This window comes from Pseudolactococcus laudensis, from assembly GCF_013449735.1.
Classification (GTDB): domain Bacteria; phylum Bacillota; class Bacilli; order Lactobacillales; family Streptococcaceae; genus Pseudolactococcus; species Pseudolactococcus laudensis.
Genome location: NZ_JACBNY010000009.1, coordinates 1 through 57,671, shown reverse-complemented (window position 1 = coordinate 57,671; position 57,671 = coordinate 1). Strand labels below are relative to the sequence as shown.

General features: G+C 39.4%; 48 protein-coding genes, 1 other RNA gene and 1 riboswitch (1 of these 50 running past the window's edge). Of the genes, 6 read left to right on the top strand and 43 right to left on the bottom strand.

The genetic code is table 11. The annotated features are described in order from the left end of the window. From HZR21_RS06580 to HZR21_RS06555, 6 genes are all read right to left on the bottom strand, one after another. On the bottom strand, positions 1-601 hold the 5' portion of the coding sequence (locus HZR21_RS06580; RefSeq protein ID WP_003139658.1) for a homoserine O-succinyltransferase. It extends 332 nt beyond the left edge of the window; only the first 601 of its 933 coding nucleotides appear in the window; its start codon is at positions 599-601; its stop codon lies off the left edge, out of view. Positions 602-806: 205 nt separating this feature from the next. Further along, a complete protein-coding gene (locus HZR21_RS06575; RefSeq protein ID WP_180746967.1) occupies positions 807-1,394 on the bottom strand; it encodes a DUF1054 domain-containing protein in 588 nt (195 codons plus the stop codon). Between the two features lie 99 nt (positions 1,395-1,493). Further along, on the bottom strand, positions 1,494-2,759 hold the full coding sequence (locus tag HZR21_RS06570; protein ID WP_180746966.1) for a dihydroorotase: 1,266 nt from the start codon (positions 2,757-2,759) through the stop codon (positions 1,494-1,496). Between the two features lie 51 nt (positions 2,760-2,810). Beyond that, a complete protein-coding gene (gene pyrE / locus HZR21_RS06565) occupies positions 2,811-3,443 on the bottom strand; it encodes an orotate phosphoribosyltransferase (protein ID WP_180746965.1) in 633 nt (210 codons plus the stop codon). Positions 3,444-3,527: 84 nt separating this feature from the next. After that, on the bottom strand, positions 3,528-4,658 hold the full coding sequence (glf, locus tag HZR21_RS06560; RefSeq protein WP_180746964.1) for a UDP-galactopyranose mutase: 1,131 nt from the start codon (positions 4,656-4,658) through the stop codon (positions 3,528-3,530). A 6-nt stretch (positions 4,659-4,664) separates the two neighbouring features. Beyond that, positions 4,665-6,575, bottom strand: a complete 1,911-nt coding sequence (locus tag HZR21_RS06555; protein ID WP_180746963.1) for an ABC-F family ATP-binding cassette domain-containing protein — start codon at positions 6,573-6,575, stop codon at positions 4,665-4,667. A 118-nt stretch (positions 6,576-6,693) separates the two neighbouring features. Here HZR21_RS06555 and HZR21_RS06550 point away from each other — a divergent pair, with 118 nt between their 5' ends. Beyond that, complete coding sequence (locus HZR21_RS06550) at positions 6,694-7,359, top strand: redox-sensing transcriptional repressor Rex (protein WP_180746962.1); 666 nt, start codon at positions 6,694-6,696, stop codon at positions 7,357-7,359. Then, positions 7,356-8,063 carry a gamma-glutamyl-gamma-aminobutyrate hydrolase family protein gene (locus HZR21_RS06545; RefSeq protein ID WP_180746961.1) on the top strand — a complete coding sequence of 236 codons (708 nt, stop codon included), beginning with the start codon at positions 7,356-7,358 and terminating at the stop codon, positions 8,061-8,063. Before HZR21_RS06550 ends, HZR21_RS06545 begins: the two co-directional genes overlap by 4 nt. 52 nt (positions 8,064-8,115) lie before the next feature. Here the strand turns inward: HZR21_RS06545 and radC are convergent, their stop codons facing one another. Further along, the gene (gene radC / locus HZR21_RS06540; RefSeq protein WP_180746960.1) at positions 8,116-8,796 is read right to left on the bottom strand and encodes a RadC family protein; all 681 of its coding nucleotides are present in this window, start codon (positions 8,794-8,796) and stop codon (positions 8,116-8,118) included. A 201-nt stretch (positions 8,797-8,997) separates the two neighbouring features. Between radC and HZR21_RS06535 the strand changes: the two genes are divergently transcribed. Genes HZR21_RS06535 through HZR21_RS06520 form a run of 4 tightly spaced genes read left to right on the top strand, consistent with a single transcriptional unit; the run spans position 8,998 to position 12,653 of the window. Beyond that, the gene (locus tag HZR21_RS06535; RefSeq protein ID WP_003139673.1) at positions 8,998-9,954 is read left to right on the top strand and encodes an ABC transporter permease; all 957 of its coding nucleotides are present in this window, start codon (positions 8,998-9,000) and stop codon (positions 9,952-9,954) included. Then, the gene (locus tag HZR21_RS06530) at positions 9,955-10,917 is read left to right on the top strand and encodes an iron chelate uptake ABC transporter family permease subunit (RefSeq protein WP_180746959.1); all 963 of its coding nucleotides are present in this window, start codon (positions 9,955-9,957) and stop codon (positions 10,915-10,917) included. It abuts the gene before it with no gap. Then, complete coding sequence (locus HZR21_RS06525) at positions 10,908-11,660, top strand: iron ABC transporter ATP-binding protein (RefSeq protein WP_180746958.1); 753 nt, start codon at positions 10,908-10,910, stop codon at positions 11,658-11,660. Before HZR21_RS06530 ends, HZR21_RS06525 begins: the two co-directional genes overlap by 10 nt. A gap of 42 nt (positions 11,661-11,702) precedes the next feature. Next, the gene (locus HZR21_RS06520) at positions 11,703-12,653 is read left to right on the top strand and encodes a siderophore ABC transporter substrate-binding protein (protein ID WP_180746957.1); all 951 of its coding nucleotides are present in this window, start codon (positions 11,703-11,705) and stop codon (positions 12,651-12,653) included. Positions 12,654-12,754: 101 nt separating this feature from the next. On the opposite strand, the gene HZR21_RS06515 is transcribed toward HZR21_RS06520, so the two are convergent. From HZR21_RS06515 to HZR21_RS12025, 36 genes are all read right to left on the bottom strand, one after another. Next, complete coding sequence (locus HZR21_RS06515) at positions 12,755-13,243, bottom strand: LPXTG cell wall anchor domain-containing protein (RefSeq protein WP_180746956.1); 489 nt, start codon at positions 13,241-13,243, stop codon at positions 12,755-12,757. A 16-nt stretch (positions 13,244-13,259) separates the two neighbouring features. Further along, positions 13,260-14,348 carry a ubiquitin-like protein gene (locus HZR21_RS06510; RefSeq protein WP_180746955.1) on the bottom strand — a complete coding sequence of 363 codons (1,089 nt, stop codon included), beginning with the start codon at positions 14,346-14,348 and terminating at the stop codon, positions 13,260-13,262. 216 nt (positions 14,349-14,564) lie between these two features. Beyond that, positions 14,565-18,281 carry a phosphoribosylformylglycinamidine synthase gene (locus HZR21_RS06505; RefSeq protein WP_180746954.1) on the bottom strand — a complete coding sequence of 1,239 codons (3,717 nt, stop codon included), beginning with the start codon at positions 18,279-18,281 and terminating at the stop codon, positions 14,565-14,567. Positions 18,282-18,285: 4 nt separating this feature from the next. Continuing rightward, positions 18,286-19,008 (bottom strand): phosphoribosylaminoimidazolesuccinocarboxamide synthase, encoded by a 723-nt coding sequence (gene purC / locus HZR21_RS06500; protein WP_180746953.1) that lies wholly within the window; start codon positions 19,006-19,008, stop codon positions 18,286-18,288. Positions 19,009-19,228: 220 nt separating this feature from the next. After that, complete coding sequence (locus HZR21_RS06495) at positions 19,229-21,025, bottom strand: cell division site-positioning protein MapZ family protein (protein ID WP_180746952.1); 1,797 nt, start codon at positions 21,023-21,025, stop codon at positions 19,229-19,231. A gap of 1 nt (position 21,026) precedes the next feature. Further along, a complete protein-coding gene (locus tag HZR21_RS06490; protein ID WP_003139151.1) occupies positions 21,027-22,178 on the bottom strand; it encodes a THUMP domain-containing class I SAM-dependent RNA methyltransferase in 1,152 nt (383 codons plus the stop codon). A 70-nt stretch (positions 22,179-22,248) separates the two neighbouring features. After that, an RNA gene (gene rnpB / locus HZR21_RS06485) (RNase P RNA component class B) lies at positions 22,249-22,645 on the bottom strand. A gap of 54 nt (positions 22,646-22,699) precedes the next feature. Further along, positions 22,700-23,104, bottom strand: a complete 405-nt coding sequence (gene gpsB, locus HZR21_RS06480; protein ID WP_180746951.1) for a cell division regulator GpsB — start codon at positions 23,102-23,104, stop codon at positions 22,700-22,702. A 103-nt stretch (positions 23,105-23,207) separates the two neighbouring features. Continuing rightward, positions 23,208-23,903 carry an orotidine-5'-phosphate decarboxylase gene (gene pyrF, locus HZR21_RS06475; protein WP_180746994.1) on the bottom strand — a complete coding sequence of 232 codons (696 nt, stop codon included), beginning with the start codon at positions 23,901-23,903 and terminating at the stop codon, positions 23,208-23,210. Position 23,904: 1 nt separating this feature from the next. Then, a complete protein-coding gene (locus HZR21_RS06470; protein ID WP_180746950.1) occupies positions 23,905-24,846 on the bottom strand; it encodes a dihydroorotate dehydrogenase in 942 nt (313 codons plus the stop codon). Continuing rightward, positions 24,846-25,631: a dihydroorotate dehydrogenase electron transfer subunit gene (locus HZR21_RS06465; RefSeq protein WP_180746949.1), complete on the bottom strand. Its 786-nt coding sequence runs from the start codon at positions 25,629-25,631 to the stop codon at positions 24,846-24,848. The genes HZR21_RS06470 and HZR21_RS06465 overlap by 1 nt, the downstream gene beginning before the upstream one ends. Before the next feature lie 253 nt (positions 25,632-25,884). Next, positions 25,885-27,681 carry a heavy metal translocating P-type ATPase gene (locus HZR21_RS06460; RefSeq protein ID WP_180746948.1) on the bottom strand — a complete coding sequence of 599 codons (1,797 nt, stop codon included), beginning with the start codon at positions 27,679-27,681 and terminating at the stop codon, positions 25,885-25,887. Between the two features lie 206 nt (positions 27,682-27,887). Further along, positions 27,888-31,076 carry a carbamoyl-phosphate synthase large subunit gene (gene carB / locus HZR21_RS06455; protein WP_180746947.1) on the bottom strand — a complete coding sequence of 1,063 codons (3,189 nt, stop codon included), beginning with the start codon at positions 31,074-31,076 and terminating at the stop codon, positions 27,888-27,890. Next, entirely contained in the window at positions 31,076-32,164 is a 1,089-nt protein-coding gene (locus tag HZR21_RS06450; protein ID WP_219605583.1) for a carbamoyl phosphate synthase small subunit, read from the bottom strand. Before HZR21_RS06450 ends, carB begins: the two co-directional genes overlap by 1 nt. A gap of 113 nt (positions 32,165-32,277) precedes the next feature. Next, positions 32,278-33,201, bottom strand: a complete 924-nt coding sequence (locus HZR21_RS06445) for an aspartate carbamoyltransferase catalytic subunit (RefSeq protein WP_374940021.1) — start codon at positions 33,199-33,201, stop codon at positions 32,278-32,280. Positions 33,202-33,422: 221 nt separating this feature from the next. After that, complete coding sequence (locus HZR21_RS06440) at positions 33,423-34,703, bottom strand: uracil-xanthine permease family protein (protein ID WP_180746946.1); 1,281 nt, start codon at positions 34,701-34,703, stop codon at positions 33,423-33,425. After that, positions 34,704-35,228 (bottom strand): bifunctional pyr operon transcriptional regulator/uracil phosphoribosyltransferase PyrR, encoded by a 525-nt coding sequence (gene pyrR / locus HZR21_RS06435; protein ID WP_003139167.1) that lies wholly within the window; start codon positions 35,226-35,228, stop codon positions 34,704-34,706. Positions 35,229-35,608: 380 nt separating this feature from the next. Then, positions 35,609-37,321 carry a ribonuclease J gene (locus HZR21_RS06430; protein WP_003139168.1) on the bottom strand — a complete coding sequence of 571 codons (1,713 nt, stop codon included), beginning with the start codon at positions 37,319-37,321 and terminating at the stop codon, positions 35,609-35,611. A gap of 145 nt (positions 37,322-37,466) precedes the next feature. Further along, entirely contained in the window at positions 37,467-38,354 is an 888-nt protein-coding gene (gene dapA, locus HZR21_RS06425) for a 4-hydroxy-tetrahydrodipicolinate synthase (RefSeq protein ID WP_180746945.1), read from the bottom strand. A gap of 132 nt (positions 38,355-38,486) precedes the next feature. Beyond that, a riboswitch (Lysine riboswitch) is annotated at positions 38,487-38,664 on the bottom strand. A 40-nt stretch (positions 38,665-38,704) separates the two neighbouring features. Then, the gene (locus HZR21_RS06420) at positions 38,705-39,586 is read right to left on the bottom strand and encodes a DUF1129 family protein (protein ID WP_180746944.1); all 882 of its coding nucleotides are present in this window, start codon (positions 39,584-39,586) and stop codon (positions 38,705-38,707) included. Continuing rightward, positions 39,576-39,917 (bottom strand): PadR family transcriptional regulator, encoded by a 342-nt coding sequence (locus HZR21_RS06415; RefSeq protein WP_180746943.1) that lies wholly within the window; start codon positions 39,915-39,917, stop codon positions 39,576-39,578. The genes HZR21_RS06420 and HZR21_RS06415 overlap by 11 nt, the downstream gene beginning before the upstream one ends. A 149-nt stretch (positions 39,918-40,066) precedes the next feature. Next, entirely contained in the window at positions 40,067-41,149 is a 1,083-nt protein-coding gene (locus HZR21_RS06410) for an aspartate-semialdehyde dehydrogenase (RefSeq protein WP_180746942.1), read from the bottom strand. A 263-nt stretch (positions 41,150-41,412) separates the two neighbouring features. Next, positions 41,413-42,771 carry an APC family permease gene (locus HZR21_RS06405; RefSeq protein WP_180746941.1) on the bottom strand — a complete coding sequence of 453 codons (1,359 nt, stop codon included), beginning with the start codon at positions 42,769-42,771 and terminating at the stop codon, positions 41,413-41,415. A gap of 393 nt (positions 42,772-43,164) precedes the next feature. Beyond that, positions 43,165-45,156 (bottom strand): transketolase, encoded by a 1,992-nt coding sequence (tkt, locus tag HZR21_RS06400; protein ID WP_180746940.1) that lies wholly within the window; start codon positions 45,154-45,156, stop codon positions 43,165-43,167. 81 nt (positions 45,157-45,237) lie between these two features. After that, positions 45,238-46,734, bottom strand: coding sequence for a gluconokinase (locus HZR21_RS06395; protein WP_180746939.1), 1,497 nt, complete (start codon positions 46,732-46,734; stop codon positions 45,238-45,240). A 228-nt stretch (positions 46,735-46,962) separates the two neighbouring features. Continuing rightward, positions 46,963-47,205 carry a DUF896 domain-containing protein gene (locus HZR21_RS06390; protein ID WP_003139133.1) on the bottom strand — a complete coding sequence of 81 codons (243 nt, stop codon included), beginning with the start codon at positions 47,203-47,205 and terminating at the stop codon, positions 46,963-46,965. Between the two features lie 31 nt (positions 47,206-47,236). Then, positions 47,237-49,267: a glycine--tRNA ligase subunit beta gene (gene glyS / locus HZR21_RS06385; RefSeq protein ID WP_180746938.1), complete on the bottom strand. Its 2,031-nt coding sequence runs from the start codon at positions 49,265-49,267 to the stop codon at positions 47,237-47,239. Then, positions 49,267-50,217, bottom strand: a complete 951-nt coding sequence (glyQ, locus tag HZR21_RS06380) for a glycine--tRNA ligase subunit alpha (RefSeq protein ID WP_180746991.1) — start codon at positions 50,215-50,217, stop codon at positions 49,267-49,269. The genes glyS and glyQ overlap by 1 nt, the downstream gene beginning before the upstream one ends. Positions 50,218-50,548: 331 nt before the next feature. Further along, a complete protein-coding gene (locus HZR21_RS06375) occupies positions 50,549-51,283 on the bottom strand; it encodes an IspD/TarI family cytidylyltransferase (RefSeq protein ID WP_180746937.1) in 735 nt (244 codons plus the stop codon). Positions 51,284-51,890: 607 nt separating this feature from the next. After that, positions 51,891-52,772, bottom strand: a complete 882-nt coding sequence (locus tag HZR21_RS06370) for a hypothetical protein (protein WP_180746936.1) — start codon at positions 52,770-52,772, stop codon at positions 51,891-51,893. 65 nt (positions 52,773-52,837) lie between these two features. Continuing rightward, on the bottom strand, positions 52,838-53,137 hold the full coding sequence (locus tag HZR21_RS06365) for a hypothetical protein (protein WP_180746935.1): 300 nt from the start codon (positions 53,135-53,137) through the stop codon (positions 52,838-52,840). A gap of 178 nt (positions 53,138-53,315) precedes the next feature. Beyond that, on the bottom strand, positions 53,316-53,684 hold the full coding sequence (locus tag HZR21_RS06360; RefSeq protein WP_180746934.1) for a hypothetical protein: 369 nt from the start codon (positions 53,682-53,684) through the stop codon (positions 53,316-53,318). 80 nt (positions 53,685-53,764) lie between these two features. Beyond that, positions 53,765-56,200: a CDP-glycerol glycerophosphotransferase family protein gene (locus HZR21_RS12030; protein WP_180746933.1), complete on the bottom strand. Its 2,436-nt coding sequence runs from the start codon at positions 56,198-56,200 to the stop codon at positions 53,765-53,767. After that, positions 56,197-56,760 (bottom strand): glycosyltransferase family 2 protein, encoded by a 564-nt coding sequence (locus HZR21_RS11925; RefSeq protein WP_180746932.1) that lies wholly within the window; start codon positions 56,758-56,760, stop codon positions 56,197-56,199. The genes HZR21_RS12030 and HZR21_RS11925 overlap by 4 nt, the downstream gene beginning before the upstream one ends. Continuing rightward, positions 56,760-57,359 carry an SGNH/GDSL hydrolase family protein gene (locus HZR21_RS06345; RefSeq protein WP_180746931.1) on the bottom strand — a complete coding sequence of 200 codons (600 nt, stop codon included), beginning with the start codon at positions 57,357-57,359 and terminating at the stop codon, positions 56,760-56,762. The genes HZR21_RS11925 and HZR21_RS06345 overlap by 1 nt, the downstream gene beginning before the upstream one ends. Positions 57,360-57,598: 239 nt before the next feature. Then, positions 57,599-57,671: IS3 family transposase (locus HZR21_RS12025; protein WP_330872713.1), on the bottom strand; the 73-nt coding region annotated here is incomplete at its 5' end.

Here is a 57,671-nt window from a genome sequence, read left to right as displayed (position 1 = left end):
CGCTCGCATAAGTCTCGGTACTCCTAGAATGTGGCGCGACAAAATCATCATCAAAACCTCGAAATAAAACATGTTTCGGATTCTCTACTGTTTGATGATATACCCCCCATAACTTTTGTGCTAAAGGGTGTTTAGGAATACCATAGCGTGCATATAATCCCGCTTGTGCTCCCCAACAAATATGCAGGGTTGAATAAACATGCGTGCGTGACCAATCTAAAATCTGATGCAACTCATCCCAGTAATCGACAGCTTCAAATGCTAAATTTTCAACAGGTGCACCTGTTACAATCATGCCATCATAATAATCAGCCTTGATATCATCAAAACTTTTATAGAAAGTATCCAAATGATTTTGTGTAATATTTTTAGATTTATGCGTCATCATATGCAAAAAATCTACATTAATTTGCAAAGGCGTATTAGATAATAAAGCCAACAACTGCGTTTCAGTCACCATTTTACGAGGCATAAGATTGACCACCAAAATCTTTAATGTTCTAATATCTTGCTGTGCAGCTCTCGCTTCATCCATCACAAAAATATTATCGGCTTCTAATATCTTGACAGCTGGCAACTGACTATTTACTTTTACAGGCATCCTATCCCTCCTTTCTGCCCTTTTAATGCTTAAAAGCTTGAAACTTGACTACGCTAAAGCTTCGGCAAAGCTGGGTCATTCACGACCTTCGTCCGCTCAAAGTCTTTTATATGTATCATTCCTCTATTTTATCATGATTAAGCATAGTTTCAAACTATGATGAAATTATAGATAGCTATAAAAAAAAACTATACATCGATAGTTTTTAAGCATTTAAGTGCTGATAAAGTGGAAATAAAGCCTCAAAAGTTTCTAAAATATAGGTTTGTGGATCTTCTTGCCAAATTTTAGAATCTCGGGAAATAATCCGTCCTACTTCAAATTCCCCCTTTTTCACATCGTGTAAACGCTGGATTCCTTTCTCTAACCCTTCAGTTACAGAGAAAAATTCAGGTTTAGTATGATCCAGTGAATAGACAAAGTCATCTGGAAAATCATGATGTTCAGCTAAATAGTCCGCATATTGTTCACGTTTGGCTGGGTTATCAATAATTGATAAATACATAAAGACATAGTTATCCCAAATACCTAACTGTAAATGAGCCTGAGACTTGTAGCCCCGTTTATTATCAGAAATCGCTGACCATGTGTTTTCAGGCGCATATCTCGTACGTCTCCGGTGTTGGGCAATGTGTACGAAAGTCTCATGCCCCACATCATCACTCAAACGTGCTGAAACTTCAGCCATTATTTCAGCAAAAATCGGTTGGATATTAGCACGAATAGCTACCATTCGCTCATCTAATCCTTCAACATCAAAAACCTTGAAAGACTCTTCATTAAAACATTTCACTAGAAACTCCTTCTATTATGCTTGCAATTGTCAGATCTATTTTAAAATCAAAGAAGATGATGCCCTCATCATCTTCTTTTACCAGAAAAATAAGGTTTATCAAGCTTGATAAACAATCTCACCATCACAAATCGTATAAGCAATCACACCTTGTAATTGAGCACAAACAAACGGTGAATTACTAGATTTAGAGGCAAAGTCATTCGCAACTTCACGCACCGCATCCGCATCAAAAATCACAAGATCAGCCGGCCCATCTTCAGCTAGATAACCTGCATCTAAGTGCAAGACTTGTGCTGGATTACTGGTCATTTTTTCTAGTAAACTCATAAGAGATAAATGGCCAGGAGCAACCAAATGCGTCAAGCCAAGTGATAAAGATGTTTCTAGACCAGTCATACCAGATGGTGCCTTCGTGATTTCTTGATCTTTTTCAGCGTGTGTATGCGGTGCATGGTCCGTTGCAATCACGTCAATCGTCCCATCTTGCAAGCCAACAATCAATTTTTCAATATCTGATGACCGACGCAAAGGCGGATTGAGTTTAGCATTAGTACCATGTGTCAAAATCGCATCTTCCGTTATCGAAAAATGCTGAGGTGTCACCTCCGCAGTCACCTGCGCACCTAGCGACTTAGCAAAACGAATCACATCAACCGATTCACCTGCCGACAAATGTTGAAAATGCACACGCGCCTTTGTATCCAAGGCTAGCATCGCATCACGCGCCACCATACTATACTCAGAAACCGTCGGTGCACCCGTCACACCACATTGATGCGCAATCGCACCATCATTAATCCCTAAAACACCCGTTAATTGTGGATCTTCTTCATGCAACGCTAAAACCGTGTCAAACGCTGCAGCTTTTTGCATCGCCCGGCGCACCTGGCCAGCATCTGTAAACGGAATCCCATCGTCAGAAAAACCAACCGCACCTGCATCTAAAAGTGCCTCAAAGTTCGTCAGCGTTTGCCCATCTAACTTATCGGTAATGGTTGCAACACTCTTAACATGAATGCTTTCACGGGCCGCTGATGACAGAACCTCTGTTAAAGTCTCAACCGTTGAAACAGTTGGATTGGTATTCGCCATCATAACGACAGTTGTAAAACCACCATGCGCTGCAGCCAAACTCCCCGTATGAATGTCTTCCTTATGCGTTTGACCAGGTTCGCGAAAATGGACATGAATATCAATCAAGCCAGGTGCCACAATTTTATCAGTCGCATCAATAATTTCAGCGCCTTCTCTGACTAAGTCTTGCCCAATAGCAATAATTTTTTGACCATCAATCAAAATATCAGCAATCGCATCAAATTGGCTTTTGGGATCTATTACACGGCCATTTTTTATGAGTTTCATTTTGGGTCCTTTTCTATCTATTGAACGATGTTAATCAACTGATGATAGCTTTTAATCTTGCCAAGTATTCTGGTTTTGCTTGAATTTTTTTAGTAACTCTAACTCATCCGCATCGACATAACCGATAACTTTAGCAATCTCAATCAAATCAGAATAATTTGAAAGTGTAATCAAAGGCAGATTTGCTTTTTCAAAATTCTCAATCCCACGTGGTAGCTCGTAAGTAAAAATAGCTGCAACACCTAAGACATCAGCGCCTTCACGACTTGCTGCCTCAGCAGTTCCAATTACCGAACCACCTGTTGAAATCAAATCTTCGATAATCACCATTTTTTGATTCTTAGTAATACGACCTTCGACTTGATTGCCTGCACCATGGTCCTTAGCTTTAGAGCGGATATAAACCATTGGTAAATCAAGGATTTCAGCAACCCAAGCCGCGTGAGGAACACCACCAGTCGCAGCACCTGCAATCACTTCAACATCAGGAAACTCAGCACGAATGCGGTCAGCAAAGCCTTGTACAATGCGACGGCGTACTTCTGGATAGGAAATCGTAATCCGATTGTCCGTATAAATCGGTGATTTAATACCGCTTGCCCAAGTAAAAGGGTCGTTTGGTTGAAGAAAAACCGCCTTAATGTCAAGTAAGTCTTTGGCAATTTCACGAGATAGTGTTTGCATGATTGTTCTCTCTTTCAAATTTTGTCTGTTACCATTTTATCATAAGATGTATTTGAAATGGTTAGGATATTGATAATTTTCTTACTATTGTTTAAATTCTTGCTTGACTGCAACAAGTGCTGCATGAAAAACTTGATCCATGTCATAATACTGGTAGTTTCCCAAACGACCACCCATGATTACTTTTTCATATTTTTTCGCCTCAGCACGGTATTGTTTAAATAGAGTCGAATTCTTCTCATCATTGACTGGATAATATGCCTCTTTTTGACGATCCCAATCTTGAGGATATTCTCGAGTTAAGATTGTTACATCATCATCACCATTTTGATCAAAATGACGCCATTCCATAACCCGTGTATAAGGTGTTTCAGCGTCTGTATAGTTTATGACCGCATTACCTTGCGCATTATTAGTTGCCAGTAACTCAGATTCAAATCGGACACTGCGATATTCTAGCTCACCGAATTTATAGTCAAAGAATTGATCAATCATCCCAGTGTAAACAATACGTGGAAATTCAGCTAAGTAAGTATCTTTATCTGCAAAAAAGTCAGTCTCTAATCGTACATCTATCAAATCATGGTCTAACATTTTATCAAAAATTGCAGTATAGCCAGCTACTGGTACACCCTGATAACGATGATTAAAGTAATTGTTATCAAAGGTAAAACGTGTTGGCAAGCGACGAATAATAAAGCTTGGTAGTTCAGTTGCTTTGCGACCCCATTGTTTTTCTGTGTAACCCTTGATTAGCTTTTCATAAATATCTGTACCGATAAGTGAAATCGCCTGCTCTTCTAAATTTTTAGGTGTACCAGTAATCCCTGCAGCCTCCCGCTGTTCAGCAATTTTTGCCTGCGCTTCGGCTGGTGTCTTTACTCCCCACATCTGATAAAAGGTATTCATGTTGAAGGGAAGATTGTACAAATCTCCTTTATAATTAGCAACAACTTGATTAATATAACCATTAAATTCAGTGAATTGATTGACATAATCCCAGACAGGTTTGTTATCTGTGTGAAAGATATGCGCACCATAATCGTGAACATTGATGCCATTTTCTTGGTGTGTATATAGATTACCACCTAAATGACCACGACGCTCGATAACCAGACACCGCTTGCCGCGCAATGCCGCCTCATGCGCAAATGTCGCACCAAATGGCCCCGCACCGACAATAAGGTAATCATATTTTTTTGTATTGTGTTTCACGATTATTTATTCTCCAAGTTCTTCAGATTTCTCTAGCCATAATTCTTCAACAGTTTCTTTTTCTGCCATCATCGCATCTAATGTTTTTTGTAACTCACCTAATTTGACAAAGTCTTCTGCTGACTCGACCATTTGCTCATGCAGTTCAGTAATTGACACATCAAACGCCTGTAACTGCTCATCCAGAGCCGCAATCTTTCGTGTCAATTTCCGACGCCATTTTTGATCATCTTTTGAGGCTTGATAGCTAGACGGCGCTGCCTGTTCTGAGATAGCATCACTTTCTGCTGCTAAAAGTGCAGCAATTTCAGCCTCCTCAGCCTTTTTCTCCAAGTAATAGTCGTAATCACCCAAGTAAAGTTTGCTGCCTTCGGCAGATATTTCAAGGACTTTATCAGCAACTCTGTTAATGAAATACCGGTCATGACTGACAAATAACAACGTGCCATCAAAATCGATAAGCGCATTTTCCAAAACTTCACGGCTATCAATATCCAAGTGGTTGGTCGGCTCATCAAGTACCAAGAAATTATCATTTTGCATCGATAGCTTAGCTAGGAGTAAACGTGCTTTTTCGCCACCAGATAACATGCCGACAGCTTTTTGAACATCATCCCCAGAAAAAAGGAAGGCACCCAGACGATTTCGAATCTCAACCTCTGGCACAAGACTATGGTCTTTCCAAAGTTCTTCTAATACCGTATTAGAAGGCGTCAAATCACGCTGTTCTTGGTCATAATACCCCATAGCAACATTAGCGCCTAGTTTAACTGTCCCTTCAATCAAGGGAATCTTACCCACGATAGATTTGATTAAAGTCGATTTACCAATCCCATTTGGTCCAACAATCGCAATTGAATCATATTTGCGCTCGTCTAAATTAATCGGACTTGATAAAACTTCCTTATCATAGCCAACCGCGCCATTTTCAACAGTTAAAACGACATTCCCTGATTCAATAGCTGGTGAAAACGTGAAATGTGCTGATTTTTCATTTGCGAGTGGCTGGTCCAATCTCTCCATCTTCTCGAGTTTCTTTCGTCTCGATTGCGCACGTTTTGTCGTCGATGCTCGCGCTAGGTTTCGATTAACAAAATCTTCTAGATTAGCGATTTCTTTTTGCTGTTTATCATATTGTTTAGCTTGTGTCGCGAGTTTTTCAGCTTTAAGTTCGATATATTTACTATAATTACCAACATATTTTTCAAGTTTACCTCGTGATAATTCTAGTATTTCAGTCGTCACTTTATCTAAAAAATAACGGTCATGACTAACAATTAGAATTGCACCACGATAATTTTTCAAGTAATTTTCAAGCCATAAGAGGGTTTCAATATCCAAGTGGTTGGTTGGCTCATCGAGAATCAAAAAAGCTGGGTTTTCAAGCAAAATCTTAGCCAAAGCCAAACGCGTTTTTTGACCGCCTGACAGACTTGCAACTGACTGCGCCCAAAAAGTTTCGTCAAACTTGAAACCATTTAAGACGTTTTTGATGTCAGATTCATAGGTAAAACCTTTATTTTGACGAAATGTTTCAGTCAAGCTATCATAGCGCGTCATCAAACTAGAGAGGTCAGCACCAGAAAGCTCTCCCATTTGTGCTTCCATCTGACGTAATTGCTTTTCTTGACTAATCTGTACCTCAAAAACACTGAGCATTTCATCATAAATCGTCCGCTCAGATGAAAAGTTAGCCTCTTGAGCTAAGTATGACATAGTCAAATTTTTAGTCTTTGAAATCTCACCAGAGCTTGGTGTCTCCACATCTGCAATAATTTTCAGTAGCGTTGACTTTCCTGCACCATTACGCCCGACGAGTGAAACCCGCGAATTATCTTGAATTGTAAAATTTATCTTTTCAAACAGAACATCTGCACCAAATGTCCTTGAAATATTGTTCCCTTGTAATAAAATCATAGGTCTATTTTACCACAAAGGAGGCTGTTAATCTAATCCTCTAGTCTATTTTGTTTGACAACTTCACAAACTTTTGGTAATCTATTCACAAAGAATACTGAAGGAGGTCTTTACTTTTATGGTCGTGACAAAATTTAATGAAGTTTTACCCAAGGCAACTGCCAAGCGTCTGCCGCAATATTATCGCATTTTTAAACAATTTGTGGCTGACAAGGTTGACCGAACCAACTCTCAAGCAATCGCCGCAAAATTAGGCGTTGATTCTGCTACCGTCAGACGTGATTTTTCACTGTTTGGTGAACTTGGTAGACGTGGCTATGGTTATGATACGACTGCTCTTCGTGACTTTTTCGGAAATTTATTAGGTGACTCAGCAGAAACCAATATTGCCCTTGTCGGTGTCGGAAATTTAGGTCGCGCACTGATTAACTATCGTTTTCATGACCGCAATAAAATGCGGATTACCCAAGCCTACGATGTCGCGGGCAACCCGCTCGTTGGAACGAAAACTGATGACGGTATCCCAATTTACAATATCTCAGATATTCAAAAAAATCTTGCAGATGCTAATATTGAAACTGCTATCATCTCTGTCCAATCAGATCGTGCTCAGGAAGTTGCTGACCTTTTAATTGCAGCTGGGATTAAAGGTATTCTCAACTTCACACCGAGACGTCTTCAAGTGCCAGAAAATATCACAGTTCAGTCTGTCGACTTGACAAGTGAACTTCAAACACTCTTATTTTTCATGCAAGATAAAAAAGAAACTGAAAATAAACTATGACTACTTTACAACCCATCATCGGTGTTGCTGCAAATGAGCGGCGAGATGCGGGAGATGATATGGGGCATATGGCTATTTCTTATAACCCTTCTGGTTATATCAAAGCCGTTCAACTTGTGGGTGGTCTCCCAATTATGATCCCTATTGGTGACCCGATGCATGCCAAGCGTTATACTTCTATGATTGACAAATTGGTCTTAGCTGGTGGACAAAATGTTGCGCCAGAATTTTATGGCGAAGTTGAAACAATTAAGTCTAGTGACTATAATCGTGAACGTGATGCCTTTGAAATTGCCCTAATTAACGAGGCTATCAAACAAAATAAGCCAATCGTTGGTGTCTGTCGCGGAATGCAATTGGTTAATGTCGCCCTCGGAGGATCACTCAATCAGCAAATTCAGAACCATTGGCAAGAAAAAGCAATGACACAGACTTCTCACGATGTCCTCATCTCTAAACATTCGCCACTTGATTCAATTTATGGCCGCAAGGCGCATGTTAACTCCTTCCACCGACAAAGCCTCAAACAGCTTGCCCCACAACTTGAGGTGATTGCTAAGTCCCTTGATGACCATATAGTAGAGGCAGTCCAATCAACTGATTCAAATCTTCGTTTTTTAGGTGTTCAATGGCATCCTGATTTTATGTATAATGTACGCGACGAAGATTTAGCTTTCTTTCGTTACGCTGTTTTTAATCTTTAATAAGACGTCTCACATTTCACATTGAGGCGTTTTTTTTCGTGCTTTTATTACTTTAAAACATCAAGCCACTTTCTTGAAACGAAAAATAACGTTTATGGCCCACGATGATATGATCAATCAATGTTATTCCGATATTATCACAGGCATTTTCCATTCGCTCTGTAAACACAACATCAGCATCTGAGGGTTTAGGATCGCCAGAAGGATGATTATGGGTAATTAAGATACCAGCTGCTAAAGTTTTGACTGCAAAATGTAAAATTTCACGCGGATTGGCACTGGCTGAATTGACAGTCCCCACAAAAATCGTTCTTTTTTTAATAATTTTATTTTTACCATCCAGATAGACTGCTACCAGATGTTCTTGATCAAAATCTGACATCTCGTCTATCAAGGTCATCGCGAATTGTTGAGCGCCTTTCACTTGACCTTGTCTCTCTCGCTCAGCCGTCTGAATACGCTTGCCAAGCTCCATCATGGCTCTGATTTCTATGGCTTTACTCATGCCTATTCCTGGAATTTGGATCAATTCCTCTATACTTGATCTACGAAAATTTTCTAGTGTTTCAAAGTGTCGAAGTATCTGTCCTGATAGCTCGACAACTGATGATTTTGCCGTACCAGTTCTCAGTAAAATAGCTAGTAATTCTTGGTCTGATAAATACTTCTCTCCGAGTGTAGCTAAACGTTCACGCGGTCTCATAGGGTAGTCTGCTTCTCTTATATTGTACATTTTTTATCCTCTCTTTAATTTATACGAAAAAAATAGCGTTTTGCTCATCATTCTTAACAATTTCTGACTATTGCCAAAATAGTTAGATTATGCTTTAATAGAAAATGTCAAAAGTTTTTGACACTCTCTATCAAAACTAGAGGCCTCTATTTTGATAATCATATAGATTCATATCTGACTGAAAGGGCAAGGAAAAGACTTGTGACTAAAAAACTAGCTGGTATCATCTTCTTTGTCATCCTCATCGTCTCGTCGATTTTTATCGGTCTCGTTGACCTCCCTATTTTCGAATTGGGAACTTGGACAAGTCGTCAAAATCTTGTTCTATTGTCGTCAAGACTACCACGTACATTGAGTTTAGTGATTGCTGGTGCAAGTGTCAGTGTTTCAGGTCTTGTGATGCAAAATCTGATGCAAAATAAATTTGTATCCCCAAACACAGCTGGCACAATGGATAGCGCCAAGCTAGGCATCGTTTTTGTCATGATCTTTCTACCAAATGCACCACTTTTAATGCGTACCACAGTCGCTTTCGGCTTTGCTTTTTTGGGAACTTGCCTATTTTTACTAATATCACGCTACTTACCTAGCAAAAATACGATTTTAATCCCCTTAGTTGGGATTATGTTTGGAAATATCGTTGGCAGTATCGCCACTTTCTTTGCCTATCAGCATCAACTGCTACAAAATATGGCATCTTGGTTACAAGGCAATTTTTCTGTCGTAATGCGCGGCAACTATGAATTGCTTTACTTGTCAATTCCCTTATTTATCGTCATCTACCTCTTTGCCTACCAATTCACTATCATGGCAGCAGGTCAAGAAATGGCAACAAATCTAGGCATTTCCTACCAAAAAATGCGCTTATTTGGCATTGGCATCATTGCCCTTTCCTCAAGTATCGTCCTCGTCAGTGTCGGAAATATCCCCTTTTTAGGGATTATCGTTCCTAATCTGGTGAGCCTCAAATTTGGGGATCAAATGAAAAACAATCTCCCACTCACTGCCTATTTTGGGGCAAGTTTCCTCTTAATCTGCGACATGATTGGTCGAATTGTCATCGCCCCTTATGAAATTTCAGTCAGTTTGGTAGTCGGCGTTTTAGGCAGTATCTGTTTTATCGGCCTTCTCCTTAAAGAAAGTCGTAGGTATAGCTAAATGACACGCAAACTTACACATATCACATTAGGTCTTGCAGCACTTGCGGCTTGTGCCCTTTTCATGACCTATCAAACCTACGGAAATCTTGACTTTACCATCGCTTTGCGAGGCAAAAAAATGGTAGCTTTTATTTTAGTCGGAATTGCTTGCAGTTTTTCAACGATTAGCTTCCAAACTCTGAGCCAAAATAAACTACTGACACCGAATATACTCGGTATTGATTCATTTTATGTCTTGATTCAAACCCTATCTATCTTTGTCTTTGGTAGTCAAAGCCTCTCAAGAGCGACAAGTATTTGGGACTTCCTACTGACTATCGCACTCATGATGTCACTCAGCACTTACCTCTCTTTTACCTTGCTAAAGAAATTTAAGCAAAACCTCTTTTTATTTTTGATGATTGGCATGATTTTAGGGACTTTTTTTAACAATGTCAGCAGTTTCATGCAAGTCATCCTAGACCCTAACGAATATGACCATTTACAGGGCAAGCTATTTGCTAGCTTTAGCAATGTCAAACCTGATCATTTAACGATAGCAGCCATCTTAATTGCCTTAATTTGCTTATTTTTATGGCGATTAGCACCCCAACTTGATGTGCTACATCTAGGTAACGACCATGCTATTAACCTTGGCATTGACTTAAAACGCCTACAACTCATGACCTTGTTTGCCATTACAGCTCTCGTCGGTATTTCGACAGCTCTCGTTGGTCCGACAAGTTTCCTCGGCTTCATCGTCGCCAATATTGCCTACCAGCTCATGAAAACTTATCGTCATAAGTCACTATTTCTTGCTGGCAGTCTGATAGCCATCCTTCTGCTGATTTTAGGTGAATTTCTGGTTGAGCATATCTTTAGCTTTAACACAACCTTAAACGTCATCATCGAATTCACAGGTGGCTGCTACTTTATCGGACAAATTTTATACGAAAGAAATGGTAACAAAAGATGGAAATAGAAAGCTTATCGAAATCGTTTGGCAAAAAGCCAATTTTAAAAGAGATAGATTTGACCATTCAAAAGGGTAAATTAACTGCCTTTATCGGTCCAAATGGCGCTGGTAAATCAACACTATTCGCCTGTATGAGCCGACTTATTGATGCTGAATCTGGTCATATTTATTTGGAAGGTCAGGAACTCAAATCTTTCAAATCACGTGAGCTTGCACAGAAATTAGCTATTTTAAAGCAGATGAATCATCTCAATATGCAAATTTCAGTGCGAGAACTCATCGCTTTTGGTCGATTCCCATATTCTAAAGGTCAGTTAACACAAACTGACAAAGTTAAAATTCAAACCTCAATTGAGCAGCTTGGTATGCAAGATTTAGCTGATGAAAATATCCAAAATTTATCTGGCGGTCAACTCCAGCGCGCTTATATCGCCATGATCTTAGCGCAGGATACTGACTATATTTTACTTGATGAACCTTTAAATAATCTGGATATGAATTTTGCCTTGCAGATGATGCAACTCTTGCAAAGTTTGGTTCGAGATTACGGCAAGACTGTCGTTATCGTTTTGCATGATATAAATTTTGCTTCGAGTTTTGCTGATGACATCGTTGCCATGAAGTCTGGTACCATTTTTGCCCATGATGAGACAGCCAAAATTATTAATGAGCCTGTCTTAAATGCGCTGTATGACATGACGATTCGCATCGAAGAAATTGACGGAAAAAAATTCTGTCTCTATTTTTAGAGTATACTAACTATAATAATAAAAATAAGAAAAAAACATAATATGAAACTTAACAAACTATTCACGGCTTTCATTGGTGTTTTACTACTTGCAATGGTTCTCGTTGCTTGTGGCGCTAAAAAAGATACTGATTCAACTCAAAAGGCCAAAACTGATACTATCGAAGTTGTTGGTGCAGACGGTAGCAAAGTTAAAGTTCCTAAAAACCCAAGTAAAGTCGTTGTTTTCGATAATGGCTCACTTGATACAATTCAAGCGCTTGGTGAAAGTAAATCAGTCGTCGGTGTCGCAAAGAAAAATTTGCCTGATTACTTGAAGGCATTTAAATCTGTTGAGAGTGTTGGTGGTCTGAAAGAACCGGATTTAGAAAAAATCAATGCTTTGAAACCGCAATTAATCATTATTTCAGCACGTCAACAAAGTTTTAAAGCAGATCTTGAAAAAATTGCACCTGTTTTAGATTTATCACTTGATAATTCTAAAGTTTGGGATTCAACACAATCACACATTCTAACAATTGCAAGCATCTATGGTAAAGAAACTGAGGCGAAAAAACAAATCAAAACTTTATCAACAAACATTGATGCGCTTAAAAAGAAAGCTGAAAGTTCAGGCCTAAAATCTTTGACATTAATGACAAACGAAGGTCAAGTCTCTACTTTTGGTAACGGCTCACGTTATGCCATTATCAATGATACTTTCGGTTTCAAGAGTGCTGATGACCAAATCAAAGCCTCAACACACGGTCAAAGCGTTTCTTACGAATATGTTCTAGAAAAAAATCCAGATATCATTTTCTTTATTGACCGTACTAAAGCTGTCGGCGGCGACAAGACAGAATCTAGTCTGAAACATAATGAATTAGTCAAACAAACAACAGCAAGTAAAAACGGTAAAGTCATTGAACTGAATGCATCCGTTTGGTATTTAAGTGGTGGGGGACTAGAATCAACACAACTTATGCTTGATGAAGTGTCACAAGCTTTGAAATAAGCATCAACTAATTCAAAGTATAAAAAAACCATGCAGGGTGTATATTAAAAACCTGCATGGTTTTTTGGTGCTTATCCACTTCTGGTCAAACTTTTTACTATCTAATTTACTTCATTATTTTTGCGTTGCTTTAAAATATAGAAGAATACTGAAATTAGTAGGATTCCTGAAAACGAGATTATGAGACTACTCGGCTTGTCGGTATCACCTGTATTCGGTAATGTCTTTTTGTTTTCAGATGCTTTAGTTTGAGTTTGGTTAGTTTTTGGCAGGTTCTCAGAACTTGTCTTACTATCTGATGCGACATCTAGGCGAATAGGCTCACTGCTACCATCAGTAAACTCTGCTACAAACCAGTGCGTCCCTTTGGCATAGTTTTTTAAATGTGATTCATTTAGCGTTATAACGGTACTTCCCTTGGTAATGGTATAGTTAGATGCATCAATTTCTGTATCACCATACATAAGTTTCACGAATTTGGTATGCTCAGCATCCACGCGTGCTGTTCTTGTGCCTATACCTGTCCAAGTCCCAAAATGCGACAGTACAGCATAACTTTGAGGTTTAACCGTTATTGTGCTACTTGTCACTGTAGCAGCATGATAATTAGTATCCCCCCACCTTTTCAGCAGTGACTGTAAAACTTCCTACACCAACGATTGTTAAGATATTTCCATTAATAGTGGCAACCTTGGGATTGCTAGAGGTATAAGTAACGGCGCTATTAATCATAGTACCCGTCACACCAAGCGTAATTGGTGCATCACCTAGTGTATAGTTTTTTTCGAGTCCAGTTAATACAAGACTTGCTTGATTAGCTTTACTGATATTTGCTGGCTTTACCGTAAGAGTCCCAAGTTTATAATATAAAGCAGCATCACCAGACAAGCTGTAAGGCTGGTCAATATAAACTGTTTTTCCATCAGCTGCATTACCATCACTAAAAGCTAATGTGCCACCAGTTATTTCAACGCTATCATTACCCATGATACCGCTATACTTAATGTCAGCAATTGTAGCTGTCGTATGCCCATCGTAAATTTTGTTGGTTGGCGTGAGTATAGCTGATAAAGTTGCTTGGCTAATAGTCAATGTAAATGGCGTCGAAGTCACTCCGTCAATCGTGGCAGTGATATTGGCGTAGGTGCCAGGTAGCGTCTTCTCTGTACTTGTAATAGTTAATTCCCCAGTACCACCTGCTGCTATTAAAGCTGACGCTGTAACATCCTTGGGTGCATTATCAAGCGTCACATCATGAGACCCTACATTGATACCTTCTGTTGTCATATTATATGTGACTTTTTTTGCTACTCCGTAAATCAGTGCGTCACTTTGCGAATCCACAACAGTCATTTTTTGGCCAAACAATTGAATAATACTATCTTTTTGGATACTATAATCTTGCAGTGTATTGCCATCTTCTAATTCTTTGTTATTAAAATATAGTTTTTGATGATCAGGCGAAATGCCTGTCTCAACCTGAATTTTAGCTTTAACATCTTCAATACTATCGGTTGGTTCAGCATCGAAAATTAAATTTGGACCAATTTGAAGTTTGATAAAAATTTGCATCGCCTCAACTTTTGGTGTCAAATTTGAAAACCCAGGCAGATTTCCAAAAAGTAATATTAGAGTGACTAATACACTACTGATTTTTTTTGTCAAATTATTGCCTAAACTATTTTGATTTATCATAGTCTGCTCCTATTATTTTGTATTTTAGTACGGCTATCATTTAGAGTTTTCAATCAATTAAACTATCAAATCAGAATTAATAATTTATATCTTTTTACATCTGCCACTATTTTAACATAATTATTTAAATATATAAAATATTACATAATTTCTTCATACAAATGGTCAAAAAAACATGCAGAGAAGTAACCTCAACATGTTTTTTATGATTTTAAATTATTCACCTCTAAAATAAGCCACGGCACTCTCAAAGAGTTGTTGGTCTTTATGACCCGGGATATTTTTGAAGAGGCCTGATTCATAACGTTCAGAATGACCCATTTTGCCGAGAATTTGGCCGTTTTTACTGATGATGCCTTCAATCGCTGCGACTGAGCCATTAGGATTATAGAAAGAATCCATACTTGGCTTGCCTTGGAAATCAACATATTGCGTAATAATTTGGCCGTTGTCAATTAACTCAGCGAGTTCAGTTTCAGAAACGACAAACTTACCTTCACCGTGAGAGACTGGAATAGTATGAATATCACCAACTTTCACACCTGTCAACCAAGGTGAATTGGTGTTGGTAATTCTTGTCTCAACCATTTTAGCAACGTGCTGATTGGCATCGTTATAGAACAAGGTTGGGGACTGATTAGTCAAGCTATCAAATTGACCATAAGGCAGCAAGCCCGATTTAACTAAAGCCTGGAATCCATTACAGATACCAAGAATCAAACCGCCACGCGCAATGAAAGCATCAATAGCTGATTTAACTTGATCATTCAAAAGAATGTTAACAATGAATTTTGCAGAACCATCAGGCTCATCTGCGGCTGAGAAACCACCCGCAAACATGAGGATGTTGGCTTGCGCGATATTGGCAACCATTTCTTTGATCGAATCCGCGATGTCCAAAGTACGGAATGGCACAATTTCAGCCTTAGCGCCTGCTGCTTCAAAGGCTTTAGCTGTATCATATTCACAGTTGGTACCTGGGAAAACTGGGATATAAACAAGCGGTGTCTCAATTTTAGCTGACGACATGATTGTTTCGTGAGAGACTTTTGTCTTAACCTCTACTAAACTATCATCTTGTTCAAACAAGGTTGGATAAACTGATTCTAGTGGGCTTTCATAGCTTGAAAGTAACGTCTCGCCTGAAAGGCTGACACCATTCACCACGAGGTTAAAGTCTGTCGTTGTGCGACCGATTTTTGTAACACCTGCGATTTCTTCAGGTGAGGTAAAGATAAAGCCAGCAAACTGCGCTTTGATGATATCAGAAATATCAGATAAGGGAAGGTCTGCACCGATATGATTACCGAATGTCATGAGCGCAATTGCTTCACCAAAGCCACCTGCTTTGGTGGAAATGGCTGCTGTGATTTTGTGTTTAGCCTGTAAGTCAGTTAGCAAGTCAAAGTTCGATTTGATAATGTCCCAATCGATTTTATCTGTAACCGTTACGCCAGGGATATAGTAGATATTTTCATTAGGGGATTTAAACTCTGGCGACAAGATACGGTCTGTTTCAGAAGTTGTCACACCAAAGGCGATGAGTGTCGGTGGCACTGTGATATCTTCAAAGGTACCGCTCATCGAATCTTTCCCACCGATTGATGGGAGACCGAGTTGTTCTTGGGCTTCTATGGAGCCAAGGAGAGCCGCAAGTGGTTTGCCAAAGCGTTCCGCTTGCTTATCCATACGCTCGAAATATTCTTGGTATGAAAAACGAGCTTTAGACCAGTTTGATCCCGTTGCAACAAGACGTGCGGTTGCTTCAATCACAGCATATGCTGCACCATGATAAGGTGACCAGGCAGCAATTTCTGGGTTGTAGCCATGCGCAAGCAGGGAAACGGTATTGGTCACACCGTGTAAGACTGGTAATTTTTGAACAGAACTTTCAGTTGGTGTGATCTGATAACGCCCACCGATAGGTTGATTGACTGTTGAGCGACCGATTGAGCTATCAAAAATCGTTTGTAGGCCTTTTTGTGAGGCAAAGTTCAACTCTGATAAAAGACCATTCAAATCAGCATCCAAAGAATCCAGAGTTGACGTTTTGTCAAATGGTACAGGCAAGTCTGAATCGACGACTGTCGCATCAACAACCACACGGACACCGTTTGTATCAAGGAATGACCGCTCAATATCAACGATCGTTTGACCCTTCCAAACCATAGTCAAGTTGGCTTTTTCAGTGACCTCTGCGACTTGAACCGCTAAAATATTTTCTTTAGCACATTCAGCGATAAATTTGTCAACATCTTCTGCTTCAACCACAACGGACATCCGTTCTTGTGATTCAGAAATTGCAATTTCTGTCCCTGATAAGCCTTGATATTTCAAAGGAATTTTATCTAAATCAATGCGCAAACCATCCGCTAATTCACCAATGGCAACACAGACACCGCCGGCACCAAAGTCATTGGATTTTTTAACGAGCTGTGTCACTTCTGGATTTCTAAACAAACGTTGAATTTTACGCTCTTCAATCGCATTGCCTTTTTGAACCTCAGCGCCTGCTGTTTCGACAGTTTCCTTGGTCTGTACTTTCGATGAACCTGTTGCCCCACCGACTCCATCACGACCTGTTTTACCACCAAACAAAATAATGGCATCTCCGGCTTGAGGTTTCAAGCGCAGGACGTTTTCTTTTGGTGCAGCACCAACGACAGCACCTGTTTCCAAGCGCTTAGCGATAAAACCAGGGTGGAAATATTCCTTAACATAAGTCGTCGCAAGCCCAATCTGATTGCCGTATGAACTGTAACCATGAGCAGCACCTTTAGAAATCACTTGCTGTGGTAATTTACCTGCTCGCGTTTCAGAAATCGGCGCCGTGATATCTCCCGCACCCGTAATTCTCATCGCTTGATAGACATAAGCACGACCAGAAAGCGGGTCACGAATGGCACCACCAATACAAGTCGATGCGCCACCGAAAGGCTCGATCTCTGTTGGGTGATTATGGGTTTCATTCTTGAACATGAGGAGCCATGGTTCTTTAACACCATTAACATCCACTTCAATCTCAACCGAACAAGCGTTGATCTCATCAGAGACTTCCATGTCATCCAAACGTCCATTGGCACGCTCGTAACGCCCGAAAATCGTCGCCAATTCCATCAATGTCGTAGGCTTTTCGCTACGTTTGATATCTTCACGCATGGCTAGGTATTTTTCAAACGTTGTTTGAAGTTGGGCCTTAAATTTTGATTTTGAGAAATCAATCGTTTTAAGTTCAGTCTCAAAAGTTGTATGACGTGTGTGGTCACTCCAATAAGTATCTAAGACTTTCAATTCCGTTTCGGTAGGGTTTCGGTCTACTGTCTTGAAATAATCCTGAATCCACAACAAATCAGCCACTTCCATTGCGAGTGAATAGGCTTTATGCAGGTCAGCAATCTCAGTTTCTGTCTTTGTAATGAAATCTTCTAGAACTGGAATCTTATCACTCGCACCTGAGATTGTTTCTTCTGAAATCTCAGTTTCGATATCTTTAAAACGTGAATCCACAGCGTTAAGCTGATAATTTTTAATTTTTTCGAATTCAGCATCAGATAAATCTGAATTCAGTAAATAGAGTTGGGCCGTTCTAACCGTTGCATCATGGCTAGCACCTAACAGGAATAAAGCTTCTTCTGCTGAGGTTGCGCGTTGGTCGAATTGACCTGGCAGTGCCTCTATGGCGAAGAATTTCGATTCAGCAAGCGCTGCTTTGACAGTTACATCGCTCAAAAGGTTATCCGTCACTTTTTCAGAGAAGATAGATTGTTCCGCAGCAGTCAAAATAGCATCCGGCACATGAAGGACATCATAGACTTGGACGATATTAACAGATGTCAAAGTTTCGAGTTGTAAATTATGCTGCAACTCTGTCAATAACGCATGGTTTTTAACTTTAAATTCAGGTTTTTTAGCGACAAAAATACGTTTTTTCACGAGATTATTTTCCTTCAAATTCTGCTTGTAAGCCGGCGAGGACTTTTTGATAAACTGGGATTAAATCTCCCAAATCGCGACGGTAGACATCTTTATCAACATGGTTATTATCGGCATCCCAAAGACGAGACGTATCAGGTGAGATTTCATCAGCCAGAATGATTGTACCATCAGGCAAGCGACCATATTCGAGTTTGAAATCGATTAATTTGAGACCGATTTTAGCAAAAATTTCTGTCAAAATGGCATCCGTCTCAAGCGCTGCTTGTTTCAGAAAAGCAATCTCTTCATCTGTTGCGATGTCTAGGAATTTAACATGAGCATCATTGATAAACGGGTCATCTAAATCATCATTCTTGTAATAAAATTCAACGATTGGTGTTGGGATTTTAATCCCTTCCTCGATACCAAAACGTTTAGAAAATGACCCTGCTGTATAATTACGAACGACTACTTCCAAAGGAATGATGTCAACTTTCGTATTTAATTGTTCAGTTGAAGAGACTTGTTCGATGAAATGTGTGTGGACACCACGACGATTGAGTTCACGAAAAATTAGGCTTGTAATCTGGTTATTGAGCTCGCCTTTACCAGCAATCTGGTCTTTTTTCTTGCCATTGAGTGCTGTCGCCTGATCTTTATAGGCTGCGAGTACAACTGCTGTATCATCAGTTTGATAGAGATTCTTAGCTTTACCTTCATAGAGCAGTGTCCGTTTGTCAGTCATTTTTTCTCCTCATTCATATCTTCAACATCTAGTGTTGAAATTTATTATAAATCCATGATATCGTAAATTTTTAGTAAATCATCAAAAAAACTGCCTAAATTAGGCAGTTTATATAGCAAATGTTCGGTTTTCATCCTGTTTTCAGTCTTATTTCTGACTAAAAATCAGTGAATGTCTCATAAATAGCGATATAAGGTGCTTACGTTCTTGTGAGAACAATTTAGTAATCCAAATCATCCGCATGACCTGCGGCATTACCAACGAAGTAACCAGTTTTACAGTTAATCGAAACTAAGTAAGTGCCGTCGGGTTTATAGAGGTTGTAATAGCCGTTACCTTTTTGGATACTTGCAGGCAATAGAATGTAGGCGTCACCGGTGATATAACCGCGTTCACGACATTTTTGCAGCACTAATTCTCTGATACCAGGTGCCCAAGCATAGGCAGGATTACTGAGGTCTGCATTAGGGTCTACTGGAACACGTGAATTAGAAGTCACGATGGTCACGTTTGGATATTGTGCTTGATACTGAGCAGTTGATAAGCCATAGCCTGATGATACTGGACCAGTTGCTGAGCCTGCTGTTGCAGTAGCTGAGCCACCTTGCTGAGGTGCTGTCGTTGTATTTTCAGACGTTGTCGGGGCTGTGGGTTGCGCTGCAGCTGAAGTTGATGCACTAACTGCGGCTGATGATGCCGTGGCTGTCGACTCCTTAGCTTTTTGTTGCGCCTGACCGTGAGCAATAGCGTCTTTTAATAACGTATTTAAGGCCGTATTTTCAGTTGCCGTATAACTTAGCTTGACACCCTCTCGAACTTGCGCCGTTTTATCCAAGGCGCCATCTATGATAATCGCTTTATCGAAATTTCCATTCATCGCTTTGATGGCCGTGATTTCCGACTTAAGTTCGTCTACCTTAGCTTTCAAAGTCTTGTAGTCAGACTGGTCTTTCAACTTATCTAATTCACTTGTCAGCTTACCAATGTTGTCGAACTGATCATTTTTTAATTTTGTTGCTTTATCGTCCAAGAAAAATGTCGCATAAACTTTGTTAAAGACCGCTGTTTTTTTAGCTTCCTCAGATTTTTTAGCCTCTGATTTTAAAGTTTGGGCAGCTTGCTTTTGGTTGGACTGGTCAACTTGATACCAGACTGTCCCTCCTACTGCTAACAATATGAGCGCACAAGCGCCAATAACTAGAGGTTTCTTATACGATTTTGATTCTTTTTCAGAAGGTTCAATCGAATTTTCCTGAACTTTCGGTATTTCTTCAGAAGTTACGGTTTCAGAAGATGCTATAAGCGTCTCAACAGACGTTTCCAGAGAAGGAACGACCGTAGGTTCAACAGGTGACTCTGGCATCTCTAAAGGTACTGATATTGTCTCATATTGAGAATCATCTGCCGTCAAATCTACTGACGATAAATCCTCTTCAGACAGGCTAGCTATTTCATCAGATTTTTCAGATATAGCTGGCTCATCTGCTACTTCTGTAACAGCAGCATCTTCTTCGTCATCAGCAGCTAAAACGACCGTGTCAAAAGAACCTTGAATCTCTGGAAAATCAGGTTCAATTTCCTCGATAGGCTCAGTCACTTCTGACGTTTCAGGCTCTGATGTAGCTAGCGATTCAGAATTAGAACTCTCTGCCGACGCAACATCTTCTATCAAATCATCAGGTGTTACTTCTTTTTCAACTGCCTCATTTTCAGGCACATCTTCTTTCTCAGAAACAATTTTATCTTCTGATTCAGCAGTTGCCGCTTCTCTAACTGTTTGAACCAATTTATCCAAACTTTCAGATGCCATTGCTGCTTTGAGTTGGCGCTCTTTTTTTGCAGATTCAATATCTGCTCTATGCTGACGAATATACTTGTCGAGCGAGCTTTCCTTAGTCAAATTTTCAGTCTCAATCTCATCTGATTTAGCAGAAACTTGTTCAACCGTCAGATTTTCGGCATCTTTCATTGCCAAAGTTTTTTCCTTGTAAGCTGTCTTTTTCTTTTTTTTAGCCATATTATTTTATTCTCTTACCAAAATATTGGTACAAATCTGTGCGAAGTCGACCATTGTATAACTTGCGTTTCTTGGTTGCCTTAGCGCCGTAATGTTTTTCAAATTCCAAATCACTTGTAATGATATATTTACTCCAAGTCTCAAGAGGTTTGAAGGTTTCACCCATTTCTTCATAGAGCTGATAGGCTGCTGTTTCATCGCCTAAACGCTCTCCATAAGGTGGGTTAGAAATCAAGACGCCATCTAATTTATCCGAGTGAAAGTCTTGCAAACGCATTTGTTTAAAATGAATAATGTCATCAAGCCCAATCTCAAGTGCATTTTCTTGCGCAATTTGAATCATTCGACCATCAATATCAAACCCAGAAATATCAAGTTCCGCATCATAGTTCGCTTTGCTTTCCGCATCATCTCGAACTTTTTTGAATATCTCATCTTCAAACCAAGGCCATGCTTCAAAGGCAAAGTCGCGGTTAAATCCAGGTGCGATATTCATACCGATTAATGCCGCCTCAATACAGAATGTCCCTGAACCACAAGTTGGGTCAACAAAGGGACGTGACATATTAGCGCGCCAGTTTGTCAACATGATAATCGCAGCTGCCATATTTTCCTTGATTGGCGCCCCACCTTTATCCACACGATAGCCACGTTTAAAGAGTGACTCGCCTGTTGTATCCAACATGATTGTTGCAACATTTTTATGAAGGGCAACTTCAATTGAAAACAGTGCGCCCGTCTCAGGTATTGGAACATTTTCAGGGCGGTGGTAATGAACCTGCATTTTTTTTGCAATGGCTTTTTTCGTGATAGCCTGTATACTTGGTTCATTATGCAAGTCAGACTTGATTGCTTTCGCTTTAGCAATTGGAAACTGAGCGCCAAATGGTAGAATCTCCGCCCAATCTAAAGCATAAACTCCTTCGAATAGCTCATCGAAAGTTTTCGCTGGAAATTCACCGATAATGATTTTGACACGGTCAGCTGTTCTTAACCAGAGATTCGCTGTGGCAATCGTCTCTTTGGTCCCAGAAAATAAAACACGTGAGCGATCATCCATTTTGGTTTCGATACCTAAATCACGTAATTCTCGAGCAGTTAAACTTTCAAGTCCTGCTGCTGCAGTTGCTACTAAATTAAAATTATTTTTCATTTTGTCTTTTCCATGAGTAATATATCTCAAAAAGGCTGGAGCTTTGCGCTCCAGCCCCTGTCATCCAGTTTTCTATAAGCCATGTTTTGTTCCAGTTGACATTTCAGTCAACCTTCGATAATCATCTGTCTGCTTATTTTAGGTACACCTAAAATAAGCCTCGTCGTACGTTCAATTTCCGCGTGACAAGTGCCCCTACCATAAGTTTGGGTTGCTCGCTTGAGGGGTTTACCACGTTCCACTTGCTCTGTTTCCAAAACAACTCGTCTCTATGGCACTTTTACAGAATTTGTCGCATATCTTCGTGAGAAGACTTAGCTAAAATTCAGCCGTTAGGTCTGACACACCTACCTAGGCTTATTGTTTCGCCTAGCACAAACACTGCGGGCATCGCAGCCCGCGCGAGCATGGACTTTCCTCACGATTCACAAGGTTTGACCCAAGAAATCGCGCAATTATCCAAAAACTGGTTGTTAAAAAGTCTTTAAAGTATTCAAATAAGCAACGTCATTTGACGCTGTTTATTCTCCAGAAATACCATTTGATGTCGGTGTTGTTTGGGCTTGAGGGCCGAAAACAGCACGTTCCAAACGGTTTAAACGTTTGAGAATATCAAAGTTATTGGCTGATTTCATCGTCACATGTGGGCTACCCGCTGATTCAGCTGCATCTATTGATGAAGTGATTGGGTTAAAGCGTTGTGTGTTCTCAGAAACTGCAACATGTGGTTTTGACTCAATATTACGAATTTTCTTCTTCAAAAATTCATTTTCTTCTTGCAAAGCTAGAATTTCTTCTTGAAATTTTTCGTAATCGACAATGACATCATCTAACAAATCATTGACTTGGTCTTTATCATAACCACGCATTTTAACATCAAAATCTGCATCATAAATATCTTTAGGAGTAAAATTATAAGTTGCCATTATTCAGAGTCTCACTATTTCTTTTTGTTATACTTTCAATCTTACCAAAAAAAATCATCATTTACAAGGGATACTTCAAGCAGTCTTAAAACTTATCTCAGCTCTACTTACCTTCCCATTCATTTTTGATTAAATGATAGGCTGTTACAGGATTTTCCGCTTGCGTAATCGGACGACCAACCACGATAAAATCACTACCAATTTGTCGTGCACGACTTGGTGTCATCACGCGCTTTTGATCACCCACCGCAGCACCCGCGGGACGAATACCTGGTGTCAAGCAAATAAAGTCCGATGACGTCGCTGATTTGATAAGCTCAACTTCCTGTGCTGAACAGACGACACCCGCAAGACCCGCTTCCTGCGTTTTCTGCGCATAATGCACAACTGACTCTGTCAAGCTAGTTTGAATATTTTGAAAGTCTCGCATCTGCTGTTCACTCGTTGAAGTCAGCTGGGTAACAGCGATGAGTTTTGTCGATCCTGCTAAGCCGTCCAGGGCTTCTGACATCATCTCCACGCCACCTGCGGCATGCACATTAGTCAAATCAACACCAAGATGACGAATGACTTTCATCGCTGACTTAACCGTGTTTGGAATATCATGCAATTTCAAATCCAAAAAAACATCATGTCCTAAAGACTTGATATATTTGACAACATCAGGCCCTGCGGCATAAAACAATTCCATACCAACCTTGACATACAATCGCTCATCTTTGTCAAACTGCTCTAAAAATGTTTTGACCTCAGTCATACCTGAAAAATCTAATGCAATAACTGGTCTGTTTTCTATCAATTTACCCACGAATCGCCTCCTGACATTCTCTAATAAAAGTTTCTAAATCTGTGATACCATACTTATCCATCACCTCTGGCAAATCCTCAATGATTTTAGGACAGATAAAAGGGTCTGTAAAGTTAGCCGTCCCGATACCAATAGCTGACGCACCAGCAATCATCATTTCTAAAGCATCCTCAGCAGAATCAACGCCACCCATCCCAATAATCGGTAAACTTGACATCTGCGCAACTTGACGAATCAGTTTAAGCGCCACTGGAAAAATAGCAGGCCCAGACATACCACCAGTGCCATTGGCAATAATCGGTTGTCTCGTCTGAAGATTAAATCGTGTACCAACCAAGGTATTAATCATCGTAAACCCAGTTGCCTCGGCATCTTCGACCGCTTTGGCAATGGTTGTAATATCTGCGACACTCGGTGTTAATTTAACATAGACAGGCACACTAGACACTGAAACAGCAGCCTTGACAGCATCATAAGCAAGTTCAGGCACTTGACCAATGAGTAGGCCATTGTTACCATGGTCCACATTAGGGCAAGAAATATTGAGCTCAATAGCTGAAACATTTTTAACTTTAGAAATCTTTTGCGTGACTAAGGCATATTCTGCATTAGAAAACCCAGCAACGTTGGCAATAATTGGCAAGTCTGGACACGACTCTGCCAACCATGAGAGTTTATTTGCAATAACAGCATCCACACCTGGATTTTGTAGGCCAATAGCATTGAGCATACCCGACGGGGTTTCAGCAACACGTGGCGTCGGGTTACCAAAACGCGCCTCCGCTGTTGTCGCCTTAATCATAATAGAACCTAAACGATTGATATCGTAATATTTAGCATATTCTTGACCAAATCCGAAACAACCTGAGGCTGGGATAATCGGATTTTTCAAATCAAGTCCTGGTAGTTTAATCGCTAATCTAGTATTTGTCATCAGATAACTACCTCACTTGTTCTAAAGATAGGACCTTGATCACAGACTTTCAAGGCTTGCTGACCTGTTTCATCTCCTGCAACATGGACGACGCAGGCATAACAAGCACCCATGCCACAAGCCATCCTAGCCTCCATTGAAATAAAGGCATTCGGATGATTTTCTGTGCGACTCGCAACTGCTCTAAGCATACCTGTAGCACCACAAGCATAGACAGCATCAAAATCCAGCACATCAATTTCATCCATTAAAACGCCAACATTACCATCCCGACCATATGAGCCATCATCTGTCACAATTTTGAGTTCAGATGCCACAGCAGAAAATTCTGATTCTAAAATGACTGCTGGTTTCTGGGCGAAACCTAACAAGACTGTCACTGCTATTCCCATTGCCACCAAGTCACGCGCGAGTTGCACTAATGGTGGGGTACCAATACCGCCACCAATGATGAGGGCTTTTTGTTTTGGAAAAGGCATATTGAGATTGAAACCATTGCCAAGTGGTCCCATGACATCAAGTTTCTGACCAGGTATCATTTGAGAAACGTCCGCAAGTCCAGGACCTTCGACACGATAAATAATGACGCAAGTTTTGGTTTTGCGGTCATACTCAGAAATTGAAATTGGGCGACGCAAGACCTTATCAGGACTCGGCACGCGAATGTGTAGAAACTGGTCAGGTACATTCATATCTAGGACCATCTCACCTTGTAGCACCATGCGAAAAACGCGTGGGGCAATTTTAACATTTGACAAAATTGTCATTTCTTCTTGTAAAATCATCGCAACCTTTCTGCGATTTCACTTCGTGAAATCTTGAAACTTAAACTACGCTTGCCCACAAGCAAAACGTGGTATAGATATGAGGTGTGTAGAGACTGCCAAAGATAGCGCACATCAACATAAAAAACCGCAGGAAAAATCCCGCGGTTTGCTTTCAACTGACGCTGCAACCTTGTCATGCTCTCGGCATGACTTAAAGGACTTTCGTCTATTATAACAAATTTATGGCTAAAAACCAATAGGGTTCAAGCGTTTATTTTCTATCTTTCAAGGCTTTCAAGGCGTAGAGGATAGAGACGGTATCAATGACTTCTTGTAATAGGGCACCGATAATGGCTGGTAATATACCTGTTGACGCGATTAGCATGAGTGCGATACAGATAAAGATACCAATCAAGACGGCTTCTTTGGCGACTTTCATCGTTTCGCGTGAAATTTTGATACTTTCAGGTACGAGATTTAAGTCATTTCTTAGCACAACGACATCAGCACTTTCACTGGCAACCGTTGAACCACTAGCGCCAAGAGCAATCCCGACATCTGATAAGGCAAGGGCTGGCGCATCATTGACACCATCTCCGACCATAACCATAGGACGGTGCATTTCTGGTAATTCTTTTAAAATACCAATTTTTTCGCTAGGCATTAAGCCTGCATGTACTTCTGTAATGCCTAACTCACCTGCTACGAGCTCTGCTGTTTTTTGATTATCACCTGTCAGCATCAATATGTGTTGCACTTCTTGTGCTTTCAGTCTTTCAATGACGTGCTGAGATTCTGGGCGAATCTTATCTTCAAATAAAATCTTACCAATAAACATATCATCTTCACTAAGGAAAACAGCAGTACCACTCACTTTTTCATTTTCCGCATTAGCAAAGTTAGCGCGACCAATTCGGTAGTTTTTATTTTGAATGATACCACTTAAACCAAGCCCAGTAGACTCACGTAAATCTGTGACTTCTATAAGTGCCAAGCCTTTTTCTGCTGCATATTTCACTAATGATTTCGCTAAAATATGGTTACTACCAATTTCTAGAGAGGCTGCGATTTGAAGTAAATCATCTTCTGAATGATTGCTTGTTTCAGGCATGATCGATTTAACTTGTAAAATCCCTGTTGTTAACGTGCCAGTTTTGTCAAAGGCAACTGTTTTAGCGAGTGACAGTTTCTCAATTGTTGTCCCATTTTTAACCAAAAGGCCGTTACGTGAGCTACGACTCATCCCACCAACAAAGGCAATTGGTGCTGCCAAAATGAGCGGACAAGGACTTGCCACAACCAAGACTTCAGCAAAACGTGTCATATCACCAGAAATGAACCAAGCAGCGCCAGCAATAAGTAGAGACACAATGGTGAAAGGAACAGCATAACGGTCTGCCAATCTGACAAACTGTGCAGGTGTTGCTTCACTTTCTTTTACCAACTGAACAATCTTTTGGTACTGACTGTCTGATGCTTTTTTGCTTGCTCGAATCATGACAGCTGTCTCACCATTAATACTACCAGATAAGACATCATCGCCTAACTCTTTTGTAACCGGCTCAGACTCACCAGTTAAAGAAGATTCATCAAACCAGCTACTGCCTTCTAAAACGACACCGTCAATTGGAACCACTTCACTTGCTTTAACAAGCAAGACATCGTCAATTTCAATCTCATCAATTGGTGTATCAACATAATTATCACCAACTTTTTTATGTGCGAAGGTTGGTGAATTTTCGAGTAATTTGTGCAATTCTCGGCTTGCTCGATTCGCTGCATAGTCTTCTAAGCTTTCGCCTCCGACAAGCATCACAATAATAATCAAACTTGCCCAGTACTGACCGATGATTAGGGTTGAAATAATCGCGATAATTGCTAACAGGTCAACACCATATCGGCCACTACGCAATGTTTTTATCATCTCAATGAACATCGAAATCGCCAAGATAACACCAACCACTGTCACGAGTAAACGTGTCATCGTTGGTTGCTTAAAGCCAAAATCTAATATTAATGCAATAATTGCGATGATAAATGTGAGGGATAGTTTTTGCCAGTTTTTCATAATTTATAATATCTCATTTCTAAAAATCTCTTAGACTAGTATAGCATAAAATCCCTAGAAATGGCATTCTTACGCCTATTTTTTGAAATTCAACATAAAAAGTCAAAACGTTTTGACAATTTTTGAAAATAAGTCAAAACACTTTTACATTAAAAAACACATGACTTATAACTCATGCATTTTTAATTTTTTTATTATAATTCAACTTAAATCGCTTGTGTCACAAATGAGCGACTTTCTAAAACTTTCAACATGGCAGCAATCGTATCAAGTGATGTAAACAATGGTACACCATGCTCAATTGATTCGCGTCGAATCGTCATACCGTCTGTATTATGATCGTTTCTGTCTTTACCCATGGTATTAACAACCGCCTGAATACGTCCTGCACGAATACTATCTACGATATTGGCTTGACTATCTGTACTCTCACCAATTTTAGCAATCACTTCAGCATAGACACCATGTGCCGCAAAGAACTTAGCAGTGCCAGAAGTCGCATATATGCCGTAGCCAATGTCGTGGAAACGTTTCGCTAGCGCCAGCGCCTCTTCTTTGGCATCATCCGCAACTGTAAAGAGGATGTTCCCAAAGGTTGGCAAGTGGAGATATGACGCCTCAAAAGCTTTATACAAGGCTTTTTCAAGTGTCGTATCAGAACCCATGACTTCACCTGTTGACTTCATTTCTGGTGAAAGGTAGGCATCTACTTTTTGTAATTTCGTGAAACTGAAGACTGGTGCTTTAACGTGAACCTTATCGTCTTCAGGATAGAGACCATCTTCGTAGCCCAACTCTGTCAAAGTTTTTCCTAAAATAAGCTGCGTTGCGACTTGTGCCATCGGAATTCCTGTTACTTTAGATAAGAATGGCACTGTACGAGAGGCACGCGGATTGACTTCAATGACATAGACCGTGTTGTCAAAAATAACAAACTGAACGTTCATCATGCCGATACAGTTAAGGCCAAGTGCCAAGCGTTTTGTATAATCAGCAATCGTTGCTTGCAGTTCAGCTGACAGATTTTGCGGCGGATAAACGGCCATTGAATCGCCCGAGTGAACCCCCGCACGCTCAATATGTTCCATGATACCTGGAATCAAGACATTTTCACCATCACAAATCGCATCCACTTCACACTCACGACCAAGCAAGTAAGAATCGACCAAAACGGGATGATCTGGACTCGCTTTAACCGCCGTTTGCATGTAGTTGCGCAAATCAGCCTCATTATCCACAATTTCCATAGCACGACCACCCAAAACATAAGACGGCCGAACAAGAACTGGATAGCCAATCTCATTAGCGTTCGCAACTGCCTCTTCTTCGTTTGTTGCCGTTGCACCGATTGGTTGTGGGATATCAAGCTCTTGCAAGGCAGCCTCAAAGAGTTTACGGTCCTCTGCTCGGTCAAGCGCCTCAACCTGCGTCCCTAAAATCTTCACACCCGCTTTAGACAAAGGCTCAGCCAAATTGATAGCCGTTTGTCCACCAAACTGAACAATAACACCTTTAGGCTGCTCAAGGTCGATAACATTCATCACATCTTCGAATGTCAGTGGCTCAAAGTAAAGTTTGTCAGATACTGAAAAGTCAGTAGACACAGTCTCTGGATTTGAATTCATGATAATCGCTTCATAGCCTGCTGCTTGAATCGCTTTGACTGAATGCACCGTGGCATAATCGAATTCGACCCCTTGACCAATCCGAATCGGACCTGAACCAAGGACTAGGACAGACTCTTTTTCAGAGCGGATTGACTCATTTTCAAACTCATATGAGCTATAGAAATAAGGCGTTGTTGACTCAAACTCAGCCGCACAAGTATCCACCATTTTGAAAACAGGGACAATATTGTTATCTAGACGACGTTTACGGATTTCATCCGCATCTGTCCGCCATAAATCAGCAATTTTACGGTCTGAAAAGCCATGACGTTTCGCGTCTTTCAAGACTTCTGGACTGAAAACATTAACAGCCAAAGCTTGCTCAATTTCAACAATGTGCAGCAATTTATCCAAGAAAAAGAGGTCAATTTTTGTGAGACTGTGCAGTTCTTCAATCGTATAGCCACGACGAATTGCCTCTGACAAGTAGAACAATCGATCATCCTGAGCCTTCACGATTTTTTCAACCAAGGCATCATCTGTCACGTCTGCCAATTCAGGCATTTCATTGTGGTAAGCACCGACTTCAAGTGAGCGAACCGCTTTAAGGAAAGATTCCTCAATATTACGACCAATCGCCATGACCTCGCCAGTCGCTTTCATCTGCGTGCCGAGACGACGCTCGCCTGATTCAAATTTATCAAATGGAAAACGTGGAATTTTAGAGACCACATAATCAAGCGCCGGTTCAAACATCGCATATGTCGTACCAGTTACCGGATTGATCATCTCATCCAAGGTCAAGCCAACTGCGATTTTTGCCGCTAATTTGGCAATTGGATAACCTGTTGCCTTAGAGGCAAGTGCTGATGAACGTGAGACACGCGGATTCACTTCAATCACATAATAATTAAAACTATCCGGATCAAGTGCTAACTGAACATTACAACCACCCTCGATTTTAAGCGCACGAATGATTTTCAAAGACGCATCGCGCAACATTTGATATTCAATGTCACTCAAGGTTTGACTCGGTGCGAAGACGATTGAATCCCCAGTATGAATTCCAACTGGGTCAAAGTTTTCCATGTTACAAACGACAATCGCGTTGTCAGCTGCATCACGCATCACTTCGTACTCGATTTCTTTGAAACCAGCGATTGATTTTTCAATCAAACACTGTGTCACAGGTGAGAGTTTCAAGCCATTCTCAGCTGTTTCGCGTAACTCATCTTCATTATCACACATACCCCCACCAGTACCACCAAGGGTAAAGGCAGGACGAACGATGATTGGGTAACCAATGGTATTTGCGAAAGTCACGGCTTCCTCAACCGTATTAACAATTTCAGATTCTGGAATCGGTTGATCCAACTCTTCCATAAGCTGTTTAAACAAATCACGGTCTTCTGCTTGGTCAATAGCCGAGAGTTTTGTTCCTAGCAATTCAATATTTAACTCTTCTAAAATACCTGTTTTAGATAATTCCATAGCCATGTTCAGACCAGTTTGCCCACCAAGAGTTGGTAGCAAAGCATCTGGGCGTTCTTTACGAAGAATCCGTGTGACAAACTCAACTGTGATCGGCTCTATATAAACCTTATCCGCAATTTCTTTATCTGTCATGATTGTCGCCGGATTTGAATTGACTAAGACAACACTGTAGCCTTCTTCTTTTAGTGCTAAACAGGCTTGTGTACCAGCGTAGTCAAACTCAGCTGCTTGACCAATAATGATTGGTCCAGAGCCGATGACCATGATTTTTTTGATATCGTTACGTTTTGGCATTAGAAGTCACCTTTCTCAAGCTTAGTTGCATCAATCATTTCCATAAATTCATCAAAGAGATAATCTGCATCGTGTGGACCTGGTGCAGCATCAGGATGAAATTGAACTGAAAAAGCTGGCAAGTATTTATGGCGGACGCCTTCGACTGACTTATCATTAATCTCGATATGTGTCACCATCAAATCAGTCTTGTCAATTGAGTCAGCATCTACAGCATAGCCATGGTTTTGTGAGGTAAAATCAACACGACCTGTCGCAATTTCACGAACAGCATGGTTAAAGCCACGATGTCCAAATTTCATTTTGCTAGTCGTTGCACCATTAGCCATGGCAAAGAGTTGGTGTCCTAGACAAATCCCGAAAATTGGAAATTTATCTTGAATGCCACGAATCATCTCCAAAGCTTCTGGAACATCCGTCGGGTCACCAGGACCATTTGTCAGCATGACGCCATCAGGATTCATATCAAAGATTTCTTCAGCGGTAATCGTATGTGGCACAATCGTCAAATTACACTCACGTTTTGATAACTCGCGCAAAATAGAATGTTTCAACCCAAAGTCAACAACCACAATATTACGCCCAGTACCCGGACTTGGGTAAGCAGTGCTCGTCGAAACTTGTTCGACTTGATTCGTTGGTAAAACCGTTGCACGGAGCTGGTCCTGAATGTGCTTAATTTCATCACCAGGATTCACAAGCGTTGCCTTCATCGTCCCATGGTGACGAATAATTCGCGTCAAAGCACGCGTATCAATACCAGAAATCCCAGGAATGTTTTTACGTTGTAAAAATTCATCCAAGGACATTTGATTCCGCCAATTGCTCGCTATTCGCGCATTCTCACGCACAACAACACCTTTACAAGTAGGAACAATCGATTCATAATCATCCCGGTTAATCCCGTAATTACCAACCAAAGGATAAGTAAAAGTCAAAATTTGACCGTTATAAGATTGGTCAGTAATGGACTCTTGATAACCTGTCATCCCTGTACTAAAAACAACCTCTCCCGTTACCTCTATATCCGCACCGAAGGCTGTCCCTTCAAAAATCGTGCCATCTTCTAAAATTAAAAGTCGTTTCATTATTTCCTCTTTCTGCGATTTCACTTATATGAAATCTTGAAACTTGATCTACGCTGCCGCTCAAAGTCTTTCTGCGCTTTCACTTTGTAAAAACGGAGTCATGCAACATTACATTAAGCCTTACCGTTAAGTATGGCTTCCAAAATCGCCATTCGCATAAACATACCATTTGTCATTTGTGCCGTAATTCGCGATTTTGGTGCTTCAACTAAGTCACTTGAGATTTCTACACCGCGATTGACCGGTGCGGGATGCATTATAATCGAAGACGCCTTCATCTGGCCATACCTTGCGTGTGTCAAACCATATTGCTCATGATAGGCCTCTTTTGAAAATGATTCGCCAGATTCATGTCTCTCATGCTGCACCCTAAGTAGCATCAGCACATCGACACTGTCTATGAGGTTGTCCAAGGCGACATATTTACCGTAAACATCAAACTCATCTGAATACCAACTCTCAAGTCCTGTAAAATAAATATCAGCACCAAGACGTTTCAGCATTTGCATATTTGACTTCGCAACCCGACTGTGCGTAATATCTCCAGCAATCATAATTTTCAGATTTTCAAATGTGCCAAACTCTTCGTATATTGTCATTAAATCAAGCAAGGATTGACTCGGATGTTGTCCTGAACCGTCACCACCATTGACAATGGCAGCCTGAATGGTTCGACTATCGACCAACTCTTGATAATAATGTTCATCTGTATGTCGAATCACACAGACATCAACACCAATTGCACTCATGGTCAAGACAGTATCATACAAGGTCTCGCCTTTTTTAACTGAACTAGTTGAGGCATCAAATTCAATCACGTCTAGGCCTAATTTTTTTTCAGCCACTTCAAAAGATTTGTGAGTTCGTGTCGAATTTTCAAAGAAAAGATTGGCTACGAAAAATTGACGTTTAAACACGGGTTTAATCCTCTGATATTTGAAATCTTGTGCGCGTTTGATTAAGCCCAAGACCTCATCATTACTAAGTAACGCCATACTTGTCAAATGTTTAATCGATACGATACCGTCGGGTGATATTGTCAAGTTTAGATTCCTTTCACAAAACTATTTGTCTGATTAAACTGTATAACAGCAAAGCTTTTCAGATAAACAGACAAAAAAATGGCTACCCTAAAGGTAGCCATAGCCTCGTCCGCGCTCAAAAAAAAGACGGACGTTTTCGTGGACAACCTTCACAGCCTCACGGGACTGTTGTTAAAGGATTTTTATTCGTTTTTATTATTGTAGCAAATTTTCAGTCACTTTTCAATAGTTTTAGGCAAAATTAAGTGCATGAGAATACCAAGAATCGTTGAGAAGGCTACGCCTGAAATAGAGATACCCGCAACATTCAAGGTCAAACCACCAATACCTGAAACTAAGATGACACTGGCAATCAAGAGATTGCGTTTATCATCAAAATCTACTTTACTATCTACTAAAATTTTCAAGCCGCTTGATGCAATCACGCCAAAGAGTGCGATTGAGACACCTCCAATAACCGGAGTTGGAATAGAATGAATAAGCGCTGAAATTTTTCCAATAAAGCTAAGGACAACTGCAAAGCAGGCAGCGCCAGCAATGACATAGACTGAATGAATTTTTGTAATCGCCATAACGCCAATATTTTCACCATAAGATGTCACTGGCGGTGCGCCAAAGAATCCGGCAATGATTTGTGCAACACCATCACCTGTTAAAGTGCGTTCTAATCCTGGGTCTTTAAAGTAATCGTTGCCAGTTAAAGAGTTCAGAACCATGACATGACCGAAATGTTCGGTCATGGTAACAAAGGCGATTGGTGCCATTGTCAGAATCGCTGACGGATAGAGTTTGAAGTGATAATCAACAAACATGATGTCAAAATCGGGTACGTGTAGCCAAGCACTCTTAGCAATTTCATCAAATGAAATGATTGTTGTACCGGTGAAATGTTGAACGATAAGGGTAAAGATGTAGCCGACAACGATACCGAGTAAAATCGGAATCAGGCTTGTCAATCCTTTGCCAAACATGTTAAAGGCAAGGACAGAGAACAAGGTTACGAGTGAAATCATCAGGAAGGTCAGGTTATATTCGCCATTTTTATTCATGGCGTCGTTCACGGCTGTCCCAGCGAGACTCAGACCGATGACCATGACGATTGGACCAACAACAATCGGTGGCAAGACTTTATCAATCCAACCTTTACCAGCGAACTTGACAATCAGGGCGACTAGCAGATAAACAAAGCCACCAACTACTGCACCTTGCGCAACTGCTGCAATACCGTCAGATTTCATCAGGCTTTGCATGGCAAGAATATAGGCGAAACTTGACCCCATGTAAGCTGGGATTTTATATTTGGTCACACTTAAATGCGCAAGTGTCCCGAGGCCGCTTGAAAATAGGGCAATGGCTGGGTCAATACCGACTAAAATTGGTACTAATACCGTTGCGCCAAACATGGCAAAAAGATGTTGGAAAGATAGACCTATCCACATACCAACTGGCGGTTTATCGTGTACATCATAAATCACGTCATTTTTATTGGCAGTCATTTAGTCCTCTTTCTTAATCAAAATGCTGTCGGCATCATCAATTTCAGAAACATGAACAATAATTTCTTCATCACGCGCAGTTGGAATGTTTTTTCCGACATAATCTGCACGAATTGGTAACTCACGGTGACCACGATCAACAAGGACGGCTAAGCTGACTTTTGACGGGCGACCGAGGGCAACAAGTCCATCAATCGCAGCACGGATTGTACGACCAGTATATAAGACATCATCGACCAGGATAATTTCACGGTCAGTAATCGAAACCGGAATTTCAGTCGTATTTTCTTCAGTTTTTTTATCGTCACGGAATGGTTTTGTATCTAGTTCACCAAGCGGAATATCAATATTTTCTAACTGTTTCAAGCGCTCTTGAATACGTTTTGCGATATACACACCACGCGTTTTAATCCCAACAATAACTAATTTATCTAGCTCTTTATTACGCTCGATAATTTCATAAGTGATTCGCGTAATCGCACGTTTCATTGTCACTTCATCAATGATTTCTTTTGTTTTTGACATATTCTCTCCTATAGTTTCAACAAAAAATCCCTGCCAGTTTGGGCAGGGAAATGATAAAAAACAGTCATTTTGCCTTGCCGCCTCTCTGGACGATTTAAAGGTTTATTTGATAGACCATCCCCTTCAAAAGGGATGATAACTAGTTTCTGTTGTTGATTGTCATTATTATATCAAATTTTTTAAGTTTTGGCTATCTTTTTTCTCAGATTGATATCGCCATGTCAAAATAGGAACGTTCTCTCCGGAGATAAAAAATAAACTTCTAGTTTTTCGTCCTCTGATAATTTAACTTTCAAAATAATAAAAATCAAACTTTCTGAACCTAAAAAAACAAGACTGACAGATGTGTCGTCTTGCTTTTTGTATTATTTTTCGATTTTTTAAACTTTTTTCTTATTTTTACCATGGCGTTTTTGACGGAAATCATTTTGACGAACTTCCATGACAACTGGTAAAACAACTGGACGTCGTTTTGTCTGGTCGTATAAGAATTTACCAAGTGTATCACGAATTTCAGACTTGATTTCAGCCCAATCAAAGTTATCGCCTGCCAAGTAAGTCTTGACTTTTTCGTCTACTTTGATTGCTGCTTCTTTCATCAAGTTACGCGAATTTTTCACGTAGACAAAACCACGTGTGTGGACTTTTGTCTTGCTGATGATTTTTTTCTCATGCTTAGAAATGGTAATTACCGCGATAAAGATACCATCTTCACTCAAGATTTTACGATCTCGTAAGACGATATTACCGATATCACCAACACCTGAGCCATCAATCATCACGTTCTCAGCTGGAATCACACCACTTGGTTCTAAATTACCATTTTCATCAAAAGTAATGACTTCCCCACGTTTTGCCAAGAAGATATTTTCAGGTAAAATCCCCACTTCCATGGCACGCTCTGCGTGCGCCTGTAATTCACGGTATTCACCTTGAACTGGCATCAAGTTTTTAGGACGTAAGATGTCTAGTAAAAATTGTAAATCTCGAGAATTAGCGTGGCCTGAAACGGTCAGATCGCTAGATAGCATTTTCATGATACCGCCTGCGCGATAGACGATGTTTTCTGTTTTTGCGACCATTGTTTCGTAAGAAATTGTTGGGCTTGTCACTGTATAGACTAGGTCGCCATCTTTGATTTTGACTGCACGGTGGCGGCCTGTCGCCATGTCACCAAGGGTTTTAAGTGGCTCACCCATGCGACCAGTTTCTAAAATCAAAATTTCACGGTCTTCATATTTGTTGATGTCTTTAGGATTGATAATCATTTTTTCATCATCAATGCGCAATTTGCCTAAATCACTGGCTGTTTTAACGATTCTGTCTAAATCATGGCCAGTAAATGCAATGTGACGGCCGACTTTAATGGCACTGTCGATAACTTGTTGAATCCGCGCCAAGTTACCGGCTACAGAGGCGATGATAACGCGACCTTCCCAGTCAGCAATGGTATCGAAAATTTTATCAGCAATTTCCGATTCGCTGGCTGGTTGTAGGTTAGTTAACGCATTTGCTGATTCACTTAGAAGTGCCAAAACGCCTTGAGAGCCGATTTCAGCTAAACGGCTGATATTCGTTTTATAGCCTTCGCCAACTGCAGGGTCAAACTTGAAATCACCTGTATAAACAATATTGCCATCTTGCGTACCAATCACGATACCCAAACTTTCTGGAATTGTATGTGTTGTCGCAAAGAATGAGATGACTGCTGTACCAAAGTCAATTTCAGTAGACTCATCCACAACATGGAAATCATCAAACTTCTTACTACCATCAAAGTTTTTCACGCCGATTTTTGCCAATTCAATTGTTAACTGACTACCGAAAACAGGAACCGGAACTTCAGACACAAGATACGGCAAAGCACCGATAGAGTCTGGATGTCCATGTGTCACAAAAACACCTGCTACACGGTCTGCATTTTCCACCAAATAACTCAAATCAGGAATGACAAAATCCACCCCTAACATCTCAGTTTCTGGGTATTTCAAGCCCGCATCCAAAACAAAAATGACATCATCAACTTCAACGACATACATATTTTTACCAAATTCGCGCACGCCACCTAGCGCGGCTATTTTTATCTTACTCATAAATAATTTTTCTCCAATAATTGATATTTTTGCAAATCAAAAGTCGAAACCGTGCAGCTCCGACTTATCTTGTACAGTTACACTTATAATTAGTGTACCATTTATTTGGTTTTATATCAAACTTTACTTATTTACCACCGTAATATCATTTACCACCTTCAATCACCTGAATAATGGACTTGGCTTCGTCAAGCGTTGCTGCCACAAGTGGCAATCTTAAAGGTCCAACTTCAAATCCCTGATGATTGAGTACTGCTTTGACTGGTGCAGGGCTTGGCAGTGAAAACAAAGCATCGATTTTAGGTAAGAGTTGACGTTGAATACGTGCTGAGCCTTTAATATCACCTTTTTCTAGTTGTTCAAACATCTCATAAAAGTCATCACCATTAGTATGCGCCGCAACTGAAATGACACCATGTGCGCCTAAGGCTTTGGCATGAAAAGCGAGACCATCTTCACCTGTATAAATAAGAAAATCTTCAGGTGCCTGTTCGATAAGATAGGTCAGGTTTTCAACACCCGTGCATTCCTTAATCGCAATGATATTTGGATGTTGCGCTAAACGTAGGCTTGTTTCTGGTGTGAGCTGAGCGACGGTACGGCCTGGTACATTGTAAAGGACTATCGGTAAGTCTGAGGCATCCGCAATGGCTGTAAAGTGCTGGAAAAGGCCTTCTTGACTTGGTTTATTATAGTAAGGCACGACCGCAAGACCTGCTGCAAAACCACCAAAGGCTGCGACTTCCTGTGTGAAAATCACTGAATCTCGCGTGTCATTAGTGCCGATACCTGCGATTAATGGCACACGTCCTGCCACAATCTCTTGTACCACTCTGAAAAGCTCTAACTCCTCATCATGTGTTAAGGTAGGTGATTCACCCGTTGTCCCAGCCAGAATCAAGCCTTGCGTGTGATGCGCAAGCAAATGTTCAATCAATTTTGGTAAGACCTCAAAGTTAATATCACCGTTTGCTTTAAATGGCGTGACTAAGGCAGTGATAATTTGGGCATTTTTTAATTGTTCTAATGACATAAGCGCTCTTTTCTTTTCATAAGCAAGCACCTCTTTGATATTTTGAGGTGACATGAGACCGTCAGCAAAGGGTTTTAGGATATAAAAACAGCCTTCAATAAAAATTAAAGGCTGTCAAGTTAGTCAAATTGTCATTTGATTAGCTCACCTCTTGTCTGGATAGACAAAAGACAGTTCGCGGGATTTAACCCAACGCCCCAAGACAAATTTCTGTGGTGAAATATGACTTTCGGCATCTACGCCGCCTGATAATGTCATCGTGTCCACCACTCGATTATCATTCTTCGTATCTGCAACCTCTAATATAGTTTATATTGTAACATATTGTTTAAAAGCTTGTAAAGTATTTTCTAACTAACATTTGATTTTCGACGCTTTTTATCTCGTGATAGAGACAGCAAAATAGGAACACTAAAGGCTAACATCGCAATAATATAGATGATGAGTAAAACGACAACCATGCGCATCTCTGACTCACTAAAATAATCTATTAAGCCCTTGCCTAAAGCCGTCCGAGCTAATGTTGCCAAAACTCCCATGATAAGAAATACAGGTAATAAACTTTTGAACCAATCACTTTTAGTTATCACTTCCCAAACGAATAATATAGCTGTTAAAAATATAATCAAGAATATATCATAAGGTGCAGGAACTGTCACAACAAGAAAATCTGTCATAAAAAGAATCGAAAGTAAGAAAATGCCAGAAATAACTAAAATGACTAAACTATAATTGATAAAGATAGGTACGAAATCTCGTAATTTAAACTTGTTTTGTCGTTTGAAAGCAGTTTTTTTCATATGTCTAAAGATTAACCAAACCACAACGGATACGACGATTATTTCCAGAATTAATTGAAAAAAATTAATCGTCAATACTGGATTAAGCACACCGAAAAAGATAGTAGCTAAAAGCCCCCCTCCTACTATTGGCACAAGTGTTTTCAGTATATTTTTGAAGGATACTTGACTGGTATTATCTAGTAATTCTTGGCACATTTCTTGTGGATTCTTCCCAAAAAAATCACTAGCACTTTCACCATTTTTTTGGACTTCCAACAAATCTCGTAATAAATCAAGTAAAATATTTTCAATTTCTAAGTCAGTTTTAAACAGAGAAGTACTGCGCATATACAATAAAATTTTATCATAGTAGACTTTATTTGCTGCGTTGAGTTTTTCTCTTAATTGATTATTTTCTTCAATCAACATGGTTACACTATCAGTTTTCATAGGATTCTCCATCTTCTTTCTTAATAATTTCAGCAACTCTGCCTACTAAAGCTAACCATTGTGCATCAAACTGCATTAAATATGCTTTGCCTTCAGGTGTTATATAAAGATATTTTCGGTCTGGACCATCAAGTGATTTTTCTATTTTCCCCTCAATCAGGTTCATTTTTTCTAGCTTTTGTAAGAGTGGATAAACTGTCCCACCGACAATTGTATCAAAGCCGTACTGCTTTAATTTTTGAACTAATTCGTAACCATATATCTTGTGATTAGCGATGATATGCAAGACACAACCATCTAAGACACCTTTTAATAATTGCGTTTCTTTCATATCTCACCTTTCTTGACAACTAGTTTGTATTACCTATTACTTGATAAATTTAGTTTAACATCTTTTATCTAGTTTGTAAAGCATAGTAGTTAAAAAATAACAAAAAAAATACTACTCTTTATCTCTAAATGAATAGTATTTTCAATCCCTTATTTCAACTCAAATTTCAAGTCTTCTGTTGCGCGGACTAAACCACGTTCATGCAAAGTTTCTGCGATTTGAACTGAGTTCCACGCTGCTCCTTTAAGCAAGTTGTCTGAAACAACCCACATGTGAATGCCTTTTTCTGCATCCAAGTCTTTACGGATACGACCGACAAAGGTTTCACGATGCCCAGCAGCATTAACTGCTTGCGGGTAAATTTGTTGGCTTGGATCATCTTCCAAAACTGCACCTGGGAAAGCTGAAATCGCAGCTTTCACTTGGTCAATCGGTGCCACTTCTTTGGTTTCGATGTAAACTGACTCTGAGTGTGCCAAAATCACTGGAATCCGGACACAGGTTGCTGAAACGGCAATACTATCATCTGCCATGATTTTCTTGGTTTCATTGGTCATTTTCATTTCTTCATATGTGTAGTCATTGTCAGTGAAAACATCAATTTGTGGTAAGGCATTAAAAGCAATTGGATAGTGTTTTTTATCGCCACCAGCTGGTAAGATATCTGCCTTAACGTCTTTAGGATCAACCTGATCATTGACCACTTCTTTGATTTCGCGTTCTGTTTCAGCAATGGCTTTAGCACCAGCTCCTGATACTGCTTGATAAGTTGACACGATGATGCGTTCCAAACCAAACTGTTGGCGAATAGGCTCGAGTGCTACCATCATTTGAATCGTAGAGCAGTTTGGACAAGCGATGATACCATTGTGCGCGTCTAGCGCATGGGCATTCACTTCTGGCACGACAAGTGGCACGTCTGGATTCATACGGAAGTTTGAGGTATTGTCAACGACAACTGCACCTGCTTTAACGGCATAGGGCGCAAACTTGGCTGAGACGCCACCACCTGCTGAAAAGAGGGCGATGTCAATCCCTTCAAATGAGTTTTCTGTTGTTTCTTCAACGGTGATGTCTTGGTCTTTGAAAGTCAAGACTTTGCCTGCTGAGCGAATGGTCGCAAACAAGCGCACTTGTTTGATTGGGAGCGTTGATGATTCAAGCATTTCAATCATGCGACTACCAACAGCACCAGTGGCGCCGACAACTGCAACAACGTATTCTTTTGACATGTGGGTATCCTCGTTTGAATTTTCTAAAAAATTTTAATAGCCCTATTTTATCACGTTTTGAAACAAAATGAAAGTCCTTTTTGATTAAAAAAATCCCCTCTGTCAAAGACAAAGGGGATCCCCAGAGCAACTATTTTACAATAGCCGTGCCAAAAAGTTCACATTTCTTGACAAGATTCCATCAATCCTTGACGGGCTAAGCCCCGAATCTCTCAGCGTAAATAAGGAACTTGCGTTCCAAATCGACTCATCGCATAAACCTATTATACGCTATTTTTAGGTTTCTTGCAAACGACAAATTGATATAGCGCTAATCCACTCACTAAAATCAAACCTGATACGATTAAATAGATAACACCATTGGCGGCAGTCAAGCCGCCATATAAAATCATGAAAGCCCCTAGAATCGCAAATATCGGACACACATAGCCGATGAGCTTATTATGAATCAGCCCTTTAGCCGTACGCATCATCACACCCACATACAGCCCTGTATAAAAGAGATACATAATAACAATCGGAATTGACGAAATATCAATCCCAAACTGGCTGATACTTGGCACAGTGAGCGATAAAAAATGAATCCCCAACCAAATCAGAGTCATGATAAAGCTCATCAAAGTGGATAAAATAGACAAATTAAATTTCGGATGTAGCACACCGATTTTATTGCTATACGGTAGCTCCTTGCGCAGAGCCAGAAAGTAAGGCGCACGAATATTTGCGACCACCAGACCATTGAGCGTCCCCAGAACAGAGATAATCACCGCAACCAGCATAAGTCGCTCCCCCACCGATCCAAACAAACGCTCAGCCGCTGCAGAAAAAGCTAAATCTCCCATTTTCATAATCTCACCAGGCCCAATCATCAAGGAAATGCCGACAAAATAGCTGACATAGACTGTCAAAATAATAAGAGGACTAATGATGAGTGCCAAGGGTAAATTGCGTTTCGAGTTTTTGATTTCATGGCCAATGGACGGCGCAACAGCCCAACCGTCATAAGAAAAAGCAACAGCTACGATGGCACCTGTTGACGATAACACAACTGGCAAAGTAATCGTATGTGATGAAATAGCATGTGGGTCCCCAAAAATTAAGCCACAAATCGCAATCAAAAAGAGGGGAATCAACTTAATAAACATGGATGATGTCTGAAAAATCTCTGATAGTTTACTCGACAAAAGATTCATGCCATAAATAGCTATTAAATAGACTAAAGTCATCAGCCAGATACCATATGTAGCACTACCTAAGAAAGGAAAAAGCGCCAAAGTATAGTTGGCTGCCACAAAGGCAACAATCGCAACTAAGGCTGGAAAATAAACCGTACTCTGAAACCAACCCAGTAAAAAAGCAAACAATTTACCAAAAGCTTTTTCTGCATATGAAATAAGCCCTCCTGCATCATCAGTCAGCTTAGCCCATTCTGAAATGGTAATCCCACCAAATATAATACCGAACGCCCCTAATAACAAGACGAGACAGCCCATCATGACATTACCGTTAGTTTGAATTAGAATATCATCCGCTTTGAAAAAAATTCCTGAGCCGATCACAATCCCAATAATCATCGCAATCGACATCAAAAGGCCAAACTTGCGTGTTTTCTCTTGTTTCATTTGTCTCCTATTTTCGCCACTTACATATTTTTCGTAAGCGGTTCCGCTAGATTATTATAAACTACTTTTGATGTTTTAACAACTTATAGCTTTAAATAACAAAATATTGTATTATCTGATATCAAAGAAGAGGCTCGGATAAAGGTCATCAGCCCAATAGAGAAAATACAAGCTAAGCATTAAAAGATGATGATAGGGCTAGTTTGCTACTTCTCTTTATTTGTATATCTGGTAATTATACTTCTACCATTTTCGTATCGTTTCTCGCGATTATTACTGACTCTTCGCAATTTTTCAAAATTTATACAAAAAAAAGCTATAACTGATTACGATTAATATCGAAAATCGGTTATAGCCTATTTTTTAAGTCTATTTTAGAAATTAACGATTGACTTACAAATCACGATAAATCTTAACAGCGTTCTCAACTGTAAAGCCATATTCTTGGAAAACTTTATCGCCTGGTGCTGAGGCACCCCAAGTGTCGATAGTTAACGTTTTGCCGGCAAGGCCGATATATTTACCCCAACCAAAGCTTGTACCTGCTTCAATAGCTAGGCGTTTCGTCACGGCAAGTGGTAAAATTTCTTCTTTGTAATCTGCTGACTGCTCATCAAAGATATTTTGTGCAGGCATTGATACGACGCGCACATTTGTTCCGTCTTTAGCAAGCTCAGCTTGTGTATCAATAGCAAGTTTTACTTCGCTACCTGTCGCAATGATGATACCGTCTAAATCAGCATCTTTTTGCTCAGGTGAGATGATGTAGGCGCCACGATTAACGCCTTCTTCAGCAAGTTCAGCTGTATAAGGCAAAACTGGTAAGTTTTGACGGGTCAAAATCAAAGCCGTTGGGCGTTTCGTTTCAGTTACTGCACGACGCCATGCTGCAATCACTTCATTGCCATCAGCAGGACGAATGACGTTGAGATTTGGCATTGAACGGACGCTTGCCAATTGTTCAACTGGTTCATGTGTTGGACCATCTTCACCGACAGCGATTGAATCATGTGTCAAGACGTAAACGGTAGGGATATCTTGCAAGGCAGCCATCCGAACAGCTGGCAATAGGTAGTTTGAGAAGACAAAGAACGTCCCACCATAAACACGTGTCCCACTATGAAGGGCAATACCATTCATAGCTGCTGCCATAGCAAATTCACGCACACCAAACCAGATGTTGCGACCGGCGTAATTACCAGCTTCAAAATCGCTTTCGACTTTGACCATGGTATTATTTGAGGCAGAAAGGTCAGCCGAACCACCCCAAAGGTTTGGCATTTGTGCTGATAATTTTTGAATCGTTTCTTGTGACGTCACACGGCTAGCAGCTGATGTACCAAGCTCATACTTAGGCAAGTCAAGCTCAGGTGTGACATTGCTGAAAGCATCTGCATATTGTTTGGCCAACTCAGGATAGTCTTTAGCATAGGCATCAAAAGTTTCGCGCCAAACTTGCTCAAGGCTTTCGCCACGCGCACGTAGCGTTTCAAGGAAACGTTGATTAACTTCTGCAGGGACTGTAAAGTCAGGGTAATCCCAACCATAGTTTTTCTTAGCAAAAGCGACACCATCAGGGCCTAATGGCGCACCATGGACACCTGAAGTCCCTTGTTTTTCAGCACCAAACCCGATGATTGTTTTCACTTCAATAATTGTTGGTTTATCAGTTTCAGCTTTGGCACGTGTAATGGCTGCTTCAATTTCTTCTAAATCATTGCCATCTTTGACCAAAATATGTTGCCAGCCATATGACTCGAAACGCATCTTAATATCGTCTGGGAATGATTTTGAAGTCGGACCATCCAATGAAATGTCATTGCTATCGTATAGCAAAACAAGCTTACCTAATTTGAGCTGAGCTGCGAGAGATGCGGCTTCTTGCGAAACACCTTCCATCAAATCGCCATCACCATTAAGCGCATAAGTATAGTGGTCAACGATTTCGTAGCCAGGACGGTTGTAAGTCGCTGCCAGATGTGCTTCAGCCATAGCCAAACCAACGGCGTTAGCAATCCCTTGACCTAGTGGCCCAGTCGTTGCTTCAACACCATCTGTCCAATCCACCTCTGGATGACCTGGTGTCTTACTTTGCCATTGACGGAAGTTTTTGAGGTCGTCAATCGTCACATCATAGCCTGCCAAGTGTAAAAGCGAGTAAAGCATAGCAGAACCATGACCCGCAGAGAGGACAAACCGATCACGGTTAGACCAATCACGGTGCGTCAACGGATTGACATTTAGAAACTTACTCCAAAGAACGTAAGCCATAGGTGCAGCACCCATCGGAAGTCCAGGATGACCTGAATTTGCCTTCTGGATGGCATCAATAGACAGTGTGCGAATCGTATTGACCGCGAGTTGGTCAGTGTTATCAAAAGTCATGTTTGGAAAGCCTTTCATTTTTTCAAGTTATAAAAATTATACCATAATTTTTAACAGAATTTTCAGAAAAAGGTTGTGAATTTACCTTCTTTTAAATGCTGATAATTTTCCATAGGTCGTTTGGTAATGCGTGAGTAACTCAGTATAGAGTTTCTCTAGTTCACGGTAAGTAGAAAAATGCTCTAGCAAAGGTGTATAGACTGCACTAGCCGTTACTTGCTTGCCAACCTCATCAATATCCGAAATCACCCCCAATGCTTTTTGCGATAAAATCATAGCACCCAAGCAGCCAGCCTCTTGACTCTCAGGGATATGAATAGGCATTTCAAAAATATCAGCAAGGATCTGTAACCAAAGTCCAGAGTTTACAAAGCCTCCCGTTGCTTGAACGCTTTTTATCTCGCCGACTACTTCCTCAAGCGCATGTGCAATGGCATGGATATTATAGGTAATCCCTTCTATAACTGCACGCGTCATCTCTGCTTGACCATGTTCATAGCCAAGACCAAAGAAGGCACCAGTCGCCGTCGCATCCCAAATCGGTGCTCGTTCACCTCCCAGATAGGGATGGAAAATCAAGCCTCGACTACCAGGTGGGACTTTTTCTGCCATTGTTGTCATTTCTTCCAGCGTGAGTTTGTCAGCAAATACCTGCTCTTTTAGCCAGGCTAGAACAGATGCACCTGAATTTGTCGCACCGCCTACAACCCAATGTGTTTCATCTAGAGCATAAGTGAAAGTCCTTGCTTTTTCATCAACAAGAGGTTGGTCGGTCATGACACGAATAGCGCCTGATGTCCCTATGGTCAGAGCCGCAACGCCCGGTTGCATGGCATTAACGCCTAGGTTAGACATCGGACCATCGGCTGCGCCCCAGATAAATGGTGTGTCGGGTGGAATATTCATTTTTTGCGCATCGTCTAATGATAAGCCGGATTCAATTTCGTAAGGTGAAACAATCTCAGGCAACTTATCACGTGTGATGCCTAACATATCAAGAATCTCATAATCCCACTGCTGATTCTCTAGGTGGTAAAGTCCTGTCGCACTAGCAAGTGATAAATCTAGCTTATAAACTCCAAATAAACGACAAAACACATAGGTTTTGATATCCATGAAGTATCGCACTGCCTGAAATCGCTCGGGATGCTTGTTTTTTAACCAAAGTAATTTAGCTAAGGGTGACATCGGTTGAATCGGTGTGCCCGTCCGCATGAAAATAGCATGCCCTAGCGCAGAGTTTCTTAATGTTGTTGCCTCTTCATTAGCCCGCGTATCAGCCCATGTTATGACGCGCGTTAATGGTCTAAAATCATAAGTAGCTCCAATCAATGAATGTTGCTGTGCCGAAAAACCAATACCCGCTAGTTTATCTGTTACTGTTAAGCTATCAGATACCGCTCGTATGGTGCCAATTACGGCATCAAAAATATCTTCTGGTACTTCTTCCGCCATCCCTGAAGGATTACGATAAAGGTCATACGCTATCGTATGACTTGTCTTAACTTCTCCTGATGCTGTAAAAAGTACAGCCTTTGTCGCTGTTGTCCCAATGTCAACGCCAATCCAATAAGTCATATTTTTCCCCCAATCCCCTCAATTGATATGACAAAAATAATAATTAACAGTTAAAAAAATTTTCTGAGTCTCCTCATATTTGATTTGTTAACGTTTCCATTTAATCAAATTATACTGAATAAACCCGTATAAAGCAATATGCAATCATAGAAGTGCCTTAATTTGCTTACGTTTAAGAAAAAAGGTGTTGGAAATGACTTCCAGCACCCATTTTTCATGATTAATTGTTTATAAGGTATCGCGCAAGCCTTTGTCAAATTGCGCTTTTCTAGCTTTTTCAGGTGTGATGTCGTTACCTTCAGGGTCTACGACCTTGATTGACTCGACATGGTGGCGCAAGCTTGATTTAACGCCAGAAAGATAAGCTTGGCGAAGTTCTGCTTGCTCGACCTTCTCGGCTTCTGTGAGGCCTTCTGTCTTTTTCTTACGAGCGAGTTCATTAATTCTTTCAATATCTTGAGGTGTTACCATTTTTTCCTCCTAAACGTGTGTGTATACTTGATTATTTTGTATTAATCAAGGTGAAGTCAGCAATTTGTCCTGCTTTTCCAGCGATATCAGCAAGCAAGCTCAAACGGTTATTTTTAAGGGCCTGGTCGTCTATCATGACCATGGTGTTATCAAAGAAATCACTGATTGGTGCTGATAAAGCGAATAAGTCGCTAATATTTTGTGTGCTATCGTCTGTCAATATCAAGGCTTGGTTAGCCGCAAACAACGCTTTTTCAGATGCATTCTCAAAGAGACTTTCGTCAATTGCTGGTGCTGTTTCAAGTTTGCTTGCCAAGTTGAAGACACGTGCCAAGTTTTCGACTGATGTTTTAAAATCAGCATCACTTGTTTTCGCATCAATGGCTTGGGCTGCAGCTCTTAAACTTGCCACATCAAGCGAACCAGTCGCTAATACTGCTTCGATAATGTCATAGCGTGCTGTACCTTCAAGCATCTTAGCCACACGACCATTGATAAAGGTCATGACGTCAGCTTTACGGTCATAGTTGAAACCATTCAAGTCGAGTGTATAAAGTTCGTCAATAAGCGTGTCCAACTCAACATCCCATTGTTGCGCTTCAACAATTCGTAAAACCCCTGCTGTCGCACGACGAAGGGCATAGGGATCGTTTGAACCACTTGGAATTAAGCCAACGGTAAAGAATGACAAAATTGTGTCTAGTTTATCTGCGATGGCAAGGACGGCACCAATCTCAGTTTGAGGCAGGTCACCATCAGCTGATGTTGGCATATAATGTTCACGAATACTTGCTGCGACTGCTGCATCTTCGCCTGCAAGGCGGGCATATTTTTCACCCATGACGCCTTGCAACTCGTCAAACTCACCGACCATTCCTGTTAAAAGGTCAAATTTGTAAATATCAGCAGCGCGATCAAGTTTTGCATCGTAATCTGCTGGCAAGTTGGCTTGCTGACGTAATTTCTCAGCGATCAATTTCACACGTCCCATGTGGGCATGGACTGAACCAATTTTTTCATGGAAAGTGACTTTTTTGAGTTTCTCAACCAAGTCAGAAATTTTAAGTTTTTGGTCTTCACGCCAGAAAAATTCAGCATCTTCAAGACGCGCAACTAAAACTTTTTGGTTCCCTTTAGCGACATTTTCAATGTGCTCAGCATTCCCATTTCTGACTGAAATGAAATGCGGTTGGAGGTTACCAGCTAAATCGCGCACTTCAAAATAACGTTGATGTTCGCGCATTGATGTGACTAGAACTTCTTCAGGCACTTCCAAATATTTGGCATCAAAATCACCCACGAAGGCTGTTGGATATTCTACTAGGTTATTGACTTCTTCTAAGAGGCCTGGTTCTAGGTAGATCTCCCAGCTATTTGCATTGGCAATCGCTGCAATTTGTGCTTGGATAGTAGCTTTACGAGCGTCTGCATCTGCTACGACGAAAGCTTGTTTCAAACTTGCTTCATAATCTGACGCATTTTCCAAAACGATCGTATTGTCGAATAAGAACCGGTGACCGTAAGTCACGTTGCTTGCTGTGACGTCGAGCAGGTCAAATGGCACGAGGTCTGTGTCGAGCAAGCTGACGAGCCACTGGATTGGGCGGACGAAAAGGAAGTTGTTGTTGGCCCACTTCATGTAGGTCGAGAAGTTCATTTTGCTGATGACGTCGCTGCCGATTTTGGTTAAAATATCAGCTGTTGCGATGCCAGCGATGTGTTTATTAGCGTAGTAGTAATCGCCTTTTAGGATCAAATCATCTGGTGTGACACCTTGACCACGCGAGAAACCTTGGATAGCTTTTGACCAGTTGCCTTCTACATCTTTGGCGATTTTGGCTGATGGACCTTTGACTTCTTCGTCGATTGATGCTGAGTCATCTGCTAGACCATTGACCAAGACAGCCAAGCGGCGGGGTGTTGAGAATTTAGTGACACTTTCAAAGGTCACGCGGTTTTCTGTCAAAAAGTCTGACACGCGCGTTGCAAGTTGTTGAGATGCAACACTTACAAGGTGCGCTGGCATTTCTTCTAAGCCAATTTCAAGTAAATAGTTTGCCATTATTTGTCACCTCCAGCAACTTCTGTGTATTTGCCGTTTTCTCCAAGATATTTATCACGTAGTTCTGAATCTTTTAAGAGTGGGAAACCAAGTTTCGCGCGCTCATTGATGAAAGTACGCGCCACTTTACGTGCCATCGTCCGAACACGATGCAGATAACCCGCACGCTCAGTAACAGAAACCGCACCACTCGCATCTAGCAAGTTAAAAGTATGACTTGATTTCAAGATGAAATCATAGGCCGGATGCACGAGACCCAAATCAAGTAATTTCGTCGCTTGTGCTTCATAAGTATCGAAAAGCGTCAAGAAAGTATCCGTTTCGATTTCCTCAAAGGCGAATTTAGAATGTTCGTACTCAGGCTCCGTATAGATATCGCCATAGAGCACGCCATTGCCCCACTCAAGGTCATAAACTGACTCAACTTCTTGGATATAAGACGCCAAACGCTCAAGACCATACGTGATCTCAGATGTCACAGAATCGACTTCAATCCCACCGACTTGTTGGAAATACGTGAACTGCGTCACTTCCATCCCGTCCAGCCAAACTTCCCAGCCAATCCCAGCAGCACCCATTGATGGATTTTCCCAGTTATCTTCGACGAAACGAATATCATGCTCTAGGGCATTAATGCCCAATGCTGCGAGGCTATCTAAATAGAGCTGTTGGATATTTTTAGGTGAAGGCTTCATCACCACTTGGAATTGGTGGTGTTGGAACAGGCGGTTCGGATTTTCCCCATAGCGACCGTCTGCTGGGCGACGTGAAGGCTGAACATAGGCAGCATTCCAAGGTTCTGGACCATTGGCACGTAAAAACGTATAAGGCGACATGGTGCCTGCACCTACTTCGTTATCGTAGGCTTGCATAAGATTAGCACCTTGCTTACTCCAAAATTCTTGGAGTGTTAGGATGATTTCTTGAAATGATAGTTTGTTCGACATAATTCCTCCATTATGACTGTCTTGCCATTTAAAATGTTGCATAGAACACAAAAAACGCCCTGACACTCAACACACATTGTGTTCTAGTATCAGGACGCCTTATCGACGCGGTTCCACCTGAATTCTTGATTGTTTTAATCAATCAAGCGCTCATATTCAATTTCAAGCTCCACCCGCGCCACTTGGTTTCATTGCTTTAGGCTATTTTAACAAATTTGCTAAAGTTTGTCAAAAATGATTAATGTCATGATGCTATCACAACTATCATGTCATCTAGCTTTTCATTCTTAGTGGCTAATTTAATATATAAGCATCTTAATATATTCTATGATATTTAAAACGGCATGTCATTAACAATTTTTTGATACTTCCCACTTTTTACCAAAAATTCAAAATAAGTAAAGTCTATCGGATATTTTATTTTGGTATTACCATGCAAACCTTCACATAGATACAAAGTCTTACCATAATAGCAGTTGAGCTCAGCCTGGTCAGCAACTGTACCAACAATCCCCTCTTGAATAGCTCGCTGATTCAACTCATACGCATCTTTAAAATGATAGGCCTGCGGTGCTTGTAAGCTAAACATATCTTCTCGAATTGTAACACTATCAACGCAGGCTCTGTCTAATGACTGAGCAAACGTCTCAATAGCAGGAATACAAGTAATTGAGTTACCATTTTCCTCCGCCCCTTTAATGCAATTACAGATTGTAAATTGATTGATAATTGGTCTAATCCCATCATGAAAAAGAATCATATTATCATCACTTGCACCATCCTTTTTAACCGCTTTAATTCCCTCTATAATTGATGCATGAGAACAATCTCCTCCCACTACGATAGCGACTACTTTATCAACTTTAAAACGTGCCACAAGCTCCTCAACGTACCTAACATAATCACAAGCAACAACGACAACAATCTTATCAATCAACTCGTTAGTTGAAAAGCGCTCCAACGTATAAATTAAAATAGGCTTTTCTTCTACTTCCATATATTGAATTGGCCCTAGTTTACTTGACATGCGAGAGCCTACACCACCTGCAAAAATGACAACATAATTCATGATAATTCTCCTTTTCATTATCATCGGCTATTTTTATTGCGTCAGTATATTATTTAAAATAAAATACCAAACGTTACTTTTTGTTGTAAAAAAAGGGGCTATATTTCTCCTATTCCCTAATATATACCACTTGTTATAATATACTTTTCGTTTCTATATTATCTTTAGTTTAATTATATCAAAAATATGAGTATTGAAAAGATATTTTTTTAAAATTTATAGTAAAAAATAGCACTTCTGTGTTAGTAAAACATTGTGTAATAAGATAGCACTTTTATGAAAATAAAAAGTCGCCATAATAAATCATGCGAGAGAATTTCCCAGTCGATTTATTATGGCGACTCAACAGCCTATATTTTAAAAAAATTGAAGCGATTCATTCTTAAAAAAATATACTGAATAAATTGGATGAGTTGTTGAAAAGACAAGTATTCATCTCATCGTTTTTTTCAGCATTTCTTGCTGATTGAAGACTTACCTACCTTACGAGTTTTTACTGTCGTTATATCAAAACATTTTGAATGTACCTGGAATACATCTTTTTTAAAATGGTCAAATCTATTTAATACTTTATAGAGAAATAGGCACTACAACAAAATGATAAATGCTATTCACTATCTTCGCGATGGTGTTTTAGAGAAAGATTTCTCCATTTTAGAGTCGTATTCCCCATAACAAATGGCCCTACCCTTAAAAAAGGTGCTGTAACAGTGATGATTTTATTGATTTTCTTCCATTTACCTGATGTCAAGTTTAGGAGCTTAGCTTGATGTTCATATATTTTTTGTACTGCATCATTATTTGAAACGCTTAAATTATCTTCAAACCCCCTGCCAATAAAAATATAATCACGGTATATCTCTATCGCAAAAACATCATCTGCAAAAACATCGTAGCTCAATTCTAATTCTACTGGATTTTCAGGGCTAGCACCAATATTGATAGGAGCTGATAATAAACTAAACAAGGCATTTTTATCACGTTCTCCATGAAGAATCAATTCTCCATCAACAAGTTTTATGTAGTCATCATCAAAAGAAATATCTCCTACATTTGTCCAAAATTCAGCTTCTCTTTCAAACTTGGGATTTCGTATCAAATTCCAGTGATAAACTTTATTTGAACTTGACTCGTTTGATACAGTAGGCAATACTGCTAACTCATTCACATGATTGTTCTCATAGTCTGGATAAATTAGCTGTGTTAATTGAGTAGCAAAATCAATCTGATTCATCTCACCAGAAATGATAGGCAGACTATAAGTTTCGCTCGCAAATTGATTCAATTCATTTAAGACCATCATTAAAAAATCTGCATTATTTAAATCCCCTTCAATAATTGACAACTTTAGTGCTTCCTGACCCCCATTTAATACTACTTTAGTTTCTGGTAAATACGTCTTCAAAAACACCATCAATTCGGCCAATGCGCCAGTCCATAGTTTCACATATGTATCATATTCATATAAAGGATGAAATGCTCGACTCATTTTTAATCCTTGAAATGATGGATTAATGACATATTTTTCATTATTATTTGTGATAAAATTCCCAATTATGTTTTCAACAACACCATATTTGACATCAGAAAAAAATCCAGTATCAAAACATCTGGATTACTAGCGATTAAATCATTTAATCCATCTTTTTCGTATTCACTTATCAACTGAGAGTTCAATTTTTTATCTTTTCCCAGCAAAAGTTTTTGTCTATCATAGTTGATAGGACTACTCATGAAACTAACTAGTGACATATCTAATTTTGTTGCCACAATAGCATAGAAATTAGATGTTTCCTCTAATTTTATAGGTTGTAAAAATTGACTTGAACCCAATAAAAATACTTTTTTCTTCATAGTAATATTATATCAAATTAAAATTTTTTAACAATACTAGAAACATACAATCAGCATCTTTTAGATAGTTGTAGAACCAAAAAAACGCCCGACGGACGTTGTCAAAAAGATTGATTTCATACGTTTTTTTGGGGTTGTTTTTAATTCAGTTTTACAAGTATAGTTTCAATTAGTAGCATTATTTAGAAGTCAGAATAACATTAGCTTTCTTTGATGTCACACCATTAGTAATTCTATAAAACTCATACTTATCACCATTTTTAATTACTTTAAATTGGTTAATTCGATCATTGGTAGGAGATGATAATAAAACCCTATCACTGCCTAAATCAAAATACTTATATGCAATCATATTATCCGTACTTGTCGTTAACGTAAATACATCATTTTTCACATCAACACTTTTCCAAGTTTTAGAATTTTCTGCCGTATATGTAGCATTTGGGATGACAGCATCTGTTTTTTGTAGTCTACCTATTCCCCAAGTAAGCAAAATACCTAATAGTACGCCAATAATTAGCGTGATAATTGTTTTATATATTTTCATTTTAAATCCCTTTCAGTAATATAACTCAGCTAGTTTGAACTAAAAATACATCCTTTACAGAATCTTTAAGTTGATATATCTTATATGTTTTGAATCGCTTCATAGACACGTTTGCAGTTATTAGTATCATGATACTCAAATATTTCATCTACGACTTTTTGATACTTTAAGGGCATCACTAAGCTGTCAGTTTCAATCTTGCTAACTAAGACATCAACAAGTGCATCAACTGTTTCAAACTTTTCCCCAAAAGGTAACTTTGCTTCAAAATCGTAAGATTCAGCAAGGTGTGTTAACGCATCTTGCTCATTATTTATATCTAAATAATAAACTGGTTTTTTAAGATAGGCAAAATCATAATGTACTGATGAAAAATCCGTAATAAGTATATCACCTTGAACCAATAAATCTACATACTTTTCAGTTGTGAAACTCACAACTCCTTCTTCTAAGGCATAATCACTATCTTGATGTTTTAACGATGGATGACTTACAAACTTCATCCTATAGTTCTTCTCTTTAAGAACTTGGATAAGTTTTTCAGAATTTAATAAATCATTTGTAATTTGATAATAATCACTCTCTTTAAATTTACTTGAATATGGATACTGTCCAGATATAGCATTAAAATTACTTACTAATTCTTTTCGCCAAGTTGGCATAAACAAAATAACCTTCTCTTTTTCGGTTTTAGAATTTTGTTTTTCCATTAATAGATCATACCTTGGAAGTCCCGTCAGTTTCCAAACTTTTTCCTCATAATCAAAATCCGGTAAGGATGATATCCCATTTACTTCAAACTCTCGTTTAGAAGATAAAATAAAAGCAGAAAAATTCTTAGCATTTTTAAAGCACCATGTACTTAAATCTATCCCTAATGCAATACCATGTTGTAAAAAAACATATTTTCCAATAAACAACATATAAAATGCCTTTAAGTTATTAGGTAAAAATTTTATCACAAAATCATCAGCATGTGAAGAAATTAATCTATCTGCTGCCAGTCCTAGAGCATGATGCTTAATGGAACCATATGCTACAACGTGACCAATCTTACTTAGCTCGTTGAATGTTTCAGAAAATTGATCCACCACAAAATAAACATCAATCTCAGGATGATTTTTAACGACATATTCAAAAAGTGCTTGACCATTATCCCCACCTACGTTAATTCGATCACTAATCAGCCAAATAGGTTTAGTTTTTTTTGAAATAATATCCTGATAGTATCTAAATAATTTAAAATCAACTGTTTGTAAAAATTGATTAACTTTTAAATTATTTTTCTCTTTTTGATTAGATATTTTCAATTTTTTATTATCAAGAACTAAATCATAGTTGTCATCAATTATCGTTCTAGAGAACTGACGAGCTGGGTTCAAACTAAGAAATTTCCCAAATGTTCTTACTGGAATAATCCAATCTTGTCCATTAAAAGCTTCAAATAAAATTACTTCATTTAGCATATTTTCACTTAATGGTATATCAACAGTAAAAAAGAAATGGGTTCTATAATTTTCTGACAGGGTTTTATCTGATAGTTTATCATTTAACCTAAGATTGAAATAATAGTATTTCTCATTAATAATCAGTCTCGCATTAGCAAATCTTTCAAAATCACTAGGATATAGAAGGTTTCCAAACAATCTAATACCTACCTCATTTTTTTCAGCACCAACTAGATTAAGTGTAATATCTCTTTTCTCATACAGTATCGTACTATCGCTCACATGCATGCCCATATTCAAGGATACAGCATTTGATTGCTTCAGTTTATAAGCTAAATAATACTTCTTTATCCAATAATTGGCATGCTTACATGAATTAATAATATCATAATCAATCAATAGTAATATCTCATCAATGATGAATTGGTACTCAGCTATTTCATCGCTTGAAAGTAATTTAGCATTTTTTTTAGGTACTTTGAGCAGCCACATCAAATCATAACAAACAGCCCATTGATAATACTTAGGAATAAATCCAAATTTAGCTCTGGCTTTGTGTAAGATGGAAAGCAAATTTTCAACTCTTGGAACATAATTTTCTTTTTTATCAATAATCGTATCTAGCGCTGATTTACCATGCTTGCGATACATATATAAGGATTCTTTTACAACACCAAGAGTCATTTTATCAGCAATTATTTCATTCAACAGCAGAAAGTCTTCAGAGACAATAACATCTTCAGGGAATTTTAATTTGTCTTTAGTAAATTTATCTTGTGCAATAAAAGCACTTGATGATGATAACTGTATAAAAGAAGGATTTTTATATAAGTCTACCAGTTGTGTTTTTTCATACTTGTAATTAAGCGGATGCTGCCCTTTCTTATCTCCAAAAAATTCTAGAGGAATTGACACGACATCTGTGCTCCCCTTATGTTTTTGGTAAAACTTATAAACATTTTCAATCGTTTCAGGCGATAACATATCATCAGGATCCATAAATGAAACCAATTCGCCTTTTATATATGGTAACGCTTTGTTTCTAGTTATCGCAACGCCTGAGTTCACATTGTTTTTGAGATAAGTAATATTATCGTATTTTTAGCATATTCAATGGCAATTGCCTTAGAATTATCAGGGCTAGCATCATTGACTAATAAAACTTGAATATTTTCAAACCCAATACTTTGAACAATTAAACTATTGAGGGCATCAGCTAGAAATTGCTCTACATTATAGACTGCCATGATAATCGTGACTTTGTATTCAAAAAATTCAAGCGCTGGATAAAAAGTTTTAAATATCCCATTGAGTGGTTTGAAATAGGACTTTTGTTCTCTTTTACCTTTTTTATCAAGAATTGTCGTCACTTGAAGGCTATCTAATCTATTAAAACCATTAATATCTTTATAAAAATAACCATATTTTCCTTTTTCCAGGTTATTTTCTTGAAAAACTATATCAACATCTGAAAATAAAATAGAAAACTCGCCATCATCATAAGAAAACGGTAACTCAAAATAATCTACTGGATTCTCTTTAGCAACATAAAATAAAACATCTTTTTCATCAGATTGCATGTTTTTAATTGTCAGTTTATCATTTTCATTTGAAATTATTTTAAACATTATATCAAACCTTTCTCTACAAGATAGTTGTATACCACACTTGCCATTTTTTCATATCCCACTTTATTCATGTGCGTCATATCAAGAAATACTTCTCCCATTTCATGCGGTCGTTCAAAATACGGCTGCATATCAATATATTCCCCATTTAACATATTTTGTTGTTCAACGGTAAGTGCTAAATGAGTACCAAACACAATAATATCTTCATCAGATATATCAATTTGCTTAAGCAAATTAGTACTTCGTACATAGTCATTCATTGAAAAATTTGCTCGGTTTTCAACATAAATAGACTTATTATCAGAAAGTGCATTTCTGCCAACAAGATTGGGTAGAGTATGTACATCATCACTACCAATACCATACATGACAGAATTTCCAAAGAAGTAAACTTTTTTATTATCCTTATTTTCTTCTTCATTTATCGGCGATAGACGATAACCATTTTTGCGGTTGACGAAGGTGGATGTTTTATCTGTCAAAGTATCATACCCACCTTCATGTGATTGTAAGCCCCAACCATCAAGTACATCATTCGCATAAACTTTGTTTTCTCCAAACCGCAGTAATGCTTCTGGAATAATACCTTGTTTCAAATTGGCGCGTGTTGTCGCAATCGTTAGCTGACTTACTTTTTCTTCTAGTACTGATTTATTTTTTATTTTAGTTGCAGTTGGAAAAACTACATACAGTACTTTCTTGTTCTGAGACTGAAGCTTATTTAAAGGAGCTACTAATACCCGATTATTAAAAGCCTCATTAATAAGATCTTTTAAATAGATGACGTTAAGTCAATTTTTTAGAGTAACAAACGTAGAATTTTAATCTATTTATTTTAAGCACTTACCTTTTCAAATTGATTAGGTGTAAGATACCCTAAACTTTGATGGATTCGTTTTGAATTATAA

What these genes read in the sequence shown, in the direction of transcription:
- HZR21_RS06570 (WP_180746966.1), bottom strand. Translation starts at nt 2,759, where the DNA reads ATGAAACTCATAAAAAATGGCCGTGTAATAGATCCCAAAAGCCAATTT.
- pyrE (WP_180746965.1), bottom strand. Translation starts at nt 3,443, where the DNA reads ATGCAAACACTATCTCGTGAAATTGCCAAAGACTTACTTGACATTAAG.
- HZR21_RS06555 (WP_180746963.1), bottom strand. Translation starts at nt 6,575, where the DNA reads ATGATTTTATTACAAGGGAACAATATTTCAAGGACATTTGGTGCAGAT.
- HZR21_RS06550 (WP_180746962.1), top strand. Translation starts at nt 6,694, where the DNA reads ATGGTCGTGACAAAATTTAATGAAGTTTTACCCAAGGCAACTGCCAAG.
- HZR21_RS06545 (WP_180746961.1), top strand. Translation starts at nt 7,356, where the DNA reads ATGACTACTTTACAACCCATCATCGGTGTTGCTGCAAATGAGCGGCGA.
- radC (WP_180746960.1), bottom strand. Translation starts at nt 8,796, where the DNA reads ATGTACAATATAAGAGAAGCAGACTACCCTATGAGACCGCGTGAACGT.
- HZR21_RS06530 (WP_180746959.1), top strand. Translation starts at nt 9,955, where the DNA reads ATGACACGCAAACTTACACATATCACATTAGGTCTTGCAGCACTTGCG.
- HZR21_RS06525 (WP_180746958.1), top strand. Translation starts at nt 10,908, where the DNA reads ATGGAAATAGAAAGCTTATCGAAATCGTTTGGCAAAAAGCCAATTTTA.
- HZR21_RS06520 (WP_180746957.1), top strand. Translation starts at nt 11,703, where the DNA reads ATGAAACTTAACAAACTATTCACGGCTTTCATTGGTGTTTTACTACTT.
- HZR21_RS06510 (WP_180746955.1), bottom strand. Translation starts at nt 14,348, where the DNA reads ATGATAAATCAAAATAGTTTAGGCAATAATTTGACAAAAAAAATCAGT.
- purC (WP_180746953.1), bottom strand. Translation starts at nt 19,008, where the DNA reads ATGACTGACAAACGGACACTGCTCTATGAAGGTAAAGCTAAGAATCTC.
- HZR21_RS06495 (WP_180746952.1), bottom strand. Translation starts at nt 21,025, where the DNA reads ATGGCTAAAAAAAAGAAAAAGACAGCTTACAAGGAAAAAACTTTGGCA.
- HZR21_RS06490 (WP_003139151.1), bottom strand. Translation starts at nt 22,178, where the DNA reads ATGAAAAATAATTTTAATTTAGTAGCAACTGCAGCAGCAGGACTTGAA.
- gpsB (WP_180746951.1), bottom strand. Translation starts at nt 23,104, where the DNA reads ATGGCAACTTATAATTTTACTCCTAAAGATATTTATGATGCAGATTTT.
- HZR21_RS06470 (WP_180746950.1), bottom strand. Translation starts at nt 24,846, where the DNA reads ATGACAAATACTAGATTAGCGATTAAACTACCAGGACTTGATTTGAAA.
- HZR21_RS06465 (WP_180746949.1), bottom strand. Translation starts at nt 25,631, where the DNA reads ATGATTTTACAAGAAGAAATGACAATTTTGTCAAATGTTAAAATTGCC.
- HZR21_RS06460 (WP_180746948.1), bottom strand. Translation starts at nt 27,681, where the DNA reads ATGAAAAACTGGCAAAAACTATCCCTCACATTTATCATCGCAATTATT.
- carB (WP_180746947.1), bottom strand. Translation starts at nt 31,076, where the DNA reads ATGCCAAAACGTAACGATATCAAAAAAATCATGGTCATCGGCTCTGGA.
- HZR21_RS06450 (WP_219605583.1), bottom strand. Translation starts at nt 32,164, where the DNA reads ATGAAACGACTTTTAATTTTAGAAGATGGCACGATTTTTGAAGGGACA.
- HZR21_RS06440 (WP_180746946.1), bottom strand. Translation starts at nt 34,703, where the DNA reads ATGACTGCCAATAAAAATGACGTGATTTATGATGTACACGATAAACCG.
- pyrR (WP_003139167.1), bottom strand. Translation starts at nt 35,228, where the DNA reads ATGTCAAAAACAAAAGAAATCATTGATGAAGTGACAATGAAACGTGCG.
- HZR21_RS06430 (WP_003139168.1), bottom strand. Translation starts at nt 37,321, where the DNA reads ATGAGTAAGATAAAAATAGCCGCGCTAGGTGGCGTGCGCGAATTTGGT.
- dapA (WP_180746945.1), bottom strand. Translation starts at nt 38,354, where the DNA reads ATGTCATTAGAACAATTAAAAAATGCCCAAATTATCACTGCCTTAGTC.
- HZR21_RS06420 (WP_180746944.1), bottom strand. Translation starts at nt 39,586, where the DNA reads ATGAAAACTGATAGTGTAACCATGTTGATTGAAGAAAATAATCAATTA.
- HZR21_RS06415 (WP_180746943.1), bottom strand. Translation starts at nt 39,917, where the DNA reads ATGAAAGAAACGCAATTATTAAAAGGTGTCTTAGATGGTTGTGTCTTG.
- HZR21_RS06410 (WP_180746942.1), bottom strand. Translation starts at nt 41,149, where the DNA reads ATGTCAAAAGAATACGTTGTTGCAGTTGTCGGCGCCACTGGTGCTGTT.
- HZR21_RS06405 (WP_180746941.1), bottom strand. Translation starts at nt 42,771, where the DNA reads ATGAAACAAGAGAAAACACGCAAGTTTGGCCTTTTGATGTCGATTGCG.
- tkt (WP_180746940.1), bottom strand. Translation starts at nt 45,156, where the DNA reads ATGACTTTTGATAACACTGACCAACTCGCGGTCAATACGATTCGCACA.
- HZR21_RS06395 (WP_180746939.1), bottom strand. Translation starts at nt 46,734, where the DNA reads ATGACTTATTGGATTGGCGTTGACATTGGGACAACAGCGACAAAGGCT.
- HZR21_RS06390 (WP_003139133.1), bottom strand. Translation starts at nt 47,205, where the DNA reads ATGGTAACACCTCAAGATATTGAAAGAATTAATGAACTCGCTCGTAAG.
- glyS (WP_180746938.1), bottom strand. Translation starts at nt 49,267, where the DNA reads ATGGCAAACTATTTACTTGAAATTGGCTTAGAAGAAATGCCAGCGCAC.
- HZR21_RS06375 (WP_180746937.1), bottom strand. Translation starts at nt 51,283, where the DNA reads ATGAATTATGTTGTCATTTTTGCAGGTGGTGTAGGCTCTCGCATGTCA.
- HZR21_RS06370 (WP_180746936.1), bottom strand. Translation starts at nt 52,772, where the DNA reads ATGAGTCGAGCATTTCATCCTTTATATGAATATGATACATATGTGAAA.
- HZR21_RS06365 (WP_180746935.1), bottom strand. Translation starts at nt 53,137, where the DNA reads ATGAAGAAAAAAGTATTTTTATTGGGTTCAAGTCAATTTTTACAACCT.
- HZR21_RS06360 (WP_180746934.1), bottom strand. Translation starts at nt 53,684, where the DNA reads ATGAAAATATATAAAACAATTATCACGCTAATTATTGGCGTACTATTA.
- HZR21_RS11925 (WP_180746932.1), bottom strand. Translation starts at nt 56,760, where the DNA reads ATGTTTAAAATAATTTCAAATGAAAATGATAAACTGACAATTAAAAAC.